The organism is Anaeromassilibacillus sp. Marseille-P3371 (assembly GCF_900169665.1).
In the GTDB taxonomy this organism is placed as follows: domain Bacteria; phylum Bacillota; class Clostridia; order Oscillospirales; family Acutalibacteraceae; genus Anaeromassilibacillus.
In genome coordinates, this window is sequence record NZ_LT835157.1 from 830,706 (window position 1) to 888,376 (window position 57,671).

A 57,671-nucleotide genomic window follows, 5' to 3' on the forward strand; every position below is an offset into this window, starting at 1 on the left:
GTGTTTTTCTAAAAAAACTGAAAAGACATGGTTATTTATAGGAGTTAGAACAAACGATATAGATGGGAATAATTGCTATTATGCATTTTTATGACGAAGAACTTGCAAGAGTAGAATCAACTATGGGATAAAATAGAGAGAAATATGCATACAGATTGGCATTCTTTCTGTGATTATTCCCGTATTTTCTGTTAAGGACGTTGGATAAAAAGAGGAAAAATGAAAAAAAAAGATTGGAACTTGCATTATGTATATAAATTTGTTATAATAAATAACATTGATAGGGCACGTCCATGGGTGGAGGTGTCCTATTCATCGTTATATAGCAACAAATCCTATTGAATTATGGAAATTTGTGTGCTACAATAATAAAATATTAATATTTTATTCCATTTTTCGACAGATTTTCTGTAGAAAATGTGGAGCGCGACCGGTTGTTTTGGTGTAGAGTACTGAATCGTCGGTTTTGTTTGGGAGAGCAGACGGAAATTGGACGATTTCCGCAAAATGTGTTTTTTACATTTTGCACATCGGACGAAATGCAAAACGAAGGCAGCAAAACTTTTAGACTAAGGAGTGGCAGGCATTGGCAAAGTACGTATGTAAGCGTCTCGGTTACGCAATTTTGACTATCTTTTTAATCTCTGTCATCACATTTACACTGATGAACCTGATCCCCGGTGGACCATTTTTGAGTGAAAAAGCGGTAACCCCCGCGACCCAGGCCGCTTTGGAAGAGAAATATGGCCTGAATGTCTCGAAGCCCGAACAGTATATCAATTATATGAGCGGGCTTTTGCAGGGCGATCTCGGCGTATCTCTGAAACAAAAGGGAAGAACGGCAAACGACATTATCTTCTCAACCTTCCCAGTCTCTGCCCGTCTGGGTGGCATTTCCATTTTGGTGGCACTAGTAGTCGGCGTGAGCCTCGGTTCTGTTGCTGCGATGTGCAGAGGAAAGTGGGGTGATCAGCTGATTATGGTCGTTTCCACGCTGGGGATTGCGGTGCCAAGCTTTGTTGTGGCGACCACGCTTATGAAAGTTTTTGGTGTAGAACTAAAATGGCTGCCTACCATGGGGTTATCAACCCCCATCCACTATATTCTCCCAGTATTTACTCTTGCCTTCTATCCAATGGCTTATATTACGCGTCTGATGCGCTCCAGTATGTTGGATGCCTTGAATCAGGATTATATTCGTACAGCCCGTGCGAAAGGCGTAAGCAAGTTCAAAATGCTTTTTAAACACGCACTGCGTAATGCAATTATTCCGATTATCACTTATGCCGGCCCATTGTTGGCGTTTACGGTTTCCGGAAGCTTTGTTGTAGAAAAGATTTACAACATTCCTGGTCTCGGCCGTGAGTTTATCAACTGTATCACCGGGCGTGACTATCCCATGGTGATGAGCACCACCATTTTCTTGGCGACATTGCTTGTTTTGATGAATGTGGTTGTGGATATCCTCTATAAGATAGTGGACCCACGAATCAAACTGAAATAAGAAGGGAGAGACGTTCCAATGGAGGATATTAAGCTGAAAAAGAACCCGTTAAGTCTCCAGCTTGACCCGGACGATTTTCTCCCGGCGAGCGACGAAGAAAAGAGACAATTGGATGTTATGCGCGAGAGCACAACCTTTTGGAGGGATGCGCTGAAGCGTTTTAGCAAAAATAAAGTGGCAATGGTGGCGGCCGTGGTCATTCTATTGGTCGTTATCTGTGCGTTTATTGTGCCAAACTTTTATCCATATGAATACGATCAGCAAATCCGTGGCAGCGAAAACCTGTGGCCCATGGAGTATTCCGAAGAGGAACAGGCGTTGATCGCCTCTGGCGAAAGCGTATTCCCCCACATCTTTGGCACAGACAAGCTTGGCCGCGACTTGGGGATTCGTGTATTGACAGGCGCCAGAGTTTCGCTTTTGGTCGGCTTGGTGGCAAGCGCTCTGGTCTTGCTGATCGGCTCCATCTATGGCTCGGTTGCAGGCTATTTCGGTGGAAAAGTGGACTTGATTATGATGCGTATCGTTGACATCATCTACTCGGTCCCAGATATTTTGATTATCATTCTATTGCAGGTTACTTTAAAAGCCCCACTACAGACATTGTTCGACAGCAGTCCCGTTTTTGATGGACTTAACCGTGTGGGCGTCGGTTTAATTAGTATTTTTATCACGTTTAGTTTGCTGTACTGGGTAAGTATGGCCCGTATCGTTCGTGGCCAGGTGATGACTTTAAAGGAGCAGGAGTTCGTCACGGCGGCAAAAGCGCTGGGGGCTTCGAATGGCAGAATCATCCGTAAACATCTGCTCCCGAACTGCATTGGTACCTTGATTGTAACGGCTACACTGCAAATTCCTTCTGCGATTTTTACAGAAGCCTTCTTGAGCTTCCTGGGACTCGGCGTTGCGGCTCCTATGGCAAGTCTTGGTTCCCTTGCATCGGATGCGATCAACAGTATCAATTCGTATCCATACCGATTGTTTATTCCGGCCGCTGCCATCAGTATTATTATTTTGGCATTTAACCTGTTTGGTGATGGCCTGCGCGACGCATTCGACCCGAAGCTGAAGAAATAGGAGATTTTAAGATGAATACAGATACCTTACTCAATATAGAAGATCTCCATGTTTCCTTTTTCACCCCCGCTGGCGAGGTAAAAGCCGTTACAAGCGTAACCTATAGCATGAAGCACGGCGAGGTGCTTGGAATCGTTGGAGAATCCGGAAGCGGAAAAAGCGTTTCTGCCTATTCCTTGATGGGAATTATCGCGGAACCGGGCAAGATCGTGGGGGGAACCATTGCATTCAATGGTCACGACCATGTGGAAAAAATGACGGAAAAGGAATTCCGTAAGATGCGCGGAAGCGAAATCAGCATCATTTTCCAGGACCCGATGACCTCGTTGAACCCTGTGTATACCATTGGAAACCAACTGATGGAGATGCTTCGTCTTCATACAACAAAAACCAAAAAGGAATGCTGGGACCGCGCGGTGGAATTGCTGGGCTTAGTCGGTATGAACGAACCGGAAAAGCGTATGAAGCAGTATCCGCATGAGTTTTCCGGCGGCATGCGTCAGAGGGTGATGATCGCAATGGCGCTTGCCTGCGAGCCAAAGTTATTGATTGCGGACGAGCCGACAACTGCTTTGGATGTGACCATTCAGGCGCAGATTTTGGACCTAATGGTTGAACTTAAGAAGAAAATCAATATGTCCGTCATTATCATTACCCATGATTTGGGCGTCGTTTCAGATGTCTGTGACCGCATTGCGGTCATGTATGCCGGTAAAATTGTTGAGATCGGATCAACGGACGATATTTTTTATCATCCGAAGCATTGTTACACGCTTGGCCTGCTCAAGTCCATTCCAAAGATCAATGAGGACGAACATGAGCGTTTGGTGCCAATTGAAGGCACACCGGTTGACTTGCTCAATCCTCCGGCGGGATGTCCCTTTGCATCGCGCTGTGATAAGTGCATGAAGATCTGTCTGCGAGAGATGCCCCCTTATACAGAGATTTCGGAGGGCCATATCAGTGCCTGCTGGTTGATTCAGAAGGAGCAGATGGAAAAAGCAAAAGCCGAAGGGGGAAAGAGCAATGAGTGAAAAGCTATTGGAGGTACAGCACCTCCAGCAGTATTTTCCCGTTAAGGGCAAGTTGTTCCACAAAACCTACGTGCAGGCGGTGGACGATGTCAATTTCCACATCAATAAAGGGGAAACCTTTGGCTTGGTAGGAGAATCCGGCTGTGGGAAAACGACGACGGGTCGCACCATTTTACGCTTGTATGAGCCAACGGATGGAAAAATCATTTATAAAGGTGAGGACATCACTCACGTGGATTTTGCCCCATACCGCAAGAAGATGCAGATTGTTTTTCAGGACCCGTATGCTTCCTTGGATGCGCGTATGACGGTTGGCGATATTGTCGGCGAACCGATCGATATTCACAAGCTCGCCAATAGCAAACAGGAACGCCATGATATGATTTTGGCGTTGCTAGAGCGGGTTGGCCTCAACTCTGAGCATGCCAACCGCTATCCACATGAATTTTCCGGTGGACAGAGGCAGCGAATCGGCATTGCGCGCGCACTGGCTGTCAACCCGGAGTTTATTGTCTGCGACGAGCCGATTTCTGCACTGGACGTTTCTATTCAGGCGCAGGTTGTCAATATGTTTGAGGATTTGCAGCAGGAATTGGGATTAACTTATCTGTTTATCGCCCATGACCTTGCAATTGTCAAGCATATCAGCAATCGCATTGGCGTGATGTATCTTGGAAAGCTGGTCGAGCTTGCGGAGAGTGCAGAGCTTTATAAGAATCCGATTCATCCCTATACGCGCTCGCTGCTTTCTGCAATTCCGATTCCGGACCCAAAGGCCAGCCGTGCCAAAAAGCGCATTGTTTTGGAGGGCGATGTTCCCAGTCCGGTCAATCCGCCGTCCGGCTGCCGTTTCCGCACCCGCTGTCCTTATGCGACAGAGCGTTGTGCAGCAGAAGTTCCTGAATTTAAAGATTACGGCGGCGGACATTATGCAGCGTGTCATAGAATTGGTGAGGTTTGATAAAATACCGATCGGTTTTTTTAAGAATTCCAGTAGTTCTTGGTCTTTTAATTCGCATTTTAGCGGATTAAAATAGATTTATCCAATTTTAAAACTGGAGGGATTTATTAATGAAGAAGATACTTGCAACCATCCTGGCAGTAGCCATGCTGGCTACAACCTTCGTTGGCTGCGGCAGCGGGGGGGACACGGGGTCTACTCCGGATGCAAACCAGCCCGAAGGCAGTACAAGCGCTCCTGAAATTTCGGTCTGTATCGGTCCAGAACCGGAGACCTTGGACCCGGCGCTCAACAAGTCGGTGGACGGCGCTTGCTATGCAATCCATGCATTCGAAGGCATCTATAAGTTTGATGAAAACGGCAATACCATCCCCGGACAGGCGGAGAAGGTCGAAGTCAGCGATGACGGCCTGACTTGGGACATCACTCTGCGCGACGACATCAAGTGGTCCGACGGCGAACCTGTCACGGTTGATGACTTTATTTATTCCTGGCAGCGCGCAGCTTCTCCGGAAACTGCTTCCGACTATGCAAACCTGTTTGACGTGATCGAAGGCGGTGCCGATGTTTATCAGGGCAATGCCGATCCGTCCACATTGGGCGTCACAAAGGTTGACGACACACACATGACGGTCAAACTGGCTGCTCCTTGCCCGTATTTTGACAAGCTCCTGGCGTTCCCGGTTTACTATCCGGTTCGCAAGGATGTGGTCGATGGAAACGATGGTTGGACCCAGGATGCCTCCACGTTCATCGGCAATGGCCCGATGATGTTGACCAATTGGAGTCACAAAGAAAGCATCACATATGTAAAGAACCCGTATTACTATGATGCGGATAAAGTCACCGATAGCACCCTGAAGTTCGTTCTGCTGGAGGACGACAATGCAAAGATGGCCGCTTACGACAATGGCGAGCTTGACTATGTGTTCCAGCTGCCGATCGACGAGCTCGATGCTCTGAAGGAGCGCGAGGACTTTGGTACCATCAATGAAATTGGTACTTATTATCTCGCATTCCAGACCGAGAAAGAACCCTTCAACGATCCGAGAGTCAGAAAGGCTTTGACCTTGGCGATCGACCGTAACTACATTGTCGAGACCGTTTCGAAGCAGGGCGAAGTTCCGGCAGGCGCGATCGTTGCTGCAAAGGTTACCGAAGGAGATTCCACTTTCCGTGAGGTTGGCGGCGATTATTTCTCCGTGAAGCCTGAAGACTATGAGAAGAATGTTGAGGAAGCAAAGCAGTTGCTGGCAGAGGCAGGTTATCCGAATGGCGAAGGCTTCCCGACCTTTGAGTATACCACCAACACAGCAACCCTGCACTTGGGTGTTGCAGAGGCCCTTCAGAACATGTGGAAAGAAGAGCTTGGCATCGAGTGCAAGATTGCACAGCAGGAGTGGAACGTATTCCTTGCAACCCGTCCGGCAGGCACCTTTGAGGTCGCTCGCGATGGTTGGATTGCAGACTACGACGATCCGTTGACCTTCCTTGAGATCTTCAAGAGCGACAATGGCAACAACGACTGCCATTGGAAGAACGCTGAGTTCGATGCTTTGATCGATCAGGCAAAGGCTGAGTCCGATTCTGAGAAGCGCTTCGAAATCCTGCATCAGGCAGAGGATCTCTGGGCAGAAGAGATGCCCGGTGCACCGCTCTACTACTATGCAGACACTTACATGAAGAAGCCGAACCTGGAAGGCTATTGGGATTCCCCGTTGGGCTACAAGTTCTTTATGTATTGCACCAAGACTGCGGAATAAGGCTATTTTCCGCCTGAAAAGACCAACAAAAGAGCGTCTCGCGTAGCGGGGCGCTCTTTTACTTGGCGCCGAATAGGCATGATAAAAGGCGGCGTCCCAAAACCACGAATTTTTCGATTCATAGGGATAAGATGGAATAAGTTTCGCAAATTGAATAGAGGATAAAAAGAGACATCGTTTGCAGATTTCTGGAAGGATGAAGTCGCGACTCACCCTTCCGAAAGGTGACAGAAAGGGGAGGCCTTTTTCTGTCTGGAAAAAACATGAGGTTCTAAAAAAACGAGAGAGAGTTTTTAGTCGTTTCATGCCTTTTGGGACACCTCCATGAAAGAATATTTGAGTAAAAAAATAGGTTCCAGCGTTAGCTGAAACCTAAAGAAAAGCAGCGCGTTTTAGAGTAATAAAAGATATAGCCCCGGGTAAGGAGCTTGCAGTGCAAAAATGGGATTGAATAATGGTTTAATGCCCTCCTCAGAGGGCTACCACAAGTGATAGACTTTATAGATCCTGTTCAAGCTATCCATTCAACGGGTGGTTTTGATTTATCCTTTGATGGATTCTGCGCGTGCCAACATTGGAAGAAAAATCTAAAAGGCTTTCTTGCAAGAAAATACAGAAATGTTGCAATTTTACCCGCAATATTTTATAAGAGAGCTGAACGAATTGGGTAAATGGCCAATTCTCGTACAAAAGCACGAATCCTATCCATTTTGATATTGCAAAAGGCAGACCTGCGTAGTATAATCACAATAATGAACTGTATGTGAACGGATCGAACACAGCGCCGCGTGACCTCTTTCATGCCGAATAGGGTTGATCACCCGCAGTCAAGTCCTGCGCGGTACGCAATCGCGTACGCTGAAATCCTTTTCGGTAAGGCCACCCGGCTGTTTTCATATTCGCGGGTTTTGATGCGAGGGGTTTGATCCAAATTTGAAATGGGGGTTCAGAATGATGAAAAAGCGTTTTTTGGCAATGGTTTTGGCGGCAGCCATGTTGATGACTGCAATGGTCGGTTGCGGCGGAGATAATGCGGCGCAGAACGATGGAAACACCGGCAACGGTGCAACAGGAGATACGATTAAGATCGGTGGTTTGGCACCTCTGACAGGCGATGTTTCTGTCTATGGTGTGGCAGTTGACAATGGAATTAAGTTGGCAGTTGAGGAGATCAATGCAGACGGCGGTGTGCTTGGTAAACAGATCGACTACATTGTATACGATGAAAAGGGCGATGCAACAGAGGCGGTCAATGCCTACAATAAGTTGGTACAGAGCGACAAGGTTGTGGCGGTGATCGGCGACGTTACTTCTAAGCCGACTTTGGCGGTTGCACAACAGGCTGCAAAGGATAAGATTCCGATGATTACAGCTACCGGTACAGCAGAAAATATCACCGAGACTGGCGATAACATTTTCCGCGCTTGTTTTATTGACCCGTTCCAGGGGGAATTGATGGCTTCTTATGCTTCCAAGAAGCTTGAAAAGAAGACTGCGGCAATCATTTATAACATTTCTGACGACTATTCTAAGGGCCTGTATGAGGCGTTTGAAGCAGCTTCGAAGGATCTCGGCATCGAAGTGGTTCAGGTTGAAGGCTATGGCAAGGGAACAGTCGACTTTAAGGCACAGTTGACCAATATCAAAAGCAAGAATCCGGATGTTATTTTCCTGCCGGTCTATTATCAGGATGTGGCATTGATTGCGGTTCAGGCCAAGGAGTTGGGGATTGAAGCTCAGTTCTTGGGTGCTGACGGCTGGGATGGTGTAACTGGCCAGGTGGACGCCAGCAATATGGATGCGGTGAATGGCGCATATTTCTGTAGCCAGTATTCGGCTCAGAGCGACGACCCGAATATGCAGGCCTTCTTGGAGAAGTACAAAGAAACTTATGGGATGGATGCAAGCCAGTTTTCGGTCTTGGGATATGATGCGATGAAGATGCTCGCTCAGGCGATCACTGAGGCAGGCTCTACGGATTCTGCAGCAGTTACAGAAGCATTGGCAGGAATCGATTTTACCGGTCTGACCGGCCATATGACCTTTGACGAAAACCGCAATCCGGTCAAGAGTGCGGCGATTACGCAGATCGAAAATGGCGAATACCAGTTTATCGAATTCTACGAGAAATAATTATTCGACGAGTTTATACAATTTGTAAAACAGAATGTCATGAAATGGGAAAGAGGGCGATTGCGGTCACCCTCTTTCCGGTTATTCCAAATAAACCAGAAATAAATTGAGGGAGGGGCAGCCATGGATATTTTGGCACAGGTGCTCAATGGTTTGGGTATCGGCAGCATTTATGCCCTAGTCGCACTAGGATACAGTATGGTATATGGCATTGTCCAGCTTATCAACTTTGCACACGGCGACATCATCATGGTGGGCGCATATGTTACATATGTCGGCCTGGTGATGGCAGGGGTACCGCTTTGGGCCGCGGTTTTAATTTCCATTTTATTCTGCGGGCTGGCTGGCGTGCTGATTGAAAAATTGGCATATAGCCGGTTGTTGAAGATGGGGGCCCCGCGAATTTCTCTGTTGATTACGGCGATTGGCGTCAGCATCTTCTTGCAGAATCTTTCGCAATTGCTGTTTTCTTCCAGTGCGAAGTCTATGCCAGCAATGTTCCCAAACACGATGTTGGAACTGGGAACCTTACAAATCAGCTCGAATACCCTACTGAATATCGGTACTTCTGTAGTGATGATGATTGCCCTGCAACTTTTGGTGAATAAGACCAAGATGGGCAAGGCGATGCGCGCGACCAGCGAAGATGCAGGCGCGGCAAAATTGATGGGAATTAACACGAATTCCACCATTGCAATTACGTTTGGGGTGGGGTCTGCGTTGGCAGCAGTAGGTGCTGTGCTTTACTGCAATACATTTCATCAGATTACACCGTATATGGGCGGCATGTTAGGCTTGAAGGCGTTTGTTGCCGCTGTTCTGGGGGGAATTGGCAGCATTCCGGGCGCGATGCTTGGCGGCTATATCCTCGGTGTTGCAGAGAGCTTGACAACGGCTGCGGGCGGCTCACAGATTACAGATGCCGTCGTATTCGGTATTTTGATTTTGGTCCTGCTGATTAAGCCGGCGGGCCTTCTCGGAAAAAATGTCCGAGAAAAAGTGTAAGGAGGCGGCATCATGAAACAGAAAAAATGGCTTTCCAATGTCATCATCTTGATCTTGGTGCTGGCGCTTTACGTGATACTGTCTGTGTTGATTCAAGCCAACATCATCAATCCGTATTACTCTGGTATTTTGACGATGGTGTGTATCAATGTCATTTTGGCCGTCAGCTTGAACCTTGCGACCGGTTTTTTGGGCCAGCTGGTTTTGGGACATGCAGGCTTTATGAGTGTGGGGGCGTATGCAGCCGCTCTGTTCACCATGTATTCTGGACTGCCGACGATGGCAAGCTTTCCATTGGCGCTGTTGATCGGCGGCATTGTGGCAGCGGCGTTTGGGGTCATCATTGGTGTGCCTGCGTTGCGCTTAAAGGGGGACTACCTGGCTATTTTGACTCTGGGTTTTGGTGAGATCATTCGTGTATTGATCCTAGCCACGCCATTTACAGGCGGCGCGGCGGGCTTGTCCGGGATTCCTCTTTTGACGACCTTTACTTATGTGTTCATCGTTGCAATTTTGACCGTGGCGGTTATTTTCGCATTTATTCATTCGCGCCATGGACGCGCTGTGATCGCTATCCGCGAGGATGAGATTGCAGCGGAAGCCGCGGGGATTCACACCACCTACTATAAGTTGCTCGCCTTTGTTTTGGCGGCGTTTTTTGCTGGAATTGCCGGTGGACTTTATGCGCATCATATCGGCGTTTTGGACCCCAGTAAGTTTGACTTTAACTATTCGGTGGAAATTCTGATTATGGTTGTTTTGGGCGGCATGGGGTCAATCACCGGTTCCGTGGTGGCTGCAATTGTTCTGACTTTGCTGCCGGAACTCCTGCGTGGGTTCTCTGAGTATCGAATGTTGATCTATTCCATTATTTTGATCTGCGTCATGTTGTTCAAGCCATCTGGCCTGCTGGGACAGCACGAATTTTCTTTAACCAAAATTTTGAATAAGTTCCGCGGGAAAAAGGCGGAATCAAAGAAGGAGGCGTAAGCGATGGCCGTATTGGAAGTAAAGAATCTGGGAATCGCCTTTGGTGGCCTTCGTGCGCTTCAGGATGTTCAGTTTACCATTGGGGAAAAGGAGATTATCGGCCTGATCGGTCCCAATGGCGCGGGAAAAACAACGGTGTTCAATCTGTTGACAGATGTTTATGTGCCCACAGAGGGAACCATTACGCTGGAAAATCAAAATATTGTTGGTAAGAAAACGTACCAGATCACCCAAGGCGGTATTTCTCGTACATTCCAAAACATTCGGTTGTTTAAGGACATTTCGGTCATCGATAATGTCAAGATTGCGATGAATTTCCAGATGAAATACTCTGTCTTATCGGGAATCTTCCGCACGCCGGGATACCGCCGGGAAGAGCAGCAGATCGATCAGAGGGCACATGAGCTGTTGCAGGTATTCCACTTGGACGAAAAAGCAGAGGATTTGGCAAAAAATCTGCCCTATGGACAGCAGCGAAAATTGGAGATTGCCCGTGCGTTGGCAACCAACCCGAAGATTTTGCTACTCGACGAACCCGCTGCGGGGATGAATCCAACAGAGACCAAGGAGCTCATGGAGACCATCCGCCTGATTCGCGACCGCTTTGAGATCGCAATATTGTTGATCGAACATGACATGAACTTCGTGATGGGCATCTGCGAGCGCATCTATGTGCTGGATTATGGCAAGGTGATTGCAGAGGGAAATGCAGAGGAAATCCGGAATAACCCGCGCGTCATTACGGCCTATCTGGGAGGGGAATAAACATGGCTATGCTTTCTGTGAAGGATTTGCAGGTTTACTATGGTTCGATTCACGCGATCAAGGGCATTTCGTTTGAAGTGAACGAGGGGGAGATTGTCACATTGATCGGTGCAAATGGCGCCGGAAAGACAACAACGCTACACGCCATCTGCGGCTTGGTAAAAGCGAAGTCGGGAGAGATCACCTTCTGCGATCATAACCTGCGCACCACAGACCCACATAAAATTATTCGCCTTGGACTGGCACAGGTACCGGAGGGCCGCCGGATTTTTGCGAAGATGACGGTTCAAGAGAATCTGGAGATGGGGGCATATATTCGCAACGACAAAAGTGGGATTGATGCGGACTATGAATCGGTATTCCAGCGCCTGCCGCGTTTAAAGGAGCGCCGTAAGCAGCTTGCGGGTACGTTATCCGGAGGAGAGCAGCAGATGTTGGCAATCGGCCGCGCTTTGATGGCAAAGCCGAAGATGTTGCTGCTGGACGAACCTTCGATGGGACTATCCCCCCTTCTGGTAAATGAGATTTTTGAAATCATTCAGGATGTCAACCGCTCGGGTGTAACGGTATTGTTGGTGGAACAAAATGCAAAAAAAGCGCTGGCAATTGCGAACCGAGCCTATGTACTGGAAACCGGCAACATCTCCATGTCCGGGGATGCAGATACACTCAGCCGCGACGAAAAGGTGCGTAAGGCATATTTGGGTGGCTGAGAATTTCCTTGATAAAAATAACCCTGTGGTACGATCCACAGGGTTATTTTTTATTTGATAGCGTTCCTGTTTTTAATGGTCCGTTTTTTTAGAACAGGAAAAGCGGAACGTTGGAAACAAGCTACCTGCTGTTGCTGTACAAGCGTATCGCTTTGCTGTAACGAATCTTTGAGAATTATAGGATTTGTCAAATCATAACGAAATGAATGCAAAAAAGAGTCTGGCGAAGAATACTTTCTGGTCGTAGAAAATAGGGGATTGTATGCGATACCTCTTTCCTTTACCTTCCTACTGCGGCCTCTTTACCAAGACAATACGCCATTATCAGAAGATAAAAGTAGTTTTTTTCTTAGGGCATTCATTTACCCGCATGGAGCGCCCAATTTTTGGGATACTATCCAGATGGGAGGGTGATACGATGCGAAGAATCGAAGAATTCCGAAGTGCAAGGGCCGCTGTATTTATCGGCGCAATCTTGACCGTGCTGGCTGCTGCCGCTATCTTTTTTCTCATGCATATGGGGGATCAAAAAGAACTCTCTGCCCAGGAACGGCAGGCGCTGGCCCAAAATGTATATTTTCCAACCCCATCGGAAAAGCAACAGATCGGCGAGACCGAATCCATATTGAACAACGACCCGGACCACGCAGTGAGCATCCACTATCCGGTGTTTGGTATTCAAACGATCGACTTACAACTTTTGTCCATAGTGGAAGAAATACAAAAAGAACATCGTGAGCAACTGGGACAGGAGAGACAAGCTGCATCAAACGATGTACAGTCCGATTTGCTGGTAGATTATCAGTCCTATCTGGTCGGAGATCGGACTGCTTCTGTGGTACTCACAGTTCAACAGCGTTTTGCTACATGGGACGGACCACGGGCTCGCTCAACCGCGTTGGTTTTCGACCTGGTAGAAGGCGATTTATTGGAAATGGAAGATATTTTTCAGGGCAATTATTTGGAACGCCTCTCCGAAGAAGTACGCTCATATTTTGAAGCATCCACCTCCTACTCCGACGGGACGGACAAAGATTCATTTTTAGCGGGGACAACACCGGACGCCGCTAATTTTAGCAATTTTGCTTTGACGACCGATGCCGTTCAAATCTACTTTGAGGAAGGCACGCTGTTTTCCGATCGAACCGGAGTGCCGGTAGCGGAAATTCCTTATGATCGGTTGACTGGTGTTTTGCGAATCCGTACAGATGGGCCTCTGCTCTCGGTTGATGCCGCCCCAGCAGTGGAGCTTACGGCGCCGGCTCCAATGGCCATCGACAAAGACCGCCCGATGATTGCGCTGACGTTTGATGATGGGCCGCATCCAATCGTAACGCCTCGCATTCTCGACTTATTAAAACAGTATCAGGCCCGAGCAACCTTTTTTGTATTGGGAAATCGGGTGGATAGCTATGCTGACGTATTGCAAAGGGAATATACGGAGGGGCACGAGATCGGAAATCATTCCTACAACCATCCATCCCTATCAAAGCTTCGCCCGGAGGAAATCGCTTATCAGGTGCAGGAAACAGATGAACGCATAGCGCACTTGATTCCGACCTCTCCCGTTCTGTTGCGGCCTCCCTACGGCTCTGTCAACGATACGGTCAAAGCATCCATCCAAAAACCATTTGTCCTCTGGTCCATTGATACCCAGGATTGGAAAAATCGCAGCCGAGATGCCATTGTAAAAGAGGTTTTGGACCATGTGCAAGACGGGGATATCATTCTGATGCATGACCTGTATGCTACCACAGCGGATGCGTGCGAAATCATTCTGCCGGCATTGGCTAAACAGGGTTATCAATTTGTTACCGTTTCGGAATTGCTGGCGGAGAGAGAAATTATCCCAGCGGCAGGTCATGTTTATGCGCGAGCAGCTGCGTAAAATCGGAAGAAATTGTAAACTTTTTGCAGGGCGGTTGACAGCAATACGGATTGACGGTATACTAAACCTACAAGAAAACCCAAATCTGTTGTTCATCCATCAAGAGGGAGTAGTTTCATAGACATGCCGTCAACATACCCGATTTGAAAAAAATCTGGCGGTGTGTGCCGTTTTTCGGTTAACAAGACTTTTGGATGGCTGTCCTGTACATCTGTGCGGGCGGCTGGCCGGAAGTCTTTTTTTGTTATATACGGCCGGCAACAGGAAGAACTGTATGGAAGGAGAAAAATATCATGGCAAACACGTTTTTTAACCGCTCTGTGGATGAGGTCCTAAAACAACAAGAGAGTTCGCTAGGAGGACTGTCGCACGCACAGGCTGCCGATCGGTTGGAAAGATTCGGTCCCAATGCTTTGGTGGAGGGAAAAAAGAAAGGAATTGTTCAAGTTTTTCTGGAACAATTTAAAGATCTGCTGGTGGTCATTTTGATTTTGGCAGCGGTGATCTCCATGCTTTCCGGGCAGGGAGAGAGCACGATCGTAATTTTTGCAGTCTTGATTTTGAATGCGATTCTTGGCACAGTACAGTATTTTAAGGCAGAAAAATCCTTAGAAAGTCTCAAAGCAATGTCTTCGCCAGCGGCAAAAGTTTTGCGCGACGGCGCGAAGGTGGAGGTTCCCTCTAAGGAGATTGTACCGGGAGACATTGTATTTTTAGAAGCAGGGGACCTGGTGGTTGCAGATGGGCGTGTGTTGGAGAATTTTTCTTTGAAAGTGAATGAAAGTTCCCTGACCGGTGAGTCCGAAGGAGTGGAAAAATCAGCAGACATCATTCCAGGGGAAAAGGTAGCTTTGGGAGACCAAAAGAATATGGTCTTTTCCGGCTCATTGGTGACCTATGGACGTGCAACCGTGGTGGTAACGGGAACGGGTATGCACACAGAGATCGGGAAAATTGCCTCTCTGATGAATCAGACGCAACAGCGGAAAACACCCTTGCAGCAAAGCCTGGACGATTTCAGCAAAAAGCTGGCGGTTATTATCCTGGCGATTTGTGTGGTGGTGTTTGGCCTGTCCCTCTATCGGGAGATGCCCATCCTTGATTCGTTGATGTTTGCGGTGGCACTGGCAGTAGCAGCTATTCCAGAGGCACTCAGTTCGATCGTAACCATTGTCTTGGCGATGGGAACCCAAAAGATGGCTAAGGAAAATGCGATTATTAAGGACCTGAAAGCAGTGGAAAGCCTCGGCTCGGTGTCTGTAATTTGTTCGGATAAGACTGGTACGCTGACCCAAAACAAAATGTGTGTTCAAAAAATCTATGCCGATGGACAACTTCTGGATGGGAAAGACCTACAATTGCCAAACGATCCACAGCGTTTCCTGTTAAAGATTGCCCTTTTAGCGAGCGATGCAACCTCTGTAGATGGTGCGGACATCGGAGATCCAACGGAGGTGGCGCTGGTTCAGTTGGGGGAACTCTTTGGTATAGAAGAAGTCTCCTATCGAGAACAACATCCGCGCCTGGGAGAGATCGCTTTTGATTCAGACCGGAAATTGATGAGTACGCTTCATGACATCGACGGGACACCGACCTTGTTGACCAAAGGAGCCATCGACGTATTGTTGAGCCGTGCTACAAAGATTTTTACAAGCAATGGGGTCCTGCCGTTGGATCAGGGCGGCAAACAGGAGATTCTTCGTGTGAATCAGGAACTCTCCGAGCAGGGCCTGCGTGTGCTGGCTTTTGGCTATCGTCCATTGGAGGCGGTACGTCCGATCTCCCTGGACGATGAAACAGATATGACGTTTGTGGGGCTCATCTCGATGATCGATCCACCCCGTGTGGAGTCGGTACAGGCGGTTGCAGACGCAAAGCGGGCCGGAATTCGAACCGTCATGATCACCGGCGACCATAAAGTCACCGCAACAGCCATTGCCCGTAAGATCGGAATTTTTTCTGATGGCGACATGGCGCTGGAAGGCGTGGAGCTGGACGCAATGAAAGAGGAGGAGTTAGACCAAAAACTTCCGAAGATTGCGGTCTATGCGCGCGTTTCACCTGAAAATAAAATCCGCATTGTAGACGCCTGGCAGCGCAAGGGGCGGATTGTATCCATGACGGGGGATGGCGTAAATGATGCGCCAGCTTTAAAGAAGGCGGACATTGGCGTTGCGATGGGGATTACAGGAACCGAAGTCAGCAAAGACGCGGCTTCCATGATTTTGGAGGACGACAATTTTGCAACCATTGTCAAAGCGGTGTTGAATGGACGCAATGTGTATGAAAACATCAAAAATGCGATACAATTTTTGCTTTCTGGGAATATGGCAGCTATTTTGTCCGTTCTATTTGCATCCATTGTGGGATTGCCGATGCCGTTTGCACCAGTACACCTGCTGTTCATCAATCTACTGACCGATAGTTTACCAGCCATTGCCATTGGGATGGAACCCGCCCGCAAGGATCTTCTGGACCGCAGCCCCCGTGACCCAAAGGAACCTATTTTAAACCGCTCGCTTCTGGGAAAAATATTTGGACAGGGTCTTTTGATCGGTATTGCAACGATGACGGCCTTTTACCTTGGCTACGGTTCCACGCGGAATGCGGCTCTGGCGACCACGATGGCCTTTGCGACCTTGACCCTTGCCCGTTTGTTCCACGGTTTCAATTGCCGGGGACAAAAATCGATTTTCCGGTTGGGATTGGGCAGCAACCCATATTCTCTTTTGGCGTTCGCCGCGGGGGTTGTCTTATTGGCCGCTGTGCTTCTATTGCCATTCCTGGAGACATTGTTCCAAGTGGCTCCACTGACATTGACCAATGTGGGAATGATTGTATTGCTCGCCATACTGCCGACCGTATGCATCCAACTTTTTAAAGGAATCCGCGATAGAATGAACCGGAATTGAACTCCCGCAAAATGTCAAAAAATTTCACGTGACGACGACTTGCCAATTCCTCTCGCTTGAACTATAGTAATTTTAAAGGATCTTACAAGCGAGAGGGGTGGAGCATATGGGCGCATTTCTACGCCGTCATGCGGGTGTCATTCAATCAGCCTTGTACGTGATAATCTTGTTGTTACTGATCGTGTTTTTTTGCGCGCCAGTCTATGAGGTTGCCTGTATTTTTACCGGGTTAGTAGTTTGTTGCTTTCGCGCTTGGCTCTCCTTTTATTCCTGCCGGGAGGAAGCGCGGGAAGAAGGGCGGACTTTTCTCGGCTGGAGAGAGCCGGTATTTTTGGACGTCCTGGAGAGTGCTTGTTTTGTATTTGTGATGCTATTATCCTCTTTGGGACGGCAATTTCCAGAATATGGATTGTTTTTATGTGTTCTGGGGATTGGCGCCTGGGGTATTACCGTTGTTCTGTCCTGGCTGGGGGCAAAAAGCCGCTGTCGGATAGAAGGAAAACCATTCATTTGGTATTATACGGCGGGTATATGGGCGTCGTTGTTTGGTCTCGCCGTGACCGGCGTGATGTTGGCCGTCTCAATCGTTTGAGCGCGGCGTATAGGCAGCGGCTCTTAGAGCATATTGAAGATTGCTTTTGCGATGGGGTGGAAGGCCACCCGGTCCGTTTTACACAGAAGGACGCCCTGAATTGCGGCATGTTTAGCCGGATGCAGGGCGTCCGATGTTTCTTTTATGGAGTTTTTCAATAACCAGACCCTTGCCCTTTTTGCTGGCTCTTTTTATTTACAAGGGCGCCAGTGTGGTATTGGGGTAATACCAGGCTAAAATTTCCTGATAGTCCGAACCTTGCTGTGCCATGAATTGGGCGCCCGTTTGGCTCATCCCTACGCCGTGGCCATATCCCAGGACTGTAAAGGTGAAGATCCCATCCGCATAGGCAATGGTGAAGTCGGAAGAACGCAGTCCAAAGGCGCTTCGTATGTCGTCGCCGTCCACCTCCTGCCCACCGATGGTTACATATTTTACCGTACCGGAATTCGTCCGGTCGTATGTACCAACCCAGGAGGAAGGGTCGCTGGAAAAGTCTGCGTTGGGCGCCTTTTCCCGGACGGCATTCTGGAATTCTTCGGCGCTAAACGATGCCGTGGTCTGATAACCGCTGGCAAACAGATCTCCAGGGCTGGCCACCGGGACGAGGTAGTCCAATTTTCCTCCCCAGACGTCCTCTGAGCTCTCTGTCTTGCCGGAAGAAATAGCAAAATAGGTCGCGTCGATCAGTTCTCCATTGCTTTGTAGCGTTTGACCCGCTATGCTGTTGATGACCTCCGTGAGTTTCTCGTAATAGGCCTGATAGGAGTCGCCCCATCGTTCCTGCATCTGTTCTTTGCTGACATAAACTTTCCAATTCTGTGGATCTGCGGAAAAATCGCTGTCTGCGCCTTTTTCATGTGCCTGTGCCCGCTGCCGGCTGTAGTAGGTATAGGCGGCCACTGCCTGCGCCTTTAATGCCTCCGGTTCTGCATTTGGGGACATCTCCGTGACAATTGCACCATAGAGAAAGTCCCTGTCCCCGACCGTTAAAATCTGATTGGTGGATTCATCCCGAATGCGGAATGAGGCCTTCTCAAAATCTGCTGATGGGCCGGAATCGGTTACCCTTGGAGAATCCAACAGTGAGTCGGGCAGATTCGCTCCAACGGCCAGGAAGGGAATGCATAGCATGGCGAGAAATAACAGCAAGCATAAAATCGTAGTACCTTTCATCTTTACACCTCCGCAAACAAAGCCCCTTGTCCGCATTTATACGGCTATCCCATTTTTACATGGCAAGCGTTTCAATTATGCATGAGGATGGTGCATTTCGGGAAAATCTTTGCTATTTCGCCTATAAAATGAAATAATTGCTAATTTTTCATGCAGAGTTTTCTACAATGTCTCTATTCCAATGATTGACTTTGGCATAGCAATCTTATAAAATAAAATCGTTGCGTAAAGGGGAACGGGCGAAATAAGTCGATTTTGCCCGATGAAATAAGAGAACGGAGTGAATCGCATAATGAAAGAGATACAGCAGGATGAAAAGAAAATGGAATTTCGAGCGCTCTGTCAGGAATTTCGAGCGAACAATCAAATTCCACCGGAAAAGTTTGATTTATATCAGGTAAAACGTGGATTGCGAAATCCGGATGGAACCGGTGTTATGGCTGGTTTGACGTTGATTTGTAATGTGCATGGTTATTTGATCGACGACGCGGAGCGGATTCCGGATAAGGGAATCCTGACCTACCGTGGAATGAACGTAGAGGACATTGTGGAGGGGTGCCGCAAGGAGAATCGCTTTGGATTCGAAGAGGTCGTGTGGCTTTTGCTGTTTGGCAAACAACCGACCCGCTCGCAACTTGAAGGATTCAGCAAACTGATTAACAGCTGCCGGGAGTTGCCGGAATATTTTGCAGAGGACATGATTATCAAGGCGCCCTCCCGCAATATTATGAATAAGTTGGGACGTTCGGTCTTGGCGCTGTATTCCTACGATGAGAATCCGGATGATCCCTCTTTAGAAAACAATATGCGGCAGGCGATTCAGCTGATCGCCCGCCTTCCCACCATTATGACATATGCCTATCAGGTAAAGCGCCGCCATTTTGACCGGCAGAGCATGTTTTTCCATCCGCTTGACCCGAACCATTCCACGGCAGAGGCGATTCTCAATGCAATCCGCCCGGATCGTGTGTTCACGGACGAAGAAGCCAAGCTTCTGGATTTGTGCATGATTCTACATGCAGAACACGGCGGCGGCAACAACTCCACCTTTACCACACGTGTGCTTTCCTCGACGGGGACGGATATTTATTCCGCTATTTCCGCGGCGATTGGCTCTTTGAAGGGACCGCGACACGGCGGAGCAAACCACCGCGTTATGACGATGATGGATGATTTGATGGAGCATGTGGAAAACTGGGAGAGCGACGACGAGGTGGAGAGTTACCTGGAAAAGATTGTCCGAAAAGAGGCAGGGGACCGCTCTGGTTTGATCTATGGAATGGGCCATGCGGTGTATACACTTTCCGATCCACGTGCAGTTATTCTCAAGGAAAATGCGCGGAAGATGGCGGAAGAGCATGGACTGCTTCGCAAGTTCGAGCTGTTTGAGCGTGTTGAAAAGCTCTCCCCGGATGTATTCGCAAAGGTAAAGAACGATCAAAAAGTCATCTCGGCGAATGTGGATTTCTATTCAGGATTGGTATACGAAATGTTGGGAATCCCGAGCGACTTATATACGCCGATGTTTGCAGTCTCCCGTATTGCAGGTTGGTGTGCCCATCGGATCGAAGAGATGGAGACCTGTGGGCGGATCATGCGTCCCGCATATCGCTCTTTGACACACGAAAAAACATATATCCCAATCGACCAGCGCGATTGAGGCCTATTTTAGCTGCCAAACAGTAGAATCCTCTGTTTGGCGGCTTTTTTGCCTTTTGCAACATTTTATTCTATTTTATAAATTGGAAAATTAAGGGTGTTTTTATTGTGTAAAATAGAATACAGCGTCGGTTGATTCTATGTAAAAAGGGGAATCTCATATGTCTATGAAACATGCCTGGATTGTTTTCCTTGTCGCTTTGGTTGTGGCGCTTCCAGTGCGCCTTTATCAGCTATTGGTATTGATGGAGGAGGACACTGGCTTTTTGAATGGTGGCGCGATGTCAACAACTCTGCTTGTGATTGTACTTTTGGTTGCACTTGCCGCTATTATGGTAATTTGTATGGGGAGTAAGCGGATGCCTGTTGGCTATGCGCCTTTGCGGAGTATTCCCACAGCCGTTTTAGCAGGATTGACAGGCGCTCTGCTTCTGTTTGAATCCATTGGCAATATTTTTACGTATAGCGCGCTCTTATCACAGGTTCCGGCAAACGGCGAGAGCACGACCCCGGCTGGGGTGATCGGTCTGGCGATGGCAATCGTGGGTATTTTGGCAGCTTTGGCGATTTTTCTTGCCGCCTATGGCTTTGCAACAGGGAGCAATCCCATGGGGATGCATCCATTGATTGCGCTTTTACCCGCTGTTTGGGGTTGCATCTGTCTGGTTCTACTATTCATTTCGTATACCGCGGTGGTCAATGTTTCTGAAAATGTTTACGATATGTTCTCGGTTGTCCTTCTTCTGTTGTTTCTGTTTGCGCAGGCAAAATTGTTTGCCGGCGTTGACAGCGTGAAGAGCGGACGTATGATGGTTGCCACCGGACTGCCCGCCGCACTGATGGCGTTGTTGACCTCTGTTCCAACTTTATTGATGGCGGCAATGGGGAGAACGGTTCCGGGACTATTCCCTGCGGGGTTGCATTTGGTCAATTTAAGCATGGCGTGTTATATTTTATCCTTTTTATTTGCGGCTCGCCAATTGCCAAATAACGTTCAAGGGATGGTTCGCACGGTAAAGGGACAGAATTGAAGTGTTTTCCAGAAAAATATTTAAAAAATGTAAGTTAAATTTATGACAAACTCTTGTATTATCGTTTCGAATGCTATAAAATAATAGCAGGATAGACCACTATAAAATTCAGGAGGTACAAGTTCTATGTCTATTAAAGTTGGCATTAATGGCTTTGGCCGCATTGGCCGCTTGGTTTTCCGTGCCGCTGTTGCGCAGCCGGAGACCTTTGAGATCGTTGGCATCAACGATCCGTTCATCGACCTCGACTATATGGTTTACATGGTGAAATACGACACCATGCATGGTCATTTCGATGGCACCGTAAAGGCTGAGAACGGCAAGCTCGTTGTCAATGGCAAGGAGATCAGCGTTTTTGCTGAGAAGGATCCGTCTCAGATTCCGTGGGGCACTGTTGAGGCTGAGTACGTCGTGGAGTCCACCGGCGTGTTCTGCACCACCGAGAAGGCTTCCGCTCATATTCAGGCTGGCGCTAAGAAGGTTGTTATCTCCGCTCCTGCAAAGGATAAGGAAACCCCGACTTTTGTCTGCGGCGTGAACCTCGACACCTACACCAAGGACATGAAGGTTGTTTCCAACGCTTCCTGCACAACGAACTGCTTGGCTCCTCTGACCAAGGTTATCAACGACAAGTTCGGCATTGTAGAGGGCCTCATGACGACGGTTCACTCCACCACCGCTACCCAGAAGACCGTTGACGGCCCGTCCATGAAGGACTGGCGCGGTGGCCGTGCTGCTGCTGGCAACATCATTCCGTCTTCTACGGGTGCTGCAAAGGCTTGCGCACTGGTTATTCCGTCCGTTAAGGGCAAGTTGACCGGTATGTCCATGCGTGTTCCGACCCTGGATGTTTCCGTTGTTGACCTCACTGTAAGCCTGGCTACCAAGACCACTTACGAAGAGATCTGCAAGGCAATCAAGGAAGCTTCCGAGGGTGAGCTGAAGGGTATCCTCGGCTATACCGATGAAGCGGTTGTTTCTTCCGACTTCCTGGGCGATCCGCATACTTCCATCTTTGACGAGAAGGCTGGCATCATGCTGAACGACCATTTCGTCAAGCTGGTATCCTGGTATGATAACGAGTGGGGTTACAGCAACAAGGTGCTCGACCTCATCAAGCATATGTACAAGGTTGACCACGAATAATTTGGTCTGCGGTTAAAACCGAAAACAAGCGTTAAATCCCCGCTCCTTTGTTTTACAAAGGAGCGGGGATTTTGTATTTTATTTAAGGCTGATATATAGTTCTATCAAGAGCAATGGTGCGAAAGTAAACGGTTGGCAGAACAATTTTGGCGGTTCATGCGGTGAAAAGGGATACATTTTGTTACGCCTTGGAAATCGTACAGGATAAAAGTTTGTGTTTGGGATTCTCCTATCGAAACGTTGCTGATCGGATAAATTATAAAAAGGTGCGAATTAGAGCGTTGTTTTAAGAAAATGAAGAGGGCGGCCGCAGGCTGTCCCTAAAAAGTTTCTTATCTCACCGCTCTTCTTTTTCAAAGTTTTCTGTTTTATATTTGTTAGAGCATTGTAATGCAAGCATGAGTGGGGAGAAGAAGCAAAATCTGACAAGCACCGTATGGTATACTGATTTTTGGAAATTAGAGCGTTACAGAGAAAAACTTGGGCGTTTTATAACAAAGTGACCAAAAAATTTTATATATATCCGTAGAATATCTAATCAAACGACTAAAAACACTTGCTATTTTGTCAGTTTGTGATATGATAATCCTAAAGAAAATGTTACCAGGGGGGAGCGGTTCAAATGCCAGATGTGAAAAAAACGGAAGAAAGTAATTTTCCGCTATATTTATTCCATGAGGGAACAAATGTAAAGGCCTACGAATACATGGGGCTGCATAAGGTTACCGTAAACGGAAAAGAGGGAATGGCTTGTCGGGTGTGGGCGCCCAATGCACAGGCGGTGTCGCTCGTCGGTCCGTTCAACGATTGGGACGATCAGAAAAACCCAATGAAGAAAATCAGCGACGGCGTTTGGGAATGTTATCTGTCGTTTGTCCTCCCTATGTATGAAATTTATAAATTCAGCATCACAGGTAAAGATGGAAAAAAAGTCATGAAAAGCGACCCATATGCCTTTCACTTTGAGGCTGGAATTGGACACGCTTCCCGTTATTATGACATTGAGGGGTATCAGTGGAACGACCAGGCGTGGTATCAATACAAAAAAGAAAAGCCGCATTACAACCAACCGGTCAACATCTATGAGGTGCATTTGGGCTCTTGGCGCCGGTATGCGGATGGCAATGTGTTTTCCTATGATAAACTTGCAGATGAGCTAATTCCTTATATAAAGGATATGGGCTACACCCATGTGGAACTCATGCCCATCACAGAGTATCCATTTGACGGGTCTTGGGGTTATCAGGTGATGGGGTATTTTGCACCGACATCCCGCTATGGAGAGCCAAAGGATTTCATGAACTTTGTGGAAAAGTTCCACCAGGCGGGAATTGGCGTCATTATGGACTGGGTCCCCGCGCATTTTCCAAAGGATGAGGCGGGATTAGCGCGTTTTGATGGGACGCCCTGCTACGAGTACGCCGATTGGCGCAAGGGCGAGCATAAGGACTGGGGCACGTTGGTGTTCGACTATGGCCGCAATGAGGTGGTCAGTTTCCTGATTTCCAGCGCGGTGTTTTGGCTGGAAAAATACCACATTGATGGTATTCGTGTGGATGCCGTGGCTTCCATGCTTTACCTCGACTACAGCCGAAAAGAGGGAGAATGGGTACCCAATAAGAACGGCGGCAAAGAAAACCTGGAAGCGGTCGCTTTTCTACAAAAGTTGAACGAATCCATCTTTGAGCTGTTCCCCGAGGTTATGATGATCGCGGAGGAATCCACCTCCTGGCCTATGGTGAGCAAGCCCACGTTCTGCGGCGGGTTGGGATTCAACTATAAATGGAATATGGGTTGGATGAACGACATGCTCCATTATATCTCCCTCGACCCAATTTATCGTAAATTTAACCATGACAATATTACATTTTCGTTCTTTTATGCATTTTCCGAGAACTTCGTACTTCCCATTTCCCACGATGAAGTGGTGCATGGAAAGTGTTCTCTGTTTAATAAAATGCCCGGCGACCGTGACCAGAAATTTGCGAGCGTTCGCACCTTCCTTTCATACATGATGGCGCATCCTGGGAAAAAATTGAATTTTATGGGGACAGAGTTTGCCCAAGAGATCGAATGGAATTATGAAAAGGAGCTCGACTGGTGTTTGCTCAGCGATGAACGGCATGCACAAATGGAGCGTTTCTCCAAAGATTTAAACCATTTCTATTTGGAGCATGCGCCTTTGTGGGAGGTTGATTTTTCTTGGGAGGGTTTCTCCTGGATCTCCAACGACGATTACACCCAAAGCGTCATCGCCTTCCGGCGTTTTGACAAGCAGGGTGAGGAACTGATCGTGGTGTGCAACTTCCTGCCGGTTCTGCGGGAAAATTACTGCATAGGGGTGCCTTATTTGGGCGTTTATGAGGAAATCTTCTCATCGGATGCGGTGATTTATGGCGGCAGCGGCCTCTCGAACGGGACGGAGATCAAAACGTTGGATGACGAGCCGATGCATGGGATGGAACAGAGTATCAGTCTGAATCTGGCGCCTCTGTCCGTTGTTTTCCTTCGCTGCAAGCAGAAGAAGGTCCGCCGTACAAAGAAGGCCCCGGCTAAAACAAAACCAAAGGCGGCATCGGCAGGAAGGGCTAAAAAGGCGGCTACCGCCAAGACCTCTTCCGAGACAGGCGCGAAAACAACACGCCCTCGCAAGAAGAAGGCCGAACCAAAAGCGTAATCCACCTTTTTGGTGGACGTTCATAAACCGAAATCCCTTTACACTGAAATATGAAGCCAAGGAGGAATCATTATGATGCCAAAACAAGAAGTAGTCGCTATGCTCCTTGCAGGCGGCCAGGGCAGCCGGTTGGGCGTGCTCACAAAGAACCTGGCAAAACCGGCGGTGCCATACGGCGGTAAATACCGAATCATCGATTTTCCACTTTCAAACTGTGTCAATTCCGGTATTGAAAGTGTAGGTGTACTTACACAGTATCAGCCTCTTCTGCTGAATGAGTACATTGGCAGCGGTCAGCCTTGGGACCTGGACAGTATGAATGCTGGCGTACGTGTCCTGCCCCCGTATCAGCGCAGCCGCAAGTCCGATTGGTATAAAGGCACGGCAAACGCAATCTATCAGAATATCAATTTTATCGAACGGTATAATCCCGATTATGTGGTCGTTTTGTCCGGAGACCATATCTATAAGATGGACTATTCCAAAATGGTGGCGTTTCACAAAGAAAATGACGCTGCATGTACCATTGCAGTGATTGAAGTCCCAATGGAGGAGGCATCTCGTTTCGGTATCTTGAATACCAATGAAGATGGATCGATTTATCAATTTGATGAGAAGCCAAAGGTACCAAAGAGCAATAAGGCCTCGATGGGAATCTATGTATTTACGTGGAGTAAATTGCGCAAGTACCTAGAGGAGGATGAGGCCAATCCAAAGTCTTCAAATGACTTTGGAAAAGATGTTCTTCCGGCCATGTTGAACGCTGGGGAGCGCATGTTTGCCTATCCGTTCCAGGGATATTGGAAGGATGTCGGAACCATCGAGAGTTTGTGGGAATCCAATATGGACCTGCTCAATCCGAATGTGGATCTGGACTTGAGCGAAGAAAGTTGGAAGATCTATTCACGCAACCCAGTCATGCCGCCGCATTACGTAGCAAAGGACGCCAAGGTACAAAATTCCTTGGTAGCAGAGGGATGTAATGTGTATGGTGAGATCGACTTTGCAGTTTTGTTTGCAGGCGTTTACATTGCGCCAGGCGCACAGGTAAAGGATTCAATCATTATGCCAGGTGCGCGTATTGAGGAAAACGCCATTGTCCAATATGCGATTGTTGCGGAAAATGCGGTGATTGGCAAAGGCAGCGTTGTAGGCGCACGGCCGGAGGACATTGAGAATAAGGACGAATGGGGTGTTGCGGTCGTTGGAAGCGGCTGCGTCCTTGCTCCGGGCACAACCGTACCCCCCAAGGCGATGATTGATGCGGAAACACTTGCAGAGGAGGGGTCAAAATGATGCGCGGAAATAACATACTGGGAATTTTGTTTGCAAATGTCCACGAAGAAAAAATTCGGGAATTGACGGAAAAACGCACCATGGGTTCGGTGCCCTTTGGCGGCCGTTATCGTCTGATCGATTTCCCGCTATCCAATTTGGTGAATTCCGGAATCAATAAGGTCGGTGTGGTTACAAAGGGCAACTACCAATCATTGATGGATCATCTCGGCTCAGGGAAAGCGTGGGACCTGTCTCGCAAGAGCTCCGGCCTGTTTATGCTTCCGCCGTTTGGCCACGAATCCCTGGTCAACAACAGCCGGATTGAATCGCTGGAATCCATCATGCGGTTCCTCACGAATTCCCAGGAAGAATATGTAGTTCTGAGCGATTGCGATGTGATCTGTAACATTGACTATCGCGACGTGATGGTTACTCATATGAAAAATCAAGCGGACATCACCGTGGTTTACCGCTATGGAAAGTTGCCAAAGATGATCAGCAATCCATCGGTTTATACCATTGACCCAGATGGCCGTGTGCGGGACATGGTAATCAATCCACGGCAGAGTGGTGAGTGCAACTTCGGCATGAGTATGCTCTTGATGCGCCGTGATCTGCTGATCCAGATGGTCACCGAGTGTGTGAGCCGCAATCTCTATAATTTTAAGAGAGATTTCCTGCAAAGAAATATTGAGAAATATCGCATTTATACCTATGAGTTTACGGGATTCGCGCAAAATATTTGCTCAATGAACTCCTACTTCGAGGCCAATATGGCCCTGATGCTGCCAAAGGTACGCAGCCAGCTATTTGATTCAAATCGTCCGATTTTCACCAAGGTGCGCGACAACATGCCTGCACGCTACGGCTTAGGGGCGAATGTCAGCAATTCCCTTGTGGCGGATGGGTGCGTCATCGAAGGATCGGTCGAGAATTGCGTGCTGTTCCGCGGCGTGAAAGTCGACAAGGGCAGCAAGCTGGAAAACTGCGTTATTATGCAGGACAGTGAGATTGGGCCGAATTGCAAGCTCAACTATGTCGTGATCGATAAAGATGTTGTAATTAAAAATGATCGTTCCCTCATGGGGTTCCAGTCTTATCCGGTCTTTATCAGCAAGGGTAGCGTGGTTTGATAGGACTGCTTAGATGCAACATGAAAAGCGAAGGAGGAGATCGAAAACCATGAAAGTATTATATTGTACCAGCGAGGCGCGGCCGTTTGCCGCGACAGGCGGCCTAGCGGATGTGGCGGGTTCTCTGCCACAAGCGCTCCGCGAACGGCTGATCGGGTGCCGGGTAGTGATGCCGCTCTACGAAGAGGTTCCGCAGGAGTTACGGGATGGTATGCGTTTTGTCACCAGTTTGTCGGTGCCGGTTGCTTGGCGCCGTCAGTACTGTGGCGTATTCGAAGCGCGTTCCGGCGGTGTGATCTATTACTTAATTGACAACCAGTATTATTTCAAGCGCAAGGGATTGTATGGCCATTATGACGACGCAGAACGTTTTGCGTTCCTGTCCCGTGCCGCATTGGAAATGCTGCCTTACATCGATTTTAAACCGGATATCATTCACTGCAACGATTGGCAAACCGCTCTAGTGCCGATCTATTATAGCATCTTCTATGCCAACAACGAGTGGTACCGTGGAATCAAGACCATTATCACGATCCATAATATCCAGTATCAGGGGAAGTATGGCAAGGAGCTGGTAGAAGATGTACTGGGCATTCCGAAGTCAGAAAACCATCTGTTGGAGTATGATGATTGCGTCAATCTGATGAAGGGGGCAATTGAAACGGCCCACCGCGTAACGACGGTCAGCCCGACCTATGCCCAGGAGATTCTCGATCCGTGGTATTCCCATGAGTTGGACGGTATCTTGCGGGAACGTTCTTGGAAGCTCAGTGGTATCCTGAACGGGATTGATACAGTCAGTTATGATCCGGCGACGGATAAGGACATCTATGCCAATTATACAGCGGACGATTTTGCCAACAAAGCGGAGAATAAACGCGCGTTGCAGGAGCGCCTGTGCTTGTCACAGGACCCGGATGTTCCGCTGATTGGCATGGTTACCCGCATGGTGGCCCATAAGGGCCTTGATCTTGTCAAGGAAGCGCTGGACCAGTTGATGTGGGAGACAAACGCACAGTTTGTGATTCTTGGCTCTGGTGATTTTGAATATGAGAATTTCTTCCGTGATATGCAAAATAAGTATCCGGGCCGCCTATGTGCGTGCTTCGGTTTTGTCCCGGAGCTGTCCCGCAAGATCTATGCGGGCGCAGATATTTTCCTGATGCCCAGTAAGAGCGAACCCTGTGGCTTGGCACAGATGATTTCTCTGCGCTATGGCACAATCCCGGTGGTGCGTGAGACCGGCGGTCTGAAGGATTCCATCCAGGATAGCGGCGACGGCTATGGAAATGGCTTTACGTTCCGTACATATAACAGCGGCGATATGCTGCATGCGCTGCATCGTTCGATCGACGGTTATTACAACCGTGATGGCTGGAAGATCTTGGTTGAACGCGCCATGCGTTGTGACAATAGTTGGGGCAAGTCGGCGAATGAATACATTCGTTTGTATCGTGAACTTGTCAAAGAATAGGATTTGTGATAGAGTGTGTTTGAAAATGCACTCTGGCATAAGGAACAACCTGCCAGGATTTGGCAGGTTGTTCTGTTTTTGGGAGCTTGAGGGGGAACGAAGGATGAGAATAAAAAATATTGCAGTTTTTCTGGCGACGGTTTTGTTGCTGTTAGGGGTTGCGTGCACAGCTGTTCCAGCGGGGGAAACCGGACCGTCTTCGGCCTCCACCGCCCCGGCAAAATCGGAGACGGATGTATCGAGTGAGGAAAGTGCGGTCGTGGAAAGCCGTCCAGAAGGAAATCCCTCTTCAGAGACACCTTTTGAGGCGTTTTCAGATTCTTCTTCGGGACAAGCAATGCTTCCCAGCGCTCCGGAAATGGCCCAGGGACTTTTTTCGCAGGGGTATCCGCAGGCACAGGTAGAATTGGAGAAAATGACCCTTGAGGAGAAAGTGGCGCAGGTATTCCTGTTCCGCTGTCCTTCGGAGGGGGCGCTTTCCACAGTACAGACATATCAGCCAGGCGGATTTATGCTCTTCGCAAAGGATTTCGACGGAAAGACGGCGGATCAGGTTCGTATGGAGCTGGAGTCGTATCAGAACGCCAGCAAAATTCCCCTGTTTTTGGCGGTGGATGAGGAAGGGGGAACCGTTGTACGAGTCAGCCGGAATCCCAACCTAGCACCAAATAGGTTTGAATCGCCGCAACAGGTATTTGAACAAGGGGGAATGCAGGTGATTGTAGAGGATACGGTTCAAAAGACCCAACTGCTTCAGTCCTTAGGGGTGAATGTGAATTTGGCACCTGTAGCAGACGTCTCCATCGATCCGGGGGATTTCATGTATGCGAGGACCTTTGGACAGGATGCGCCGGGCACAGCGGAGTATGTAAAGACCTCTGTGAAAACTTACAACCAGCAGCGAATGGCCTGTGCGTTAAAGCACTTTCCCGGCTATGGGAATAATGTGGATACCCACACCGGCATGGCGCAGGATCATCGTCCCCTTGAGACGTTTACAGATTCCGATTTTTTACCGTTTGAGGCAGGAATTGCAGAGGGCGTGCCCATGATCTTGGTATCGCATAATATTGTGGCCTGTATGGACCCGGACCGGCCGGCTTCCCTCTCACCGGAAGTGCATCGAATTCTTCGGGAGGATCTTGGATTTACGGGGCTGATATTGACCGATGACCTGGCAATGGAGGCGATTCCTGACTACACAGGTGGAGAAAACCCCTGCGCAGCGGCGCTCAATGCGGGCAACGATCTGCTGCTTTCCTCCAACGTACAGGAAGACTATAATGCCCTGCTGAAAGCGGTCCAAAATGGGACTGTCACCGAGGAACGTCTGAATGAGGCAGTGCTTCGGATTTTAGCGATGAAATATTGTACACAATATCAATGGGAAAGGGTGGTAGGATAAATGAATCCGAATGGAATGTACGAAAAAATTCTCCTGACAATGCGGGAAGGACGTTTCCCCGTGGCGCGTTTTGAGCTACATAACGATGCGGAAAAAGAGTTGGTGATGACGGCGTTGGACAATATATATATGATTGCTCCAGAGGATGAAATGGACCTTGTGAAAGCACGCGGAGATGTCCTTCGCAATTTGGAGGAACAAGGGCTCATTTCGATTGATTTTGATTCGCCTGTCTGGGTAGCCGGGGATCATCAAATCTACTACAAAAGTAAAATCTATGAATTGCTTTGCCACACGGCGCTGGAGGCATCGCGCGCAATAGAGGGATGTCTATTCAATTTGCCAGTGTTGCGAAAGGGCTATGCAGAGCTTACTCCGAGGGGCCGGAAGGAGTCGCGCCGTCTGTTGGCTTGCCGCCGGATGAATCACGTTCGCTAAACAAAAAGAGAAAGTCCAAAGAGGTGGACGTCAGGCCCATTATTCTCTCATGCAGGCCGCTTTGGCAACCATGTGGATCAATGCATTCTAGCAAGCGTTTCAACCGTTTTGTAGAAGGGCGCTGGTGAAATGACTTTTTGGATGGGCGGCAAAGTGGCAGAGGCGCTTTGCATGTATCTGCGTGATAGAAAAGGGGAGAGGTAAAATACATAAAAAAGCCGTTCCACTCTTTGTGGAACGGCAATCAAACGATTGTTTGCATTTTTATAAGGTTCCTGTTATAATGGAACTGTTTTCAGCGATTATTTTCGGGCGGTAGGATGGGGCTTTTCCATGGGCTTCTTTCCACCGCCCATGCGTCCCTCCGCATTTTGAATCAGGTTGAACAGGGAGGACGCGAAAAGAGGATATTCCTCTGAAAGTTGTTCCGGAGAGAGAGGCGGGGCCTGATCCTTTTTGAGTCCTTCCATGTCTTCTATATCTTCCCCACAGGCAAGCGCCTCGGCATTGGAAATGGCAACCTCCTGTGCCGCATTGGAGCGGCCGTTGCTCAACCGCTGCGGAACCGAGAACAAACCCTGCGGATTTTTGCCATTTGCCGAATACAACAGACGGAAGGCTTTGTAGACCGCAACACTTAGAAAAGACGAAATTTCCGTTGTCAGATGCTTGTTATTACATTTTTGGAGAATGCCGTAGATCACATTTAAGGAATTGGCAATCAGCTTTTTATTCAATGTGGGGAGCAGGCTGCCTTTAAACACGTTTTCCTTGCCGGCGGCATCCGGCTCCGGAAGATCTTCTACGGTGATCATCGCACCACTGCGGTGTGGAGAACGGCCAAGAAGATAATCGGTGGAGACATTGTAAAAATCTGCAACCTTTACAACAAATTCAAGGCCGCATTCCCGAATGCCTTTTTCATAGTGGGATAGCAGTGCCTGAGAGACACCCAATTGTTCTGCGGCGCTTTTTTGGCTTAAACCGCGCTCCTTGCGCAGCAGCGTGATAATCCTTGGAAAATGACTGTTCATGTTGCTGTCCTCCACCCCTATGCTGGATAGTATTTCGGAATGCGTTCCAAAGCGAACGCACCGTCAAGATCGTTTCAGAAGGCCGCGCAGAAAGCAAAGCTCCAAGTCGCCTTGCTCCAACGCGCTGGACCGCATCCATTTCACACATTTCGACCAAATGGCACAGGAAGAAATGGACGGGATACGTCGAAAAAGCGTATATTTTGCAGAATAACGTATAGTAAAGTATATACTAAATACAACATTTTGTAAACCACTAGATACAGTGCTTTTTTCAGGATTTGCCACAAGAACAAGTGCTCAGTGAAGGATATTTACGAAAGGTGGTGGCTGGTGAAATATCTGTTTCACCGTTATCTTATGAAATCCTATACCATACATCTGATCCGGCACGGGATTGCCGAGGGGAATTTACTGGGGCAGTACATCGGGAGGACCGATTCCCCTCTTGCCGACGAAGGCCGTAAAGCCCTGCAAGCGCTCAAGGAAACATATGCATATCCTTCCGCACAGGTTTTTTATTGCAGCCCTATGAGCCGGTGTGTGGAGACTTTGCGAATTCTTTACCCGGAGGCAGAACCTGTCTTGATCGATGGGTTCCGTGAATGTGATTTTGGCGACTGGGAGGGAAAGACTGCCAAGCAGCTGGCAGAAGAGGACCCGCGTTTCTTGCAATGGATGGAAAGCAGCCGCTCCGTAGCGCCGCCCCATGGGGAGAGCACCGGCGTGTTGGTCCAACGTACCTGTGCTGCCTTTGAAAAGTTGGTAGAGGAACTGATGCGTTCCGGTACAACGTCAGCAGTGGTGGTGGCGCACGGCGGCACGCTGATGTCGATTCTTTCGGCGTATGGTTTGCCGCGCGCCAGCTTTTACGACTGGATGACTGAAAATGGCTGTGGTTACTCCATGCGGATCACGCCGGGATTGTGGATGCGTTCCATGGTGGCCGAGGTGTACGACACTATTCCAGCGGGACGCAACGCAGAGGGTGGCGACGAAAAATTCATCGTCGATCTTGCGCGAGAAGCTGCAAATCGTGCATTTCGAAAGAATACCCCAGAATTGGACGGAAAAAATGCCCCGACGGAGGGTTGACATTTTTGCAAAGAACCGTTAATATAAATATCATAAAGAAAAGGCGATGACGGGAATAAGACTTGCGTTTTTTCTTCAGAGAGCCAGCGGTTGGTGTGAGTTGGTGGGAAGGCGTTGGTGTATAGCTCATCCCTGAGCTGCCGGTTTGATTGGTTTGCGTAGAACCGGACGTATGGCTGCGTTATAAGCAAAGGCCTTGTTGGAGGCTGAAGGGCGCGTAAGCGCTGAATTTGGGTGGTACCGCGGATTTATAAATTCGCCCCGAACTTTCTGAGGAAGGTTCGGGGATTTTTTATTTCTATAGGAGGATCTTGCTATGTACGAAAGTTTTCACAAGTATATTCCTTTCCAGCCAGTCCCACTGCCGGACCGCACTTGGCCGGAAAAAGTGATTACAAAAGCGCCTGTCTGGTGCAGCGTTGACCTGCGCGACGGAAACCAGGCGCTGATTGACCCCATGAATCTCGAGGAAAAATTGCGTTTTTTCCAGACGCTTGTGGACATCGGTTTTAAAGAGATTGAGATCGGATTCCCGTCCTCTTCGGAGACGGAATATGAGATCTGCCGGACCCTCATCGACCGAAACTTGATTCCGGACGACGTGACCATCCAAGTGTTGGTACAAGCGCGCCCTCATTTGATTAAAAAGACCTTTGAGGCGATTCAGGGCGCTAAAAATGTGATCGTACATTTCTATAATTCGACTTCGACCTTGCAGAGAAAAGTGGTATTTAAGACCGATATGCAGGGCGTCATCGACATTGCGGTCAACGGTGCAAAGCTTATCAAAGAACTCACCGATGAAGAGGTCGCCAGGACAGGGATGAACATCCGCTATGAGTATTCGCCGGAGAGTTTCTCGGGAACAGAGATGGACAATGCCGTTGCGATCTGTGAGGCGGTGATGGATGTTTTAAAACCTACACCGGACAATAAACTGATTCTAAACCTGCCGAATACGGTGGAGATGAGCACCCCGAACCACCACGCAGACCAGATCGAATATTTTTGCCGTCATATCAAAAACCGCGACAGCGTTATCGTCAGTCTACATCCGCACAATGACCGCGGCACCGCAACGGCTGCTACAGAGTTGGGGCTGTTGGCAGGGGCGGAACGTGTGGAAGGCACCCTGTTTGGAAATGGAGAGCGCACCGGGAATGCAGACATCATGAATGTTGCAATGAACCTGTACTCCCAAGGGGTGGACCCAGAACTGGATTTCTCCAATATCCGCGAAATTCGTGAAATTTATGAAAAATGTACCCGCATGAAGGTACATGACCGCCATCCCTATGCGGGCAATTTGGTGTTTACCGCGTTCTCCGGTTCGCACCAAGATGCCATCAAAAAGGGTGTCGATTACATGCGTGAACACGACACCCAGTACTGGGAAGTCCCGTATCTTCCGATTGACCCAGCGGATGTCGGGCGTAAATATGAGCCGATCATCCGCATCAACAGCCAGTCTGGCAAGGGTGGAGCGGCCTTTATCATGCAGCAGAGCTTTGGCTATGAGCTTCCAAAGGCAATGCATCCGGAGTTCGGGGCGATGGTCAAGGCGGCTTGCGACGAGGCAGGGCGAGAGTTATTGCCAAACGAGATTTTCGATATTTTCCGTGCACATTATCTCGATGTCAAATATCCATACAACCTCAAAAAATATAAGCTCTATGAGGAAAACGATGTGGACGGTGAAACCGTTGTGCATTTTGAAGGCAATCTGCGTTTCCGCCATGAGGACCATCAAATCAGCGCAGCTGGCAACGGCCCGATCGATGCCTTCTTTAAGGCGTTGCGTACAGTGGGAATTCACGACTACAAATTCGTCACCTACCGCGAGCATGCAGTCTCAGAAGGTGCGGACTCTAAGGCCATTTCGTATATCCAACTGACGGCGCCGAATGGAAAGACAGTGTTTGGCGTTGGCATGGACGGAAACATCAGCTTGGCTTCCATCAAAGGCATTATCTGCGCCATTAACCGCGCATGTAGTGAAGAAGAGACCGCTTCCAAGGCGGATTGAACCATCATGGTTTGAACTGCTTTTGTGGCGAGATGGAGGGCGGGGTGCTTGCAGCCTTCTGTGAAAAGATCTCTGTTTTCACCCCCAATTGGCCCGTTCTTAAAGAATGCAGGGGGCTTTTGACACATCTCTTATAGAAATAAGGGTACGCTTTCATTCTTGGAAAAGATCGTCTTAATAGTGAGCATCCTTGTTTTTTCAGCAATAGATTGCGGTGTCTAGAATTTGGCAGAGAACAGAGAAAAAGATTTTGTGCATCCCATATGGAATTTATACGACATTTCTATGCTATATAATGAGGAGGTACATCCAATGAATACATACAAAATTGTATTGTTAAAGGGTGACGGCATTGGCCCTGAAATTGTGGACCAGGCAGTCAAAGTTCTCACCAAAGCCGGGGAGAAATTCGGCTTTGGTATCGATTACGAAGAGGCCTTGCTGGGCGGAAGTGCTATTGATGCCACAGGCACTCCGCTTCCACAGGAAACAATCGACAAGTGCAAGGCGGCGGATTCAACGTTACTCGGTGCAGTAGGCGGTCCCAAATGGGATACGTTGCCGGGCGACCAGCGGCCGGAAAAGGGCTTGCTGGGAATTCGCGGCGCCCTTGAATTATTTGCAAATCTGCGTCCAGCCGTCATTTTTGATGAGTTGCGCGACGCTTCACCGCTCAAGACGGAAATCATCGGGGGAAAGCTCGACGTGATGGTGGTCCGTGAACTGACCGGCGGCATCTATTTTGGAGAGCGCGGCCGCAAAGAGGTCAACGGGGTTCCTGCTGCATACGATACCGAGATGTATACGGCGCCTGAGATTGAGCGGATTGCACGTGTCGCCTTCGAAATGGCCCGCAAGCGCAATAAGAAGCTGTGCAGCGTAGACAAGGCCAATGTATTGGAGTCCTCCCGTCTGTGGCGTGCAACCGTTGCGCGCATCGGCGCGGAAGAATTTCCAGATGTAGAACTCAGCAATATGTATGTAGACAATTGTGCGATGCAGTTGGTGCGCAATCCGCAGCAATTCGATGTGATTGTCACATCGAATATTTTCGGCGACATTCTCTCCGATGAGGCGTCCATGATTAGCGGCAGCATTGGCATGCTGGCTTCTGCAAGCCTGGGTTCCGGAAAGGCCGGATTGTATGAACCGATCCATGGATCGGCGCCGGACATTGCAGGGACGGGAAAAGCCAATCCTCTGGCAACTATTTTGTCCGCGGGAATGATGCTCAAGTATTCTTTGGAGCAGCCGCAGGCAGCTCAGGCCATTGAGGATGCCGTTTCTGCCGCCTTAAAACAGGCACGTACGCCGGATATTGCGACAGAGGGGCTTCGTACGGTTACCTGTGAAGAAATGGGCGATCTGGTTTGCAGCCTTCTGTGAGAGGGTACGTTAAAGAGTTGGGGCGATTGAGAGAGTGGAACAGAAAGCTTTGACCTTTCGGAAAGGTCTCAAGGACGGCATGCCGATCTGTTTGGGTTACCTCAGCGTATCCTTTGCCTTTGGAATCATGGCGACGCAAGGGGGACTGCCGGCGTGGGTGGCGCTTCTGATCTCCATGACGAACTTGACCTCTGCGGGACAGGTCGCAGGGACGCAGCTGATTTTGGCGGGTGGAATGTACGTTGAAATCGCGGTTACGACGTTTATTATCAATATCCGGTATATGCTGATGTCGCTGTCTCTTTCGCAGAAGGTGGAGTCCAAGATGACCAATCTGGAGCGTTGGGTGTTGGCTTTTGGTATTACGGATGAAATTTTTGCGGTTGCTATGCAACAGAGGGAGGAGATCAACGCAAAATACCTGTCCGGGTTGATTGCTACGCCCTATGTGGGATGGGCCTTAGGGACCCTGCTTGGCGCTACCGCGACAGGACTCTTGCCGGATTCTCTGCGCAATGCCCTCGGTATTGCCATCTACGGCATGTTTATTGCGATTATCATACCGCCTGCTTGTAAGGCAAAGCCCATCGCAATGGTGGTGCTTCTTTCGACGGCTTTAAGCTGTTGTTTCCAATGGCTCCCCTTCCTCAACCAGATTTCGACGGGCTGGGTTATCATCATCTGCGCAGTGGTTGTGTCCGCTTATGCGGCAGTGCGCTACCCGATGGATGAAGAGGAACCGCCGGAGAAAGCGGGTGGCGTAGGATGACATTGGATTTGCAACGAATATTGATCTCCGTGGCGATTATGGCCGGTGTGACATATGTCATTCGCGTATTGCCATTGGCAATCTTTAAAAAAAAGATTCAAAACCGGTTTATCCGATCCTTTTTGGCTTACGTACCCTATGCGGTGCTGGCAGCCATGACTTTTCCAGCAATTCTGTTTTCCACTGCGGAAACAGTGACCATACAAAGCATTTTGAGCGCAGCCGCGGGGTTGGGAGTTGCCCTGGTGCTGGCTTACAAAGACAAGGGGCTGCTTACGGTAGCGGTGGGGGCGACGGCGGCAGCGTTCTTGGTGGATCAGATTACAAGGATTTTTTTGGTATAAAAGGAAAAGTGGACGATGCGCGCGGCTCGTCCACTTTTCTTATTCTTATAAATATTTTAGTAGCCAAAGGTCCCGCTGAGTGACTCGTCCTGTTCGATCCAATCGGATACAGCAACCGAGATGAACGCATTTTTATTTAAACGGATCACTACGCGGGCAATACCAGCGTTGATGATCTGCCGCTTGCACATGGAGCAACTGGAGGCATTTTCTACATATTCCCCGGTTTTGGCGTCCTTTCCCACGAGATATAGAGTGGAACCAATCATATCCCGGCGGGCAGCGCTGATGATTGCGTTTGCCTCTGCATGAACAGAACGGCAGATCTCATAGCGCTCTCCACGGGGAATACCCAGCTTCTCCCGAATACAAACGCCCATGTCGATACAGTTCTTGCGCCCACGCGGTGCGCCGTTGTAGCCGGTGGAGACGATCTCGTCGTTATGTACAATAATTGCGCCAAAATTGCGGCGCAGACAAGTTCCGCGCTCTGCGACGGTCTCCGCAATATCCAGATAGTAATTTTCTTTGTCAGTCCGGATCATACTTTCCCTCTTTCCTTGTGCGTTTTTATCCATCTCTATGATAGGGGATTTTCGCGCGAGAATCAATGGCATTCCAAGAATTTCTGTGATATAATAGGCAAAAACCACAATCGAGCAAGAGGATCATGCCGGATGTGTTCGGTTTGCTACAGGGTAGAATTTTGGCGTGTGCTTCAGAAAAACTTTGGCTGCGGAATGCCGCCGGTGTGCGGTTTTCCTGTTGCAGCCCGTTTTTATTGTGGGAAACTATGAAGAAATTTGCCCTTTTGGGGCGTTCGGAGGGAATCATTTTGCAGGAAATCCAACGGCTGTCCGACCCATCGGCAGTAAAAGCACTGTTAGCAAGGCACGGATTTACATTTTCCAAATCTTTAGGACAGAACTTTCTCGTCAATCCTTCCGTATGCCCTCGGATGGCAGAAGAATGCGGCGTGGGTCCGGGCGTCGGAGTATTGGAAGTTGGCCCTGGGATCGGCGTGCTGACAGTGGAACTGGCGAAACGTGCGGAGAAGGTAGTTTCCATAGAACTGGATAAACGTCTCTTGCCCGTTTTGGGGGAGACGCTCGAAGGGTATCCAAACACCAAAGTAGTAAATGACGACATTCTGAAGGTTGACCTGCAGCCGCTTTTGCAGAGGGAATTCGCCGGCATGGAGGTGGTTGTATGTGCCAATCTGCCATATTATATCACATCGCCGGTGATTATGCGGCTGCTAGAGGAGCGCTTGCCGATCCGGGCCTTGACCGTGATGGTACAGAAGGAAGCAGCACAGCGCCTATGCGCTTTACCAGGGACACGGGCATGTGGCGCGGTGAGCATAGCGGTACAGTATTATGCGGTGCCGCGTGTTCTTTTCCAAGTATCCCGTGGGAGCTTTTTGCCGCCGCCCAACGTGGATTCCACCGTGATTCGGATGGACGTGCGTGAGCATCCACCGGTTACGGTGTCAAATGAAACGCACTTTTTTGCACTGGTGAAGGCGGCGTTTGGACAGCGGCGTAAGACCATTCTGAATGCAGTTTCTGCGGGCCTTTCGCTTCCCAAAGAGCGGGTAGCACAAGCCTGCGTTCAGGCAGGAATCTTACAAACTGCCCGCGCGGAACAGCTCACCATGGAACAGATGGCTGCTTTGTGCAGCGCCTTAGATTTGAAATGAGAGGGGGTCTCCAGATGTCCGACCATAAGCTTGCCTTTATCTTTTTTGAAATTGGGATGATCTTATGTGTGGTAGCCATGATTTTAGGTCCCATTGGGATAGAAGTCTGGTCTGTAGCCTGTTCAGCGGTTGCCATCTTTTTGGCGTGTGCCGGTATTTATCTTGCTTTTTGCAGTTGGGATTCGGCGCCTGAGCAGCAGAAAAGAATCCTACGGGGAGATGATGGAACAGAAGCAAAATCCGTCGCTGCTATGGAGGAATCTGGGATACCGGAAGAGGAATTTTCTGAAGAAAAATCGAATCTTGTGCCGGGGGAGACCTTCTCATTTAGGCCTTCTGGTGTAGAGGGTCAGGAGAAAGAGTCGTAGGATTTGCCCACACAGACAAAGGAGTCCCTCTGTGGACGGGAAATGATCGAAAGAAAAATCAAAGAATGAATATTTTTAATAGGGACAGCCTCCGCAAAAAGCAGGGCATCCCTATCGCTATTAAACGAATCTTTGTTTGTATCGATGCCAACAAAGGGGTATCCCAAAAGTCCTGAAAGGACGGAAGGATACCCTTGTTTTTTAAAAACTCAAATATTTTACCAAAAAGAAAAGAGGATGCCCCTCCTATGAATCGAACAATTCGTAGTTTGGGGCATCCTCTTACTGGTTCCTATGCGTATCATACAAAAATAGTGAGTTCATTTTTAGAGTGCCTGAATCTCAATCGTGTCCTCTGAAAGACGCTCAGTAAAGAATCGCACCATATTTGGATGAGAGAGGTTCCAATATCTCGTCCTCAATCTGGCATTCACTGTCAACGATCAAACGCCCTTGGAAGTACCGTAGGGCCGCTTCCAAAATCGGTGCACTGTCGCAATGTACGGCAATCGGAAGACGGGTCATGCTGCTGTTTTCTGCGAGTACATAGGCGTCATCGATGCTTTCAATTTCTACCAGGGCTGTATTGCAACGGTCGTCGTCCAAGTCGATTAGGTCGTCGTCCAGATGCCCGGTGCAGGCCAAGGGTTCGCTGAATACAAGGTCGTCTCCTAAGAAAAAGGCCTCCGTTTCGATCGTGGCCGCATAATTGTCAGGCTCTTTTGCAATTTCGGGAGGGCCGAATTCCTGCGCCACCTTTTTCAGCGCAGAAATATGCGCAGGAGTAGAATCGTCGTATCCGCCTACGATGCGGGCGCCGGCCTGCATCAGCAGGCGCATTTTCTCGGCAAAGGCCGCGGGGGAGAGGAGCGTACCATCGGTGTTTCGAGCATTTGGCTTTGCGATGATGGGAACCGCTGTGTGGAGGCGAACTTCCTCGATCAAAGAAAGCATAGGGTCGAGCAAGCAGTTCAGGCCGATGGCATCCACTCCCATGGCCTGTAGCGTGATGACCACCGGAAGCAAAGAACTGCCGGTAACCGTATGACCACTTTCGTCCACTGCGATGGTGACGAATACAGGCAGATCGGTTGTACGCGCAGCAAGAACCGCTGCGCGCATATCGGCCAAAGAGGTCTGCGATTCAATTGCAAGAAAATCGACGCCCGCTTGATCGAGTGCTCGGATCTGCTGGCGGTACAAGTCGTATATGTCGTCAAAGTCGGCCTCTCCAAAAGGGGGGACGAACAGGCCGCTGGGACTGACATTACCGCCCACCAGTACCCCGCGTGGTTTTGCAATGCTCTGTGCCAGGCGCACCAGCTCGGTGTTCAATTCTACCACGCGCCCTTCCAGACCATAGGCGGAGAGCAGAGCCGCATTCGCCCCAAAGGTTGGAGCAAACACTGCCTGGGAACCTGCATCGATGTATGCATTCAATAAAGTTTGCAGCATTTGTGGGTGCTGTAAAACCCACTGCTCCATACCGAGCCCACCAGGCCGGCAGACATCTGCCGGCATACCAGCAGACAGAAGCGCTGTACCGGTGGCTCCGTCCAATAACATGGGTAACGGATATGGGAAATCTTCCATGATTTTGTTCTCCTGTAAGGTTTCGTTTCAAGGCGGAATCACATGGATTCGGGCGCTGAAATTTTTAGCAGGGACAACACATTGCGGATAACGGTTGCTGTTGCTTTGCACAAACAGATGCGTGCGGCGCGCAGACGGTCCTCTTCATCCTTCACACGGCAAGTATTGTAAAATTTATGGAACAGGTTGGCCAGTGTGATCACATAGCGCGTGATACGGGCGGGATCGTAATCCTTTGCCGCTGCGACGATTTCGTCCGTGTAGGCAGAAAGGTGACGGATGAGGTCGATCTCCTCCTGTGTATTTAAGAGAGAAAGTTCTTCGTCGGAACAGGCTCTCGGTTCAATTCCTTCCGCTTTAAGAGCCTTCAGGATACTGCAAATGCGCGCATGTGCGTACTGTACGTAATAGACCGGGTTCTGAGCGTCCTGCTGAACTGCAAGGTCAAGGTCAAAGTCCATCTGAGAGGTGGCTTCACGCATGTTGAACAAGAAACGTGCAGCGTCTACGGGAACCTCATCTAGAAGGTCGGCCAGCTGGATCGCCTTGCCGGTACGCTTGCTCATACGGACCACTTCGCCATTGCGGACCAGGCGGACCAGCTGAATCAAAACGATGTCTAGTTTGCTGCCGTCGAGTCCGACTGCATCCATAGCGGCCTTCATACGGGCTACATGGCCGTGATGATCGGCCCCCCAAACGTCGATACAGCGGTCAAAACCACGCTTAGCAAATTTGTTGCGATGATAGGCGATGTCCGCCGCAAAATAAGTGGGGTTGCCATTCTGGCGGACCAGGACTTCATCCTTTTCCGCGCCGAAGGTGGTAGCGCGATACCAGAGGGCGCCTTCCTTGTCATAGGTCAGGCCCTTGTCCTTTAGAATCTGGATGGTCTCGTTCAACTCGCCATCGTTGTGCAATTTACTTTCCAAGAACCATTCATCGTATTGAATGCCATATTTGGCGAGGTCTGCCTGCATTTTGGCAATGTTGCGCGGCAGCGCAAAGTCCACCAAGGCCTTTTGGCGCACAGAAGATTCCACATTTACATAGCGGTCGCCGAATTCCTTCGAGAACTGTGCGGCGCGCTCTTTAATGTCGTCGCCATGGTAGCCGTCCTCTGGAAATTCCACCGCATCCTCGCCCTTATAAATCTGCAAATAACGCGCTTCCAAAGAATTGCCAAACTTTTCAATCTGGTTGCCCGCGTCGTTGACGTAAAATTCGCGCCACACGGAATATCCCGCCGCGTCCAATACCGCTGCCAAACAGTCGCCCAGAGCGCCGCCGCGTGCATTTCCCATGTGCATAGGACCCGTCGGATTGGCGGAAACAAACTCCACCATGATCTTTTTCCCCTGGCCGTATTCACTGCGGCCATACGCGTCTCCCAGTGTCTCAATGTCTTTCAGTACATCCACATAGAACTGCTTGCTCAGAAAGAAATTGATAAAACCGGGGCCGGCGATTTCAAAACGGTCAAAATAGGTGCCGTTCAAGGCCAGATTGTTTGTGATCGCCTCCGCGATTTTGCGGGGGGCTGCGTGGAAGGCGCGCGCGCTTACCATTGCAGCGTTGGTGGCCCAATCGCCGTGTGCCCGGTCTGCGGGTACCTCGATGGAAAATTCAGGAATGTCCGCCTGCGGCAGTTCGCCGTTGGCACAGGCTTTTTCCATGGCGGTACGGATAATATTCCTCAGTTCAGTGGTCGCCTGCTGCACGAGTTTTGACATCTTTGTTTTCTGCCTCCTTGATGGTAATCAAAATTTCATTCGAGCTGGACAGGTTGGAATTGATGTCCAGCGTATAGCGAACCTCCAGCTTGCCACCCTCGTCGGTCAAACTGGAGTGTAACTGGCTGGTGAAGATCCCGATCATCATGTTGCCGTAGCCGGTGTCGTACTGACAGAGGTGACGTTTGCCGTTCTCCAAAACCAGTCGGGTACTTCCCGCACCGCGCATCAGAGTCACTTTGTCATTTCCTTCGACCTTCAGCACAGAGGTCACCGGCTTTCCGTTCTCTTCACTGTCATATTCTTTATAGGTAATATAACGATTTTTTCCTTTTTTTACATAGGAACCGAGCGTGGTGACCTGAACCTCGCCGGTTTCACCGTCCACCTGCTGGCGTCCCAAAATGGAAATTAAATAATTTTCCTGCATTTTTACATTCCCCCTACCTTGGGTCAATAGCGGTTGATGTCGATTTGGTGGACCTCCTGGCCGATGTCCCTGCCAAGAAAGATGCCAGCAATGCGGGAGAAATCGTCTACCCGATCGCTCACATAGAAGGAACAGTCCCCCTTGGCGGGACGGTCACACAAAAGGCCGCGCTCTTCCAGCACCTTGCTGCAACAAAAGGCAGTCTCCCGCCCGCTGTCGATCAACGTAACTTCCTTTCCCATAGTTGCGCCGATAATCCGGCTGATAATCGGATAATGGGTGCATCCCATAATGAGTGTGTCTACACCGGCATCTCGCAACTCCCCAAGATAACGCTCCGCGACAAGGCGGGTGACCTCATCGTCATCTGCAACAAAGCCGTTCTCTACCAAAGGAACAAATAGGGGGCACTCGCGGTCGTAGACTTGGATTTCCGAATCGATCTCTGCGAGGGCTCTGCGATAAGAACCGCTGCGGATCGTGGCAGAGGTCCCAATGACCCCCACGCGCTTGTTGCGCGTTGCGGCAGATGCAGCGAGCGCTGTCGGATGTAGGACATCGATAAAAGGGACACCCTGGGGCTTTTTGAGGTTTCTGGCCAGAGAACTGACGGTGCCGCACGCAACAACAATCATTTTGACACGGTTTTCCGTCAGAAAGTGGATGTCTTGGGCGGCATATTTTAGAATCGTCTCTTGGCTTCGGGAACCGTAAGGCACACGCCCCGTATCGCCAAAATAGACGATGTGTTCCTGTGGCATAATCTCCAAAAGCTCTTTGACCGCCGTCAGGCCACCGAGCCCGGAATCGAAAACGCCGATTGGTCGGTTATCCATATTTTTTGTTCCCTATCCCTTCCCGTTCTTACATCCGGCCTTCCTTTTCAAAGGCGAGCTGAATCAATTGGTCCAACAGGTCTGGAATCGGCACGCCACATGCTTCCCAAAGTTTGGGATACATGCTGATCGAGGTGAATCCGGGCAATGTATTGAGCTCGTTGAGCAGAACTTCGGTCCCACCCCGCACAAAGAAATCGACACGCGCTAGACCTGTGCAGCCCAAGAGACGGTATGCACGTTCCGCAGTGTGACGGAGCTCTTCGGAAACCTCCGGCGCGAGATGTGCAGGGATATAGAGCTGTGATGTTCCGTTTTTATATTTGTCGTCGTAATCGTAGAAGTCGGCAGAAGGAGCGATTTCCCCCACAATGGAGGATTTGGGGACATCGTTTCCCATTACGGCGCATTCGACCTCCTGGCCGACAATGCATTCCTCAATGACCACTTTGCTGTCCTCGCGGGCGGCCTTGGAGACCGCTGCATCCAGATCTTCTTCCCGCTCTACTTTACTGACTCCTACAGAAGAACCGGCATTGGCGGGCTTGACAAAGACCGGATAGCCGAGACGCGCCTCGACCTTTCGTTTGATCTTTTCGATGCCTTCGCCGGAATAGTTGCAGGCAAAGAACCAAAGATAATTGGCCTGTTTGATACGCGCGCCGGTCAAAAGGGTATGAGCGATTGCTTTATCCATGCACACGGCAGAAGCTGAGGTCCCACAGCCGACAAAAGGAATGCCGGCCATTTGGAATAGGCCCTGAATGGTGCCATCCTCGCCGTTTTTTCCATGTAGCACGGGAAAAACCAGATCGAGCTTTACCGTTTCACAGGCGCCGCAGCCATTCATGACCACAAGTCCCCTTATAGAGCGGTCAGGGGAGAGGAATGCAACACGGTTGTTTGGATTTTGTTCCCAAGCGCCGCTTGCAATGTCCTCTGTAGAACTGTCCGTCAGAAACCATCGGCCAGCTTTATCAATGCCTACAAGAATTACGTCATATTTTTCTTTTGAAATATTTTCAACAACGCATTTTGCAGAAAGTCGGGAGATCTCATGCTCCGAAGAACATCCGCCGAAAATCACGGCAATCCTGCGTTTCTCCATAAGATATAACCTCCTGGATTATTCGGGATTTTGCGTGTTAAGACTCATTGGCTACACGCGGACCCTTGAATATATATGATAACACACGGCCCAATTCTGCGCAATCTCTACATTTGCCAACGCAAGACGCTGCTACAAAGAATTGCTGGATATTTCGCCGATAAACCGTGGAAGGGGCAATGTGTCGCCGATAAATTAGTATGGTGACAAAAAAATAAATATGTAGTATAATCAACAGAAAAAGGATCAGAACAGCCGTAGGGTCCGTGGGTGCGGACGGCTTTCATAGAGCAGGAGTGATAATTGTTGGATCAGAAGGCATTTGACCTGATTGTAGAGAAAACGGGCGCTTCGCTCGCGCCGCAGGGATTCCAGCGGGACAAAAACGGTGAGAATGAAACCACCGCGTTGTTTGTCGGCGAGAGTGTGGCATACAGCGTCTTTTTTGACGAGCAGAAAAAGCAGTTTGAACTGCGGGCCTGCGCAATGACCGAGGATGGTCCGGACGAAAAGTGGAAGGTCCTTTCCCGCTGGCTGTTTGAGCCGGAAGAGCGGCCGCTCGCGGAGGCGGAGAGTATTGCCAACGATTTTGTGGAAACCATCGAAGGGCCTCGCCGTGTGGCAGCGGTCCAGACGGCAAAGCGCAAGTCAAAGGGCGGCGAAAACAATGCGGACCCGCTTTTCTTTTTTAACCGCCTTGTGGGAATTTTCCCGGAATTGCGCGAGGAGATCACGGAAGAGCGTTCCTGGTATGGGATGGTGCGCGGGGTGACCTTTGCGCGGGAACACGTGTTGCCCAAGATAGAGACCTTTTTAAACTCTGCGCGGCCGGAGCAGATGAAACGCCTTTGCGATGTTTTGGGAGATATGTATGTCGCAGGGGACATGGATGTGCGTTCGATTATCACCATCGTTCTGCTGAACGGGATTCACGACCCGGAGATTGTGGAACAAAAGATGGTGCCCCAGTTCCGCAAAGAGTTGCAGGAAGCATACCGTGCGGGAAAAAAATATCGGGGAAAGACCGTAAAACCGGAAAAGAAAAAGAAAGAAAAGAAATATTCAGCGGAGACGTTAAACGACTTGCGTTGAAGCAGGGAACTCTTATCAGCTGGCGGCTGAGAGGGAGGCGCCGTTGCAGTGTCCGTTCATCGAGGCGCTACAACGGCTGTTTATCCCTTGTAGTCGGGAAAGTCTAGGGAAATTGCGGCTTTTTCGCAAGTTTTTCGAAAAATTCCCTTGACCGTTGGGCGAGGGTATGGTATAGTTATCTTACCTCATAAATTGGGGTTCTTTTTTTGTGCCCTTTTTTGAGGGAGGCTGTGGGCCTGCAACGAACGTGGGTCCGGGGAACTGTGCAACCGCGCAGATCCTTGAAAATTGTTCCGTATAACGGGAGGTGCCGTCATGAGAGTGAAAATCGTATTAGCCTGCACAGAGTGCAAACAGCGCAACTACAACACTATGAAAAACAAGAAGAATGATCCGGACAGACTTGAGATGAACAAGTACTGCCGTTTCTGCAGGAAGCACACGCTTCATAAGGAAACGAAGTAATCCGGACGGAGGGACAGAAAATGCCAGAAAATACCGAGAAGTCCGTCAAGGACACCGAAAAGGCCGTTAAGGCTGACAAGCCGGCAAAGACGGAAAAGTCGGACAAGAAGGAAAACGCATTTGTCCGCTTTTTCAAGAACACAGGCAAGTTCCTTCGCGACGTTAAGAATGAGGTCAAAAAGATTGTGTGGCCAACCCCAAAGTCTGTGTTTAAAAACACAGGCGTTGTCCTGGTGACCATCCTTGTCATCGGTCTGTTCATCTTTGGGCTGGACACCGTATTTATGAACCTGCTGGGGCTGATTATGAATATCGCCAAGTAGGAAGCGGAGGAATGGCTATGCCCGAAGAAGGAAAATGGTACGTTGTTCATACCTATTCCGGGTATGAAAACAAAGTGGCCTCCAACCTGGAAAAAACCGTTGAAAACCGTCAGTTGCAGGATCTGATTCAGGAGATCCGCGTTCCCACCGAGACGGTTACCGAAATTAAGGATAACAAGAAACGCGATGTGGAGCGCAAGATTTTCCCTGGATATGTGCTGGTCAAAATGGTTTTGACGGACGAGTCCTGGTATGTCGTGCGGAATATCCGCGGATGCACAGGGTTTGTCGGTCCGTCCTCCAAGCCGATCCCGCTCACCAATGAAGAGGTGGCCAAGCTCGGCGTGGAAAAACGCGAGGTGGAAGTCAACTATGGCGTAGGCGATTCCGTCCAGATCGTCGATGGTCCTTTGGAGGGCTTTGTCGGCACCGTGGAGGAAGTCGACCTAGAAAAGAACCGCGTCCGTGTTACAGTCAGTATGTTCGGACGGGAAACGCCGGTGGAGCTGGAGCTCGACCAGGCGGAAACAATGGAATAAGGACCCGAAGGGGTCCGGGCCGTTGGGGTTTGCCCAACGTGTCGGCAAGTGAGGTAATATGCGGGCAACCGCTTATTATGAGGGACGAAGTCCCCTGGGGAGCATAAAGAACCGCTTCCCCTGTGGGAGGAACGGCTAAAATGCTTGTTCCGCCATTTACCACAAATTTTGGAGGTGCAGAAAATGGCTCAAAAGGTTACGGGCTTGATTAAGCTCCAGATACCGGCTGGCAAAGCAACGCCGGCGCCGCCTGTTGGACCGGCTCTCGGTCAGCACGGCGTCAACATTATGGCGTTCACAAAGGAATTCAATGAGCGCACAAAGGGAGACGCAGGACTGATTATTCCTGTTGTTATCACGGTCTATGCGGACCGTTCGTTTACCTTTATCACAAAGACGCCGCCTGCGGCCGTTCTGATCAAGAAGGCCTGCGGAATTGAAACCGCATCGGGCGAGCCGAACAAGAAAAAGGTTGCAAAGATTACCCGTGAGCAGGTCAAGAAGATTGCCGAACAGAAAATGCCCGACCTCAACGCTGCTACTGTCGAATCTGCTATGAGCATGATCGCTGGCACTGCACGCAGCATGGGCATCGAAGTCGTAGATTGATCACCCGGGTGGGAGGAACAAATCCGATTTACCACTCAATAGGGAGGAAAACCAATGAAACACGGTAAAAAATATGTCGACAGCGCAAAGCAGGTCGACCGTTCCAAGTTCTATGATACGAACGAAGCGTTGGAGCTCTGTGTAAAGACTGCCACCGCAAAGTTCGACGAGACAGTAGAAGTGCACGTCAAGCTGGGCGTTGACAGCCGTCATGCGGACCAGCAGGTTCGTGGCGCTATCGTTTTGCCGAACGGCACTGGTAAAAAAGTTCGCGTTTTGGCAATCTGCAAGGGCGACGCTGCAAAAGACGCAGAAGCGGCTGGTGCAGAGTTTGTTGGCGCAGAAGAGATGGTTCAAAAGATCCAGAGCGAGAACTGGATGGACTTTGACGTGCTGATCACGACTCCGGATATGATGGGTCTGGTTGGCCGCCTCGGTAAGATCCTCGGCCCCCGCGGTTTGATGCCAAACCCGAAGGCTGGTACCGTTACGCGTGAGATCGGTAAAGCAATCGCAGATGCAAAGGCTGGTAAGATTGAATACCGTCTTGACAAGACCAACATCATTCACTGCGTCATTGGTAAGGTTTCCTTCGGCGCACAGAAGCTGGAAGAGAACTTCGATGCGCTCATTGGCGCAATCATTAAGGCGAAGCCGGCTGCTGCTAAGGGTCAGTATATCCGTTCCTGCGTGGTCGCTACCACGATGGGCCCGGGTGTCAAAATGAACCCGAACAAAGTTGGCACTGCTTCTTGACAAGGGCTTGTCCCTGTGTTAAGATAAATACTGCTTCCTGTAATATGGAGAGCAGATTCGTTGCTGTTCTTTATTCAAAGACAGCAGGCGCATTGCGTAATGGGGTTTCCCAGCCTGCCGAGGATAGAGCCGCAGAACATGTTTTGCTGTGTTAAACAGCGTGAGAATGTGTTTGACGCCCTTCCTGGTTTGGGAAGGGCTTTTTCTTTGCTCCGTCCCCATGGGAATGTTATTTTGGTTACGGAGGTGAATCCATTTGCCAAGCGAGAAGGTATTGGAACAAAAGAAGCAAGTTGTTGCAGAACTTTCTGAGAGCCTGAAGAGCGCTTGTATTGGCGTAATCGTCGACTACAAGGGTATCACTGTCGCAGAAGACACGAAGCTTCGTAAGCAGCTGCGTGAGACTGGCGAATATAAGGTTGTCAAGAATACGCTGCTGAAGTTGGCCTTGAAGGATGCTGGAATTGAAGGTCTGGACTCCGTTCTGGAGGGAACGACTGCAATTGCCATCAGCAAGGACGACTACACCGGCAGTGCGAAAGCTCTGTGCGACTTTGCGGATAAGAGTAAGACGTTTGAAATCAAGGCCGGCTTCGTTGACGGAAAGGTCATCGATGCAGCGGGTGTTAAGAACCTGGCAAAGCTCCCGTCCAAGGAAGTTTTGGTTGCGCAGGCTTTGTCCGGCTTGAATGCACCGATCACGGGCTTCGTCACCGTGTTGAATGGTACGATGAAGGGCTTGGTTGTTGCGTTGAATGCAATCGCGGAGAAACAGGCTGCGAATGCATAATTGTTTTTATTGGTCCAGCGCCATGTGGGCGTAAACAAATGATTATGAATAAAAAATAGTGGAGGTATTATCATGTCTGATAAAGTTGTTAAGCTGATTGAAGATGTTAAGGCACTCACCGTTTTGGAGCTCTCCGAGCTCGTTAAGGCTCTCGAAGAGGAGTTCGGCGTTTCCGCTGCTGCTCCGGTTGCTGTTGCTGCTGCTCCGGTTGCTGGCGCTGCTCCGGCTGCTGAAGAGAAGACCGAGTTTGACGTCGTGCTGAAGAGCGCTGGCGGCAACAAGATCGCTGTCATTAAGGTTGTCCGTGAGATCACTGGCTTGGGCCTGAAGGAAGCTAAGGAAGTTGTTGACAACGCTCCGAAGGCTGTTAAGGAAGGCGTTTCCAAGGATGACGCTGACGCAATCAGCAAGAAGCTCACCGAGGCTGGCGCAGAAGTCGAAGTTAAGTAATTTAACAAAAGAACGCAAAACCGCTTGTGGAACTTTCCACAGGCGGTTTTTTTATTGGTTTCAAAAAATCCTAGTTCTGTCGATGGTAATGCCCCACAAAAAGCTTTTTCTTCGAGTATCAAGTGAACGGGAGGCAACCAACAGTCTTTCGTAAACGGCAGATTGCGTGCCAACACTTTTAGGCGTGGGCTTGTACCATTGGGGCCTTGTCGCATCTGAAAATCACCTGTTTTGCTGCTGAGGGCCTATTGTATCAAGTACCGTCAAAAGTATACAATAGAATAAAAAGGTTTTAGCAAAATAAAGACGATAGGCCTTCTTACACCTCTATGGGCGAAATTGCCCAACATATACATACGATTCTTGTCATAGTAAATGCTCCGGGATTCCCCTCCCCATAGTTCTTTATAGAAAAAGCCGCTCTTTTGCTGCTTCGCAAAAGAGCGGCTTTGAAAGGTATGTTTGGGTTTCAATCATCTATCTGCTTGACCTACATGATGTAAAAAATTAAAATGCTGTCAGGAAGATGGCAAAGAAATAGATTACTTCTACAATCAAACCGACGATTGTACCAATCAGGTTACAAATGAACGCATTTTTGAGCTTCTTTTCCTGCCCTTCGGGTGTGAACTCATTTTTGGCAGTAAGTGTAAAAACAAGGCCCACAATTCCGAGCGGAAGGCAGCAGCAAATCAAGTTGATGATCGACCAAACCAACAGCACAGTTGGATTCGTTTGTATTCCACCACCATTGGGAGATGGCTGGTAAGGCGTATAACCAGGCTGCTGCGGGGGTGCCTGATAACTATCATACCCCTGTGGGGGGACGCTGTTATTTGGTTGCTGTGGGTTGTAAGCCGGTTGTGCATGGAACTCCGCCTGGGTAGCATTATTGGCGCCGTCATTCTGCTCGGTCAAGTTATAAGAGCATTCTGGGCAAAACTTTGCACCATCTGGCACATTGCCGCCGCATTTTGGACACGTACTCATGTTCTTTTCCTCCTGCAATAAATATAATGTTGTTTAAAATAATACCTGAATCAAAACTTGTGTACAAAGATTCATCCAATTTAGAACAGGCTCTTCTTCAAAATTCTTAAATTTGGAGAGATAACAAAACCACATTCTTTCCCAAAAGGGATGGAATCCCCTTTTCTACTGGCAAAAGAGTTTAATCCACGAAATAAAAATCCAATACTTCGTTAGTCCCTTGGCCTTTTATGAAAAACAGCTTATCCAATACTTATGCTACTTCCGTGAGGGAAATGTGAATTGGATGGGATTTTCCTTTGGATAGCTCAACATACGGCCCTTATTCCGCTCAGTCTCAGAAAAATCTATCTTTTAGGGTGCCAAAAGAGAAAAGGGAAATACCGGAATATTCCGTAAAACCCAAAAGAGAAGGACCAAAAGCATAATACCATTATAAGCCGATAGGCCTATCTGGAAAAAAGGAAGTGGGTCCTTTCGGAATACAAAGCGAATATATTGCTTAATAAGATAATAAGCGACAAAAGGAAAAGCCAACAGAAAAAAGGCATTGTAGTGAAGCGCGGCCAAAAAATCTCCATGTACCATTGAAAATAATGCGCGCCCGGCTCCACATCCTGGACAGTAAAACCCCGTCCATTGATAAAAAACACAGACAAAAGGACTTCCATATCGATAGAGATAGAACAATCCTCCCAAAGCAAGCAGGGGAGCACCAATTCCTACAAGTATCCGCAACCAACGGGAACGACTGAATTTCATAAAGCATGCTCCCTATCAGTCAAGAAATGTTTCTCATTAAATATATCATTTCTGACACAGAATGTCAAATATATCCCAAACTATTTAGGATTCTATCACAAATATTGGTTATTATAGGGAAAGACGGAAAACAATGGAAAACAGTTACATCCGGCGATATTTTTTAACCTTACGAAGATTTTTCTTTTTGCGGTTGTAGATCAAAGCGAGGATGAAATAGACCAACAACAGGAAAAGAATGATCCCTGCGATGACAAGGAACCAGGTAGAAGTAAAGATCGATTTTACAGTGTCAGCTGAGTGTAAAAGTTCGCTGCGTTCTACGGATTCCGCGGCCACCAGGTCCACCGTGGCGAGATTCTGTCCCGCGTAACTCAGCGTGGCGGTGCCAATCTTTTGGCCCTTTTTCACTGGCGCCTCAATTTCTTCCGGCACATGTTTGGTCAAGATGATGCTGGAGACGTCTACGCTGTCCGGCATGATTGTAGAATAATTTTTTGCAGGGACCAGCAAGATCTTATCTTTATTCCAGGCATACTTGAGGGTGATCTCTCCCACCGCATCCTCACTGTTTAAGACATCTTTCATGCTCAGGTTGTTGAATGCCCATTCGTAGAGATTCTTCGAATCAATCATTTCACCCCGTGTGGTGATTTTATTGCCGTTTTCATCCACACTCGGCGAACCGAGTGCAATGCACAGATAGCTGTAGCCGCCTCTGGTGGCTGTAGAAACCAGGCAGTAACCCGCTTGGTCATGGGAACCGGTTTTGATTCCGCGCGCGTAGCGGTAATAAAGGTCCGGGTCCAGGTTCGGGTCAATCAAACGGTTTGTCGTGACCAATGTACGCTGCTGGCCGGCCTCAGGGCCGCCTACAGGGGTATACGTATAACGTGTTTGGTCACAAATATCGGTAAAATGTGGCAGGGACATCGCGTATTTGGTGATGAGGTAGAGATCATGTGCGGTTGTGTAATGTTCATCATCGTGCAGGCCGTGTGGATTTGTGAAGTGGGTGTCCTGACAACCGAGTTCCTGCGCCTTTTCATTCATCAGTTCCACAAAGGCGTTGGAATCACCATTGCCGATATAATCGGCTAATACTAAGGCGGCATCGTTGCCGGAAGGCACCATCATGCAGTTCAGCAGCTGCATAACCGTAAGGACATCGTTTTCTTTGATGCCAGAGAGAGAGCTGCCCGTTCCTAACAACTGATCGACTACCTCTTTTGTCACCGTGACCTGCGTGTTATCCAGGTCCTGAATCTGCTCGCTGACAACAATGAAGGTCATAATTTTTGTGGTAGAAGCTGGTTCCCGCCTGGCCGTTGCGTTCTTTTCATAGACAATCGTATCCGTGTCCAGGTTTACCAACTCAATTGCGGCGGAATAGGTTTCAAAATCGATGTTAAAAGTTGCAGCGCCTGCTTGGGCTGCGGGAAGCATACAGCACAGCACCAAAAAGAAACACAGAATAGGAAAGAGCTTTTTTTTCATGGAACTTTTGCCTCCAATGTGATATGATTATAAAATATATAGTATGGTTGTTCAGGACAAATTCATCTTGGTATTGCGTTTCAAATAGCCTAATAAAAAGTATACCAGCTATTGGGCAAAAGATAAAGGCTGATACAAAAATCTTTACAATTAGCCATTCGGCAGTTGACTAAGGAGGGACACTCTTTGCTTTATATCACAGGAAATATGCACGGGGAGATGGCGCGCTTTGAGGACTCCCGCTTGCGCAAGCTGAAAAAGGGCGATACGTTGATCGTCTGTGGAGATTTTGGCTTTCTCTGGGACGGGGGGCCAAAGGAAGAAAAAAATCTCAAAAAGCTTGGAAGTAAAAAATATCAGATCCTGTTTGTGGATGGCACCCATGAGAATTTCGACTTATTAGACTCATATCCGATTTCAGATTGGAACGGCGGGAAGGTTCAGCAAATCAGCGGGAATCTTTATCATCTGATGCGTGGCCAGGTGTATACGCTTGAAGGGAAAAAAATCTTTACCTTTGGCGGAGGAGAGAGCACGGAAAAGCAGATGTATATAGACGCCGGTAAGTGGTGGGAACGTGAGATGCCCAATCTGAGTGAAATGCGCACGGCCGTCGATCAGCTGCGCGCCAATGAATTTCAGGTGGATTACATTCTAACGCATGAGCCGGCGCCGGGCATGCCAGCACATAAAGTCAATCCCAAGGACAGTACGAATCAGTTGGATGCCTTCTTTGATGAGTTGGTCAAGCGGGTGACCTATGATCGGTGGTTTTTTGGTTCGCTCCACATCGACCGAAAGATCACTGCAAAAACATACGCTGTCTTTAACGAGGTTGTACCGCTATGAAAATTTTACATACCTCCGACTGGCATTTGGGGAAGATGCTGTATGGGCGTTCTCTCTTAGAAGATCAGTCGTACTTTATCAACCGGGTGTTTCTGCCCCTCATGGAGCAGGAACACCCCGATTTGATTCTTCTGGCAGGGGACGTTTTTGACCGGCAGATTGCGCCCGTAGAGGCAATCCGGTTGTTTGACCATTTTGTGGAGGAGACCCACCGCCTTGGCATTCCGCTGGCGGCAATCAGCGGCAACCATGATGGGGCCGATCGAATGGCGCTGGGAACGCCTTTGCTGCGTCAAAGCGGGGTGACCATTGCAACCAAGCTGGAAGATGTCTTTCAACCGCTTTTGCTTCCGGAGAACGTGCATTGTTATCTATTGCCGTATTTTGAGCCCCAACAAGTGTGCCAGCTTTTGGGCAGAGAGGTACGGGGTTTTCAGGAAGCTTACCGGGCGGTATTGGATCGTGTGCGCGAACAGCTTGTCCCCGGGGCGGTCAACCTATTGGTTGCGCACTGTTTTGTGATGGGAGGGGAGACCTCTGCCTCGGAAAGCCCCACCTTTGTCGGCGGAAGCTCGGAGGTCCATCCGGCATGTTTTGACGGTTTTTCCTATGTAGCATTGGGGCATTTACACCGTCCTCAGAAGGCGGGAACGAATGGACGTTATGCAGGGTCCCCGCTCAAGTATTCTTTTGACGAATCCATGCATCGAAAATCCGTTACATTGGTCACTTTGGAGGATGGACAGGTACAGACGGAATGCATCCCTGTGCAGCCGATGCGTGATTTGCGAACCATCTCCGGGACCATGGAAGAACTTTTGGAACTGGGAAAGCATACGCCGAGTGAGGACTATCTCTATGTGGAATTGCTGGACGAATCTCCGGTGTACATGCCGATGGACCGACTGCGCCCCTATTTTCCCAATCTATTGGGCATTAACTCGCAATGGCTTTCTCGTGTGGGAACTGGAGAAAACGCCGCCCTGCGAGATCAGCTTTTACATCGAAAGACAGACGATACAGCGATCTTTGAAGCATTTTTACAACAAATATGTGGAGCCGAAGTGGACGCGGCGGATCGAAATTTATTTTTACAGGCGATGCGTGGAGAGGGGGCGGACGTATGAAGCCGGTCACTTTGACCATGCAGGCGTTTGGCTCGTACCTGAAACGGACAGAGCTGGATTTCCGTCTGTTGGGAGACAACCCCATTTTCTTGATTACCGGCGCCACTGGCGGCGGAAAGACGACGATACTGGATGCCATGTGCTTTGCACTCTATTGTAAGGCAACCGGCGGGCGGCGTAGTTGGGACAGTATGCGTTGTGCCGCCGCGCCACAGGGCGCGGAAACCATGGTCGATTTTGTCTTTCAGTTGTCGGGCGAAACCTATCGATTTACTCGGGCGCAATCCCAATATAAGGCGCGCGGGACAGGGGTTCTCAAGACAAAAGAGACGCATGCCTGTTACCGTATGGAGAATGGGGAATGGTCCCTGCTTTTAGCAGGTGCAGAATCCCGTGTGCGGGAAAAGGCAGAAGAAATCTTAGGACTGACTTGTGAACAGTTTTCGCAGGTAATCGTTCTCCCACAGGGGGACTTCCTGAAGCTGCTTCTGTCCAGTTCCCGTGAGAAAGCGCAGATGTTTCAAACCCTGTTTGCGACAGGTCGTTGGGAGCAGGCCGTTCACAACCTGAAAGAAATGGCCGCCCGATTGGGGAAGGAAGCAGGAGAGCTGGAAGCAGCGAAACGTTCCATCTTGGAGCGGGAGGGGGTGGAAACCCTTCCCCTTTTGGAAGAGCGAGAAGCTGTCCTCCGGGAAGAATTGGCCAAGGCGAAAGCAGCGCAGCTGGCTGCTTCCGTGGCGCTGCAAAAGCAAAATGGTGCATTGCGTGCAGCTGAGGCCTTGGCAGAACAGTTTACTGCATTAGAGAGACAAAGAATACAGGCGTATGCATTGGAACAACAGCGGGAAGATCAGGAGAAAAAGCGCCAAAAACTGGCGTTGGCACGCCGGGCCGCAGGCGTATATCCGTACTTTACAGCATATAGGTCTGCACAAAAGGATCTCTTGACAAAACGGCAGGCATATACAGATGCAAAGCAACAGCTGGCAAAGGCAGAAGCGGAGCAAAACGCTGCGCAAAAGCAGCTGCCCCTCGCAGAACGCTATCGCGTGGGATTGTCGGAACTCGCAAAAGAGGAAGAACGGCTGCAGGGATTCCGCGAGAACGCCTGCAAGAGACAGGAGCTCCGGGAAAAGCAAAAGGAGCTTGCACAACGTTTTGTCTTATTGGAGAAGCAGCGGAAAGAAGCCCAGGAGCGCCTTAAAACGGCAGACCGGCAAGTTGCTGACGGCAATGCTTACATTGAAAATGCATTGCAGCAGAGCGCTCTTCTCCCGAAATTGTTGGAAGATGTACAGGGGTTGATCAAGGAGGATGCCGCAGCTTCCCTGGCAACACAGTTGCAACAGGGGATTCCCTGTCCTGTATGTGGATCGGTACAACATCCCAGGCCGGCGCAGCGGAGTACGCGACTACAGGAGGCGCAAAATGCTTTACAACAGGCGCAGAAAGCGGCAAGTCTATTGGAAAGCGCACAAAAACGGCTTCAGGAACGCCGTGCACAGCGCGAACAGGCGCAAGGAGATCTCTCCAGATGCAATGAGAAAATCGCTTTTTTGCGAAGTGAACAGCAAACACAGGCATCCTTGGAGCAGGAGTTGTCGGACAAGTTGGGAGAGTGGAGAGAACTGTCTGCAATTGAACGCCGCGTAACCGAAGTGCGGAACCTAGCAAAGAAAAATGCCGATTTAGCCCGCCAGATTGAGGAACATGCAAATATTTCGAAACGGGCGGCAGCGGCTGCAGAAGCGGTATTGGAGAGCGCGGAGCGGGCATATCGAGAGGCAAAGGAGGCAGAGGCGGTTGCAGCCAAACAGCTTCAACAAGCCTTGGCGGACTCTGGATTGGGGAGAGACGATGATTATGCAGCGATGATGTTATCTCCGGAACAGTTGGAGGCCTTGGAGCGTGCGTTGCAAGCCTATGATGCTGCTGTGGAGAGTGTACGGCAACAGGTAAAACGATTGAACCAGGAATTGGAAGGCAAGGATCGGCCGGATGTCGATGCGGAAAGAACCAAACAGTCTCAAGCACAAGAGGCGGCTGAGCAAGCCGCGCAGGCCGTGGGAAAACTTGAGCAAACGGCCCTTGCAGCCAAAGATTCTCTCGAGCGGTTACAGAAACTGGAAGAGAAAGGGAAAAAGCTGGAAGAAAAGTACGGGCGTACAAGCCGCTTGTCAGCCCTCCTATCGGGTAAAAATTTGCGAAAGGTTCCCCTACATCAGTTTGTACTGGGGGTCATGC

General features: G+C 49.3%; 51 protein-coding genes and 2 other annotated features (1 of these 53 only partly in view). Of the genes, 40 read left to right on the forward strand and 11 right to left on the reverse strand.

What is annotated here, in order from left to right; translation table 11 throughout:
• Positions 1-586: 586 nt before the first annotated feature.
• The 13 genes from B9Y59_RS02570 (at position 587) to B9Y59_RS02630 (ending at position 17,337) form a co-directional block, all read left to right on the forward strand.
• The gene (locus B9Y59_RS02570; protein WP_054323535.1) at positions 587-1,504 is read left to right on the forward strand and encodes an ABC transporter permease; all 918 of its coding nucleotides are present in this window, start codon (positions 587-589) and stop codon (positions 1,502-1,504) included.
• Positions 1,505-1,522: 18 nt separating this feature from the next.
• Positions 1,523-2,581: an ABC transporter permease gene (locus B9Y59_RS02575; protein WP_442856146.1), complete on the forward strand. Its 1,059-nt coding sequence runs from the start codon at positions 1,523-1,525 to the stop codon at positions 2,579-2,581.
• An 11-nt stretch (positions 2,582-2,592) separates the two neighbouring features.
• Positions 2,593-3,615, forward strand: coding sequence for an ABC transporter ATP-binding protein (locus B9Y59_RS02580; protein ID WP_085531619.1), 1,023 nt, complete (start codon positions 2,593-2,595; stop codon positions 3,613-3,615).
• Complete coding sequence (locus B9Y59_RS02585; protein ID WP_054323537.1) at positions 3,608-4,576, forward strand: ABC transporter ATP-binding protein; 969 nt, start codon at positions 3,608-3,610, stop codon at positions 4,574-4,576. Before B9Y59_RS02580 ends, B9Y59_RS02585 begins: the two co-directional genes overlap by 8 nt.
• 110 nt (positions 4,577-4,686) lie before the next feature.
• Complete coding sequence (locus B9Y59_RS02590) at positions 4,687-6,339, forward strand: peptide ABC transporter substrate-binding protein (protein ID WP_054323538.1); 1,653 nt, start codon at positions 4,687-4,689, stop codon at positions 6,337-6,339.
• Positions 6,340-7,290: 951 nt separating this feature from the next.
• On the forward strand, positions 7,291-8,472 hold the full coding sequence (locus tag B9Y59_RS02595; RefSeq protein ID WP_242967193.1) for an ABC transporter substrate-binding protein: 1,182 nt from the start codon (positions 7,291-7,293) through the stop codon (positions 8,470-8,472).
• 123 nt (positions 8,473-8,595) lie between these two features.
• Positions 8,596-9,477, forward strand: a complete 882-nt coding sequence (locus tag B9Y59_RS02600; protein ID WP_085531621.1) for a branched-chain amino acid ABC transporter permease — start codon at positions 8,596-8,598, stop codon at positions 9,475-9,477.
• A 12-nt stretch (positions 9,478-9,489) separates the two neighbouring features.
• Complete coding sequence (locus B9Y59_RS02605) at positions 9,490-10,467, forward strand: branched-chain amino acid ABC transporter permease (RefSeq protein WP_054323540.1); 978 nt, start codon at positions 9,490-9,492, stop codon at positions 10,465-10,467.
• A 3-nt stretch (positions 10,468-10,470) separates the two neighbouring features.
• Positions 10,471-11,232 carry an ABC transporter ATP-binding protein gene (locus B9Y59_RS02610; protein WP_054323541.1) on the forward strand — a complete coding sequence of 254 codons (762 nt, stop codon included), beginning with the start codon at positions 10,471-10,473 and terminating at the stop codon, positions 11,230-11,232.
• Positions 11,233-11,234: 2 nt separating this feature from the next.
• Positions 11,235-11,945 (forward strand): ABC transporter ATP-binding protein, encoded by a 711-nt coding sequence (locus B9Y59_RS02615; RefSeq protein WP_198945585.1) that lies wholly within the window; start codon positions 11,235-11,237, stop codon positions 11,943-11,945.
• A 418-nt stretch (positions 11,946-12,363) separates the two neighbouring features.
• Positions 12,364-13,833 (forward strand): polysaccharide deacetylase family protein, encoded by a 1,470-nt coding sequence (locus tag B9Y59_RS02620; protein WP_158088925.1) that lies wholly within the window; start codon positions 12,364-12,366, stop codon positions 13,831-13,833.
• A 293-nt stretch (positions 13,834-14,126) separates the two neighbouring features.
• Positions 14,127-16,745 carry a cation-translocating P-type ATPase gene (locus B9Y59_RS02625; protein WP_085534460.1) on the forward strand — a complete coding sequence of 873 codons (2,619 nt, stop codon included), beginning with the start codon at positions 14,127-14,129 and terminating at the stop codon, positions 16,743-16,745.
• A gap of 106 nt (positions 16,746-16,851) precedes the next feature.
• A complete protein-coding gene (locus B9Y59_RS02630) occupies positions 16,852-17,337 on the forward strand; it encodes a hypothetical protein (protein WP_085531624.1) in 486 nt (161 codons plus the stop codon).
• Between the two features lie 195 nt (positions 17,338-17,532).
• On the opposite strand, the gene spoIID is transcribed toward B9Y59_RS02630, so the two are convergent.
• On the reverse strand, positions 17,533-18,513 hold the full coding sequence (gene spoIID, locus B9Y59_RS02635) for a stage II sporulation protein D (RefSeq protein WP_054323544.1): 981 nt from the start codon (positions 18,511-18,513) through the stop codon (positions 17,533-17,535).
• Positions 18,514-18,805: 292 nt separating this feature from the next.
• Here spoIID and B9Y59_RS02640 point away from each other — a divergent pair, with 292 nt between their 5' ends.
• From B9Y59_RS02640 to B9Y59_RS02680, 9 genes are all read left to right on the forward strand, one after another.
• On the forward strand, positions 18,806-20,173 hold the full coding sequence (locus B9Y59_RS02640; protein WP_054323545.1) for a citrate/2-methylcitrate synthase: 1,368 nt from the start codon (positions 18,806-18,808) through the stop codon (positions 20,171-20,173).
• Between the two features lie 160 nt (positions 20,174-20,333).
• Positions 20,334-21,203, forward strand: coding sequence for a hypothetical protein (locus B9Y59_RS02645; protein WP_085531626.1), 870 nt, complete (start codon positions 20,334-20,336; stop codon positions 21,201-21,203).
• 126 nt (positions 21,204-21,329) lie between these two features.
• Complete coding sequence (gene gap, locus B9Y59_RS02650) at positions 21,330-22,349, forward strand: type I glyceraldehyde-3-phosphate dehydrogenase (protein WP_054323548.1); 1,020 nt, start codon at positions 21,330-21,332, stop codon at positions 22,347-22,349.
• 622 nt (positions 22,350-22,971) lie between these two features.
• The gene (glgB, locus tag B9Y59_RS02655; protein ID WP_085531628.1) at positions 22,972-25,026 is read left to right on the forward strand and encodes a 1,4-alpha-glucan branching protein GlgB; all 2,055 of its coding nucleotides are present in this window, start codon (positions 22,972-22,974) and stop codon (positions 25,024-25,026) included.
• A gap of 72 nt (positions 25,027-25,098) precedes the next feature.
• Positions 25,099-26,322: a glucose-1-phosphate adenylyltransferase gene (locus B9Y59_RS02660; RefSeq protein WP_054323550.1), complete on the forward strand. Its 1,224-nt coding sequence runs from the start codon at positions 25,099-25,101 to the stop codon at positions 26,320-26,322.
• On the forward strand, positions 26,322-27,437 hold the full coding sequence (gene glgD, locus B9Y59_RS02665) for a glucose-1-phosphate adenylyltransferase subunit GlgD (protein ID WP_054323590.1): 1,116 nt from the start codon (positions 26,322-26,324) through the stop codon (positions 27,435-27,437). Before B9Y59_RS02660 ends, glgD begins: the two co-directional genes overlap by 1 nt.
• 49 nt (positions 27,438-27,486) lie before the next feature.
• On the forward strand, positions 27,487-28,911 hold the full coding sequence (gene glgA / locus B9Y59_RS02670; protein ID WP_054323551.1) for a glycogen synthase GlgA: 1,425 nt from the start codon (positions 27,487-27,489) through the stop codon (positions 28,909-28,911).
• Positions 28,912-29,014: 103 nt separating this feature from the next.
• Positions 29,015-30,316 (forward strand): glycoside hydrolase family 3 protein, encoded by a 1,302-nt coding sequence (locus tag B9Y59_RS02675; protein WP_242967198.1) that lies wholly within the window; start codon positions 29,015-29,017, stop codon positions 30,314-30,316.
• Entirely contained in the window at positions 30,317-30,754 is a 438-nt protein-coding gene (locus B9Y59_RS02680) for a hypothetical protein (protein WP_085531630.1), read from the forward strand.
• Between the two features lie 302 nt (positions 30,755-31,056).
• On the opposite strand, the gene B9Y59_RS02685 is transcribed toward B9Y59_RS02680, so the two are convergent.
• Positions 31,057-31,788, reverse strand: coding sequence for a helix-turn-helix domain-containing protein (locus tag B9Y59_RS02685; protein ID WP_054323554.1), 732 nt, complete (start codon positions 31,786-31,788; stop codon positions 31,057-31,059).
• A gap of 333 nt (positions 31,789-32,121) precedes the next feature.
• Here B9Y59_RS02685 and B9Y59_RS02695 point away from each other — a divergent pair, with 333 nt between their 5' ends.
• From B9Y59_RS02695 to B9Y59_RS02715, 5 genes are all read left to right on the forward strand, one after another.
• Positions 32,122-32,883: a histidine phosphatase family protein gene (locus B9Y59_RS02695; RefSeq protein ID WP_242967206.1), complete on the forward strand. Its 762-nt coding sequence runs from the start codon at positions 32,122-32,124 to the stop codon at positions 32,881-32,883.
• 37 nt (positions 32,884-32,920) lie between these two features.
• Positions 32,921-33,150: a binding site (T-box leader), on the forward strand.
• A gap of 49 nt (positions 33,151-33,199) precedes the next feature.
• A complete protein-coding gene (gene leuA, locus B9Y59_RS02700) occupies positions 33,200-34,909 on the forward strand; it encodes a 2-isopropylmalate synthase (RefSeq protein ID WP_085531632.1) in 1,710 nt (569 codons plus the stop codon).
• Positions 34,910-35,221: 312 nt separating this feature from the next.
• Positions 35,222-36,295, forward strand: a complete 1,074-nt coding sequence (gene leuB / locus B9Y59_RS02705) for a 3-isopropylmalate dehydrogenase (RefSeq protein ID WP_085531634.1) — start codon at positions 35,222-35,224, stop codon at positions 36,293-36,295.
• 25 nt (positions 36,296-36,320) lie between these two features.
• Positions 36,321-37,064, forward strand: coding sequence for an AzlC family ABC transporter permease (locus B9Y59_RS02710; RefSeq protein ID WP_242967340.1), 744 nt, complete (start codon positions 36,321-36,323; stop codon positions 37,062-37,064).
• 2 nt (positions 37,065-37,066) lie between these two features.
• Positions 37,067-37,408 carry an AzlD domain-containing protein gene (locus B9Y59_RS02715; RefSeq protein WP_442856173.1) on the forward strand — a complete coding sequence of 114 codons (342 nt, stop codon included), beginning with the start codon at positions 37,067-37,069 and terminating at the stop codon, positions 37,406-37,408.
• A 56-nt stretch (positions 37,409-37,464) separates the two neighbouring features.
• Here the strand turns inward: B9Y59_RS02715 and B9Y59_RS02720 are convergent, their stop codons facing one another.
• Positions 37,465-37,953, reverse strand: a complete 489-nt coding sequence (locus B9Y59_RS02720; protein ID WP_054323558.1) for a deoxycytidylate deaminase — start codon at positions 37,951-37,953, stop codon at positions 37,465-37,467.
• A gap of 248 nt (positions 37,954-38,201) precedes the next feature.
• Between B9Y59_RS02720 and rsmA the strand changes: the two genes are divergently transcribed.
• Positions 38,202-39,110, forward strand: coding sequence for a 16S rRNA (adenine(1518)-N(6)/adenine(1519)-N(6))-dimethyltransferase RsmA (gene rsmA, locus B9Y59_RS02725; protein ID WP_054323592.1), 909 nt, complete (start codon positions 38,202-38,204; stop codon positions 39,108-39,110).
• Positions 39,111-39,124: 14 nt separating this feature from the next.
• Positions 39,125-39,478 carry a hypothetical protein gene (locus B9Y59_RS02730; protein ID WP_085531638.1) on the forward strand — a complete coding sequence of 118 codons (354 nt, stop codon included), beginning with the start codon at positions 39,125-39,127 and terminating at the stop codon, positions 39,476-39,478.
• 366 nt (positions 39,479-39,844) lie between these two features.
• Here the strand turns inward: B9Y59_RS02730 and B9Y59_RS02735 are convergent, their stop codons facing one another.
• From B9Y59_RS02735 to B9Y59_RS02755, 5 genes are read right to left on the reverse strand one after another with little or no spacing between them, the layout of a single operon-like run.
• Positions 39,845-41,071, reverse strand: coding sequence for a homocysteine S-methyltransferase family protein (locus tag B9Y59_RS02735; RefSeq protein WP_085531640.1), 1,227 nt, complete (start codon positions 41,069-41,071; stop codon positions 39,845-39,847).
• 38 nt (positions 41,072-41,109) lie between these two features.
• The gene (gene argS / locus B9Y59_RS02740; RefSeq protein WP_085531642.1) at positions 41,110-42,804 is read right to left on the reverse strand and encodes an arginine--tRNA ligase; all 1,695 of its coding nucleotides are present in this window, start codon (positions 42,802-42,804) and stop codon (positions 41,110-41,112) included.
• Entirely contained in the window at positions 42,773-43,234 is a 462-nt protein-coding gene (locus B9Y59_RS02745) for a YwiB family protein (protein WP_085531644.1), read from the reverse strand. The genes argS and B9Y59_RS02745 overlap by 32 nt, the downstream gene beginning before the upstream one ends.
• A gap of 23 nt (positions 43,235-43,257) precedes the next feature.
• Positions 43,258-44,070 carry a glutamate racemase gene (gene murI, locus B9Y59_RS02750; protein ID WP_085531646.1) on the reverse strand — a complete coding sequence of 271 codons (813 nt, stop codon included), beginning with the start codon at positions 44,068-44,070 and terminating at the stop codon, positions 43,258-43,260.
• A 28-nt stretch (positions 44,071-44,098) separates the two neighbouring features.
• On the reverse strand, positions 44,099-45,178 hold the full coding sequence (locus tag B9Y59_RS02755) for a D-alanine--D-alanine ligase family protein (protein ID WP_085531653.1): 1,080 nt from the start codon (positions 45,176-45,178) through the stop codon (positions 44,099-44,101).
• A gap of 303 nt (positions 45,179-45,481) precedes the next feature.
• Between B9Y59_RS02755 and B9Y59_RS02760 the strand changes: the two genes are divergently transcribed.
• The 8 genes from B9Y59_RS02760 (at position 45,482) to rplL (ending at position 50,202) form a co-directional block, all read left to right on the forward strand.
• Positions 45,482-46,270, forward strand: coding sequence for a DUF7674 family protein (locus B9Y59_RS02760; RefSeq protein WP_242967208.1), 789 nt, complete (start codon positions 45,482-45,484; stop codon positions 46,268-46,270).
• 315 nt (positions 46,271-46,585) lie between these two features.
• Complete coding sequence (rpmG, locus tag B9Y59_RS02765) at positions 46,586-46,735, forward strand: 50S ribosomal protein L33 (RefSeq protein WP_054323564.1); 150 nt, start codon at positions 46,586-46,588, stop codon at positions 46,733-46,735.
• A 20-nt stretch (positions 46,736-46,755) separates the two neighbouring features.
• Entirely contained in the window at positions 46,756-47,058 is a 303-nt protein-coding gene (gene secE, locus B9Y59_RS02770) for a preprotein translocase subunit SecE (RefSeq protein ID WP_082402119.1), read from the forward strand.
• 17 nt (positions 47,059-47,075) lie between these two features.
• Complete coding sequence (nusG, locus tag B9Y59_RS02775) at positions 47,076-47,597, forward strand: transcription termination/antitermination protein NusG (protein ID WP_054323593.1); 522 nt, start codon at positions 47,076-47,078, stop codon at positions 47,595-47,597.
• Between the two features lie 183 nt (positions 47,598-47,780).
• On the forward strand, positions 47,781-48,206 hold the full coding sequence (gene rplK / locus B9Y59_RS02780; protein ID WP_054323565.1) for a 50S ribosomal protein L11: 426 nt from the start codon (positions 47,781-47,783) through the stop codon (positions 48,204-48,206).
• Positions 48,207-48,260: 54 nt separating this feature from the next.
• On the forward strand, positions 48,261-48,962 hold the full coding sequence (gene rplA / locus B9Y59_RS02785; protein WP_054323566.1) for a 50S ribosomal protein L1: 702 nt from the start codon (positions 48,261-48,263) through the stop codon (positions 48,960-48,962).
• Positions 48,963-49,018: 56 nt separating this feature from the next.
• Positions 49,019-49,177 (forward strand) — a sequence feature (ribosomal protein L10 leader region).
• A 41-nt stretch (positions 49,178-49,218) separates the two neighbouring features.
• Positions 49,219-49,752: a 50S ribosomal protein L10 gene (rplJ, locus tag B9Y59_RS02790; RefSeq protein WP_085531657.1), complete on the forward strand. Its 534-nt coding sequence runs from the start codon at positions 49,219-49,221 to the stop codon at positions 49,750-49,752.
• A 72-nt stretch (positions 49,753-49,824) separates the two neighbouring features.
• Positions 49,825-50,202 carry a 50S ribosomal protein L7/L12 gene (rplL, locus tag B9Y59_RS02795; protein WP_082402120.1) on the forward strand — a complete coding sequence of 126 codons (378 nt, stop codon included), beginning with the start codon at positions 49,825-49,827 and terminating at the stop codon, positions 50,200-50,202.
• Between the two features lie 507 nt (positions 50,203-50,709).
• Here the strand turns inward: rplL and B9Y59_RS02800 are convergent.
• From B9Y59_RS02800 to B9Y59_RS02810, 3 genes are all read right to left on the reverse strand, one after another.
• Positions 50,710-51,192 carry a CD225/dispanin family protein gene (locus B9Y59_RS02800; RefSeq protein ID WP_085531659.1) on the reverse strand — a complete coding sequence of 161 codons (483 nt, stop codon included), beginning with the start codon at positions 51,190-51,192 and terminating at the stop codon, positions 50,710-50,712.
• A gap of 354 nt (positions 51,193-51,546) precedes the next feature.
• Positions 51,547-51,954: a DUF2752 domain-containing protein gene (locus B9Y59_RS16710; protein ID WP_054323570.1), complete on the reverse strand. Its 408-nt coding sequence runs from the start codon at positions 51,952-51,954 to the stop codon at positions 51,547-51,549.
• Between the two features lie 144 nt (positions 51,955-52,098).
• Complete coding sequence (locus tag B9Y59_RS02810; protein ID WP_085531661.1) at positions 52,099-53,451, reverse strand: D-alanyl-D-alanine carboxypeptidase family protein; 1,353 nt, start codon at positions 53,449-53,451, stop codon at positions 52,099-52,101.
• Between the two features lie 186 nt (positions 53,452-53,637).
• Between B9Y59_RS02810 and B9Y59_RS02815 the strand changes: the two genes are divergently transcribed.
• The 3 genes in view from B9Y59_RS02815 to B9Y59_RS02825 are tightly spaced (each overlapping or abutting the next) and all read left to right on the forward strand, a layout consistent with a single transcriptional unit that may run on beyond the window.
• Positions 53,638-54,300 carry a metallophosphoesterase gene (locus tag B9Y59_RS02815; RefSeq protein ID WP_085531663.1) on the forward strand — a complete coding sequence of 221 codons (663 nt, stop codon included), beginning with the start codon at positions 53,638-53,640 and terminating at the stop codon, positions 54,298-54,300.
• A complete protein-coding gene (locus tag B9Y59_RS02820; protein WP_085531665.1) occupies positions 54,297-55,427 on the forward strand; it encodes an exonuclease SbcCD subunit D in 1,131 nt (376 codons plus the stop codon). Before B9Y59_RS02815 ends, B9Y59_RS02820 begins: the two co-directional genes overlap by 4 nt.
• Positions 55,424-57,671, forward strand: partial view of an AAA family ATPase gene (locus tag B9Y59_RS02825; RefSeq protein ID WP_158088926.1) — the 5' portion only. It continues 458 nt past the right edge of the window; 2,248 of the gene's 2,706 nt are visible here — the first part of the coding sequence; it begins with the start codon at positions 55,424-55,426; its stop codon lies beyond the right edge, outside the window. Before B9Y59_RS02820 ends, B9Y59_RS02825 begins: the two co-directional genes overlap by 4 nt.

What these genes read in the sequence shown, in the direction of transcription:
- B9Y59_RS02575 (WP_442856146.1), top strand. Translation starts at nt 1,523, where the DNA reads ATGGAGGATATTAAGCTGAAAAAGAACCCGTTAAGTCTCCAGCTTGAC.
- B9Y59_RS02580 (WP_085531619.1), top strand. Translation starts at nt 2,593, where the DNA reads ATGAATACAGATACCTTACTCAATATAGAAGATCTCCATGTTTCCTTT.
- B9Y59_RS02585 (WP_054323537.1), top strand. Translation starts at nt 3,608, where the DNA reads ATGAGTGAAAAGCTATTGGAGGTACAGCACCTCCAGCAGTATTTTCCC.
- B9Y59_RS02590 (WP_054323538.1), top strand. Translation starts at nt 4,687, where the DNA reads ATGAAGAAGATACTTGCAACCATCCTGGCAGTAGCCATGCTGGCTACA.
- B9Y59_RS02595 (WP_242967193.1), top strand. Translation starts at nt 7,291, where the DNA reads ATGATGAAAAAGCGTTTTTTGGCAATGGTTTTGGCGGCAGCCATGTTG.
- B9Y59_RS02600 (WP_085531621.1), top strand. Translation starts at nt 8,596, where the DNA reads ATGGATATTTTGGCACAGGTGCTCAATGGTTTGGGTATCGGCAGCATT.
- B9Y59_RS02605 (WP_054323540.1), top strand. Translation starts at nt 9,490, where the DNA reads ATGAAACAGAAAAAATGGCTTTCCAATGTCATCATCTTGATCTTGGTG.
- B9Y59_RS02610 (WP_054323541.1), top strand. Translation starts at nt 10,471, where the DNA reads ATGGCCGTATTGGAAGTAAAGAATCTGGGAATCGCCTTTGGTGGCCTT.
- B9Y59_RS02615 (WP_198945585.1), top strand. Translation starts at nt 11,235, where the DNA reads ATGGCTATGCTTTCTGTGAAGGATTTGCAGGTTTACTATGGTTCGATT.
- B9Y59_RS02620 (WP_158088925.1), top strand. Translation starts at nt 12,364, where the DNA reads ATGCGAAGAATCGAAGAATTCCGAAGTGCAAGGGCCGCTGTATTTATC.
- B9Y59_RS02625 (WP_085534460.1), top strand. Translation starts at nt 14,127, where the DNA reads ATGGCAAACACGTTTTTTAACCGCTCTGTGGATGAGGTCCTAAAACAA.
- B9Y59_RS02630 (WP_085531624.1), top strand. Translation starts at nt 16,852, where the DNA reads ATGGGCGCATTTCTACGCCGTCATGCGGGTGTCATTCAATCAGCCTTG.
- spoIID (WP_054323544.1), bottom strand. Translation starts at nt 18,513, where the DNA reads ATGAAAGGTACTACGATTTTATGCTTGCTGTTATTTCTCGCCATGCTA.
- B9Y59_RS02640 (WP_054323545.1), top strand. Translation starts at nt 18,806, where the DNA reads ATGAAAGAGATACAGCAGGATGAAAAGAAAATGGAATTTCGAGCGCTC.
- B9Y59_RS02645 (WP_085531626.1), top strand. Translation starts at nt 20,334, where the DNA reads ATGTCTATGAAACATGCCTGGATTGTTTTCCTTGTCGCTTTGGTTGTG.
- gap (WP_054323548.1), top strand. Translation starts at nt 21,330, where the DNA reads ATGTCTATTAAAGTTGGCATTAATGGCTTTGGCCGCATTGGCCGCTTG.
- glgB (WP_085531628.1), top strand. Translation starts at nt 22,972, where the DNA reads ATGCCAGATGTGAAAAAAACGGAAGAAAGTAATTTTCCGCTATATTTA.
- B9Y59_RS02660 (WP_054323550.1), top strand. Translation starts at nt 25,099, where the DNA reads ATGATGCCAAAACAAGAAGTAGTCGCTATGCTCCTTGCAGGCGGCCAG.
- glgD (WP_054323590.1), top strand. Translation starts at nt 26,322, where the DNA reads ATGCGCGGAAATAACATACTGGGAATTTTGTTTGCAAATGTCCACGAA.
- glgA (WP_054323551.1), top strand. Translation starts at nt 27,487, where the DNA reads ATGAAAGTATTATATTGTACCAGCGAGGCGCGGCCGTTTGCCGCGACA.
- B9Y59_RS02675 (WP_242967198.1), top strand. Translation starts at nt 29,015, where the DNA reads ATGAGAATAAAAAATATTGCAGTTTTTCTGGCGACGGTTTTGTTGCTG.
- B9Y59_RS02680 (WP_085531630.1), top strand. Translation starts at nt 30,317, where the DNA reads ATGAATCCGAATGGAATGTACGAAAAAATTCTCCTGACAATGCGGGAA.
- B9Y59_RS02685 (WP_054323554.1), bottom strand. Translation starts at nt 31,788, where the DNA reads ATGAACAGTCATTTTCCAAGGATTATCACGCTGCTGCGCAAGGAGCGC.
- leuA (WP_085531632.1), top strand. Translation starts at nt 33,200, where the DNA reads ATGTACGAAAGTTTTCACAAGTATATTCCTTTCCAGCCAGTCCCACTG.
- leuB (WP_085531634.1), top strand. Translation starts at nt 35,222, where the DNA reads ATGAATACATACAAAATTGTATTGTTAAAGGGTGACGGCATTGGCCCT.
- B9Y59_RS02720 (WP_054323558.1), bottom strand. Translation starts at nt 37,953, where the DNA reads ATGATCCGGACTGACAAAGAAAATTACTATCTGGATATTGCGGAGACC.
- rsmA (WP_054323592.1), top strand. Translation starts at nt 38,202, where the DNA reads ATGAAGAAATTTGCCCTTTTGGGGCGTTCGGAGGGAATCATTTTGCAG.
- B9Y59_RS02730 (WP_085531638.1), top strand. Translation starts at nt 39,125, where the DNA reads ATGTCCGACCATAAGCTTGCCTTTATCTTTTTTGAAATTGGGATGATC.
- B9Y59_RS02735 (WP_085531640.1), bottom strand. Translation starts at nt 41,071, where the DNA reads ATGGAAGATTTCCCATATCCGTTACCCATGTTATTGGACGGAGCCACC.
- argS (WP_085531642.1), bottom strand. Translation starts at nt 42,804, where the DNA reads ATGTCAAAACTCGTGCAGCAGGCGACCACTGAACTGAGGAATATTATC.
- B9Y59_RS02745 (WP_085531644.1), bottom strand. Translation starts at nt 43,234, where the DNA reads ATGCAGGAAAATTATTTAATTTCCATTTTGGGACGCCAGCAGGTGGAC.
- murI (WP_085531646.1), bottom strand. Translation starts at nt 44,070, where the DNA reads ATGGATAACCGACCAATCGGCGTTTTCGATTCCGGGCTCGGTGGCCTG.
- B9Y59_RS02755 (WP_085531653.1), bottom strand. Translation starts at nt 45,178, where the DNA reads ATGGAGAAACGCAGGATTGCCGTGATTTTCGGCGGATGTTCTTCGGAG.
- rpmG (WP_054323564.1), top strand. Translation starts at nt 46,586, where the DNA reads ATGAGAGTGAAAATCGTATTAGCCTGCACAGAGTGCAAACAGCGCAAC.
- secE (WP_082402119.1), top strand. Translation starts at nt 46,756, where the DNA reads ATGCCAGAAAATACCGAGAAGTCCGTCAAGGACACCGAAAAGGCCGTT.
- nusG (WP_054323593.1), top strand. Translation starts at nt 47,076, where the DNA reads ATGCCCGAAGAAGGAAAATGGTACGTTGTTCATACCTATTCCGGGTAT.
- rplK (WP_054323565.1), top strand. Translation starts at nt 47,781, where the DNA reads ATGGCTCAAAAGGTTACGGGCTTGATTAAGCTCCAGATACCGGCTGGC.
- rplA (WP_054323566.1), top strand. Translation starts at nt 48,261, where the DNA reads ATGAAACACGGTAAAAAATATGTCGACAGCGCAAAGCAGGTCGACCGT.
- rplL (WP_082402120.1), top strand. Translation starts at nt 49,825, where the DNA reads ATGTCTGATAAAGTTGTTAAGCTGATTGAAGATGTTAAGGCACTCACC.
- B9Y59_RS02800 (WP_085531659.1), bottom strand. Translation starts at nt 51,192, where the DNA reads ATGAGTACGTGTCCAAAATGCGGCGGCAATGTGCCAGATGGTGCAAAG.
- B9Y59_RS16710 (WP_054323570.1), bottom strand. Translation starts at nt 51,954, where the DNA reads ATGAAATTCAGTCGTTCCCGTTGGTTGCGGATACTTGTAGGAATTGGT.
- B9Y59_RS02810 (WP_085531661.1), bottom strand. Translation starts at nt 53,451, where the DNA reads ATGAAAAAAAAGCTCTTTCCTATTCTGTGTTTCTTTTTGGTGCTGTGC.
- B9Y59_RS02820 (WP_085531665.1), top strand. Translation starts at nt 54,297, where the DNA reads ATGAAAATTTTACATACCTCCGACTGGCATTTGGGGAAGATGCTGTAT.